Source organism: Methanolapillus millepedarum, assembly GCF_032594115.1.
GTDB lineage: Archaea > Halobacteriota > Methanosarcinia > Methanosarcinales > Methanosarcinaceae > Methanolapillus > Methanolapillus millepedarum.
In genome coordinates this window covers 1266530-1324200 of record NZ_CP131060.1, presented here as the reverse complement: position 1 = coordinate 1324200, position 57671 = coordinate 1266530, and the positions used below count along the sequence as shown (strand labels likewise).

At 41.9% G+C, this 57671-nt stretch carries 40 protein-coding genes, 1 tRNA gene, 3 rRNA genes and 1 pseudogene (1 of these 45 cut by a window edge); 20 read left to right on the top strand and 25 right to left on the bottom strand.

Features of this window, described 5'->3' with window-relative positions; all coding sequences use genetic code 11:
- The first annotated feature begins 384 nt into the window (after positions 1-384).
- The 3 genes from MsAc7_RS06155 to pylB all read left to right on the top strand — a co-directional run bounded on the left by MsAc7_RS06155 (position 385) and on the right by pylB (position 4167).
- On the top strand, positions 385-1329 hold the full coding sequence (locus MsAc7_RS06155) for a hypothetical protein (protein WP_338102046.1): 945 nt from the start codon (positions 385-387) through the stop codon (positions 1327-1329).
- A gap of 255 nt (positions 1330-1584) precedes the next feature.
- Positions 1585-2985: a pyrrolysine--tRNA(Pyl) ligase gene (gene pylS, locus MsAc7_RS06150; protein ID WP_338102045.1), complete on the top strand. Its 1401-nt coding sequence runs from the start codon at positions 1585-1587 to the stop codon at positions 2983-2985.
- A 69-nt stretch (positions 2986-3054) separates the two neighbouring features.
- The gene (gene pylB, locus MsAc7_RS06145; protein WP_338102044.1) at positions 3055-4167 is read left to right on the top strand and encodes a methylornithine synthase PylB; all 1113 of its coding nucleotides are present in this window, start codon (positions 3055-3057) and stop codon (positions 4165-4167) included.
- A gap of 258 nt (positions 4168-4425) precedes the next feature.
- Here pylB and mtaA (MsAc7_RS06140) read toward each other — a convergent pair whose 3' ends face one another.
- Complete coding sequence (mtaA, locus tag MsAc7_RS06140) at positions 4426-5445, bottom strand: methylcobamide:CoM methyltransferase MtaA (protein ID WP_338102043.1); 1020 nt, start codon at positions 5443-5445, stop codon at positions 4426-4428.
- A 267-nt stretch (positions 5446-5712) separates the two neighbouring features.
- On the opposite strand from mtaA (MsAc7_RS06140), the gene cas6 reads away from it, so the two are divergent.
- Together cas6 and MsAc7_RS06130 are read left to right on the top strand one after the other, a co-directional pair.
- A complete protein-coding gene (gene cas6 / locus MsAc7_RS06135; RefSeq protein WP_338102042.1) occupies positions 5713-6429 on the top strand; it encodes a CRISPR-associated endoribonuclease Cas6 in 717 nt (238 codons plus the stop codon).
- A 275-nt stretch (positions 6430-6704) separates the two neighbouring features.
- Positions 6705-7886, top strand: a complete 1182-nt coding sequence (locus tag MsAc7_RS06130; RefSeq protein ID WP_338102041.1) for a coenzyme F420-0:L-glutamate ligase — start codon at positions 6705-6707, stop codon at positions 7884-7886.
- Between the two features lie 127 nt (positions 7887-8013).
- Here MsAc7_RS06130 and MsAc7_RS06125 read toward each other — a convergent pair whose 3' ends face one another.
- From MsAc7_RS06125 to MsAc7_RS06100, 6 genes are all read right to left on the bottom strand, one after another.
- A complete protein-coding gene (locus MsAc7_RS06125) occupies positions 8014-9315 on the bottom strand; it encodes an ATP-binding protein (protein ID WP_338102040.1) in 1302 nt (433 codons plus the stop codon).
- A 395-nt stretch (positions 9316-9710) separates the two neighbouring features.
- Positions 9711-10637 carry a DUF1266 domain-containing protein gene (locus MsAc7_RS06120; protein WP_338102039.1) on the bottom strand — a complete coding sequence of 309 codons (927 nt, stop codon included), beginning with the start codon at positions 10635-10637 and terminating at the stop codon, positions 9711-9713.
- 266 nt (positions 10638-10903) lie between these two features.
- Positions 10904-12631 carry a leucine-rich repeat domain-containing protein gene (locus tag MsAc7_RS06115; protein WP_338102038.1) on the bottom strand — a complete coding sequence of 576 codons (1728 nt, stop codon included), beginning with the start codon at positions 12629-12631 and terminating at the stop codon, positions 10904-10906.
- 351 nt (positions 12632-12982) lie between these two features.
- Positions 12983-14440: a leucine-rich repeat domain-containing protein gene (locus tag MsAc7_RS06110; protein ID WP_338102037.1), complete on the bottom strand. Its 1458-nt coding sequence runs from the start codon at positions 14438-14440 to the stop codon at positions 12983-12985.
- A 117-nt stretch (positions 14441-14557) separates the two neighbouring features.
- On the bottom strand, positions 14558-15529 hold the full coding sequence (locus MsAc7_RS06105; RefSeq protein ID WP_338102036.1) for an ankyrin repeat domain-containing protein: 972 nt from the start codon (positions 15527-15529) through the stop codon (positions 14558-14560).
- A 139-nt stretch (positions 15530-15668) separates the two neighbouring features.
- Positions 15669-16217 carry a hypothetical protein gene (locus MsAc7_RS06100; RefSeq protein ID WP_338102035.1) on the bottom strand — a complete coding sequence of 183 codons (549 nt, stop codon included), beginning with the start codon at positions 16215-16217 and terminating at the stop codon, positions 15669-15671.
- A 266-nt stretch (positions 16218-16483) separates the two neighbouring features.
- On the opposite strand from MsAc7_RS06100, the gene glyS reads away from it, so the two are divergent.
- Positions 16484-18280: a glycine--tRNA ligase gene (glyS, locus tag MsAc7_RS06095; protein ID WP_338102034.1), complete on the top strand. Its 1797-nt coding sequence runs from the start codon at positions 16484-16486 to the stop codon at positions 18278-18280.
- Positions 18281-18998: 718 nt separating this feature from the next.
- On the opposite strand, the gene MsAc7_RS06090 is transcribed toward glyS, so the two are convergent.
- On the bottom strand, positions 18999-19874 hold the full coding sequence (locus MsAc7_RS06090) for an ABC transporter ATP-binding protein (RefSeq protein WP_338102033.1): 876 nt from the start codon (positions 19872-19874) through the stop codon (positions 18999-19001).
- Between the two features lie 205 nt (positions 19875-20079).
- Here MsAc7_RS06090 and MsAc7_RS06085 point away from each other — a divergent pair, with 205 nt between their 5' ends.
- The 5 genes from MsAc7_RS06085 (at position 20080) to MsAc7_RS06065 (ending at position 25924) form a co-directional block, all read left to right on the top strand.
- Positions 20080-21075 (top strand): arsenic resistance protein, encoded by a 996-nt coding sequence (locus MsAc7_RS06085; protein WP_338102032.1) that lies wholly within the window; start codon positions 20080-20082, stop codon positions 21073-21075.
- 600 nt (positions 21076-21675) lie between these two features.
- Positions 21676-22539 carry a hypothetical protein gene (locus MsAc7_RS06080; protein ID WP_338102031.1) on the top strand — a complete coding sequence of 288 codons (864 nt, stop codon included), beginning with the start codon at positions 21676-21678 and terminating at the stop codon, positions 22537-22539.
- 21 nt (positions 22540-22560) lie between these two features.
- Complete coding sequence (locus MsAc7_RS06075) at positions 22561-23865, top strand: GLUG motif-containing protein (protein WP_338102030.1); 1305 nt, start codon at positions 22561-22563, stop codon at positions 23863-23865.
- Positions 23866-23880: 15 nt separating this feature from the next.
- Positions 23881-25215: a GLUG motif-containing protein gene (locus tag MsAc7_RS06070; RefSeq protein ID WP_338102029.1), complete on the top strand. Its 1335-nt coding sequence runs from the start codon at positions 23881-23883 to the stop codon at positions 25213-25215.
- A gap of 58 nt (positions 25216-25273) precedes the next feature.
- Complete coding sequence (locus MsAc7_RS06065) at positions 25274-25924, top strand: hypothetical protein (RefSeq protein ID WP_338102028.1); 651 nt, start codon at positions 25274-25276, stop codon at positions 25922-25924.
- Between the two features lie 132 nt (positions 25925-26056).
- Here the strand turns inward: MsAc7_RS06065 and MsAc7_RS06060 are convergent, their stop codons facing one another.
- The 11 genes from MsAc7_RS06060 to MsAc7_RS06010 all read right to left on the bottom strand — a co-directional run bounded on the left by MsAc7_RS06060 (position 26057) and on the right by MsAc7_RS06010 (position 38591).
- Entirely contained in the window at positions 26057-28237 is a 2181-nt protein-coding gene (locus MsAc7_RS06060) for a hydantoinase/oxoprolinase N-terminal domain-containing protein (RefSeq protein WP_338102027.1), read from the bottom strand.
- A 214-nt stretch (positions 28238-28451) separates the two neighbouring features.
- Positions 28452-28679, bottom strand: coding sequence for a hypothetical protein (locus MsAc7_RS06055; protein WP_338102026.1), 228 nt, complete (start codon positions 28677-28679; stop codon positions 28452-28454).
- A 158-nt stretch (positions 28680-28837) separates the two neighbouring features.
- Positions 28838-29179: a hypothetical protein gene (locus tag MsAc7_RS06050; RefSeq protein WP_338102025.1), complete on the bottom strand. Its 342-nt coding sequence runs from the start codon at positions 29177-29179 to the stop codon at positions 28838-28840.
- A gap of 367 nt (positions 29180-29546) precedes the next feature.
- Entirely contained in the window at positions 29547-30107 is a 561-nt protein-coding gene (locus MsAc7_RS06045; RefSeq protein WP_338102024.1) for an acetate uptake transporter, read from the bottom strand.
- Positions 30108-30569: 462 nt separating this feature from the next.
- A complete protein-coding gene (locus MsAc7_RS06040) occupies positions 30570-30920 on the bottom strand; it encodes a hypothetical protein (RefSeq protein WP_338102023.1) in 351 nt (116 codons plus the stop codon).
- Between the two features lie 211 nt (positions 30921-31131).
- Positions 31132-31728 (bottom strand): acetate uptake transporter, encoded by a 597-nt coding sequence (locus MsAc7_RS06035; RefSeq protein ID WP_338102022.1) that lies wholly within the window; start codon positions 31726-31728, stop codon positions 31132-31134.
- A gap of 534 nt (positions 31729-32262) precedes the next feature.
- On the bottom strand, positions 32263-33651 hold the full coding sequence (mtaB, locus tag MsAc7_RS06030) for a methanol--corrinoid protein co-methyltransferase MtaB (RefSeq protein ID WP_338102021.1): 1389 nt from the start codon (positions 33649-33651) through the stop codon (positions 32263-32265).
- A gap of 12 nt (positions 33652-33663) precedes the next feature.
- Entirely contained in the window at positions 33664-34440 is a 777-nt protein-coding gene (mtaC, locus tag MsAc7_RS06025; RefSeq protein ID WP_338102020.1) for a methanol--corrinoid protein MtaC, read from the bottom strand.
- Between the two features lie 1100 nt (positions 34441-35540).
- The gene (locus MsAc7_RS06020; RefSeq protein ID WP_338102019.1) at positions 35541-36752 is read right to left on the bottom strand and encodes a bifunctional 5,6,7,8-tetrahydromethanopterin hydro-lyase/3-hexulose-6-phosphate synthase; all 1212 of its coding nucleotides are present in this window, start codon (positions 36750-36752) and stop codon (positions 35541-35543) included.
- A 234-nt stretch (positions 36753-36986) separates the two neighbouring features.
- Positions 36987-37775, bottom strand: coding sequence for a helix-turn-helix transcriptional regulator (locus tag MsAc7_RS06015; RefSeq protein ID WP_338102018.1), 789 nt, complete (start codon positions 37773-37775; stop codon positions 36987-36989).
- Between the two features lie 30 nt (positions 37776-37805).
- Positions 37806-38591 (bottom strand): helix-turn-helix transcriptional regulator, encoded by a 786-nt coding sequence (locus tag MsAc7_RS06010; RefSeq protein ID WP_338102017.1) that lies wholly within the window; start codon positions 38589-38591, stop codon positions 37806-37808.
- A gap of 493 nt (positions 38592-39084) precedes the next feature.
- Between MsAc7_RS06010 and MsAc7_RS06005 the strand changes: the two genes are divergently transcribed.
- The 3 genes from MsAc7_RS06005 (at position 39085) to MsAc7_RS05995 (ending at position 42181) form a co-directional block, all read left to right on the top strand.
- Entirely contained in the window at positions 39085-40734 is a 1650-nt protein-coding gene (locus MsAc7_RS06005) for a methylamine methyltransferase corrinoid protein reductive activase (protein WP_338102016.1), read from the top strand.
- Between the two features lie 30 nt (positions 40735-40764).
- Positions 40765-41046, top strand: a complete 282-nt coding sequence (locus MsAc7_RS06000; protein ID WP_338102015.1) for a hypothetical protein — start codon at positions 40765-40767, stop codon at positions 41044-41046.
- A gap of 73 nt (positions 41047-41119) precedes the next feature.
- Positions 41120-42181, top strand: a complete 1062-nt coding sequence (locus MsAc7_RS05995; protein ID WP_338102014.1) for a GTP-binding protein — start codon at positions 41120-41122, stop codon at positions 42179-42181.
- A 106-nt stretch (positions 42182-42287) separates the two neighbouring features.
- Here MsAc7_RS05995 and MsAc7_RS05990 read toward each other — a convergent pair.
- Positions 42288-43769, bottom strand: a pseudogene (locus MsAc7_RS05990) (2-isopropylmalate synthase); the annotation flags it as partial.
- Positions 43770-44011: 242 nt separating this feature from the next.
- On the opposite strand from MsAc7_RS05990, the gene MsAc7_RS05985 reads away from it, so the two are divergent.
- The 6 genes from MsAc7_RS05985 (at position 44012) to mtaA (MsAc7_RS05960) (ending at position 52373) form a co-directional block, all read left to right on the top strand.
- Positions 44012-44827, top strand: coding sequence for a hypothetical protein (locus MsAc7_RS05985; protein WP_338102013.1), 816 nt, complete (start codon positions 44012-44014; stop codon positions 44825-44827).
- Positions 44828-45671: 844 nt separating this feature from the next.
- Positions 45672-47146: ribosomal RNA gene (locus MsAc7_RS05980) — 16S ribosomal RNA — on the top strand.
- Between the two features lie 142 nt (positions 47147-47288).
- Positions 47289-47361 (top strand) — tRNA-Ala (locus tag MsAc7_RS05975).
- A gap of 280 nt (positions 47362-47641) precedes the next feature.
- Positions 47642-50569, top strand: a 23S ribosomal RNA gene (locus tag MsAc7_RS05970).
- Between the two features lie 155 nt (positions 50570-50724).
- A 5S ribosomal RNA gene (rrf, locus tag MsAc7_RS05965) occupies positions 50725-50846 on the top strand.
- Together the 16S, 23S and 5S rRNA genes with 1 tRNA gene alongside form the textbook arrangement of a ribosomal RNA operon.
- Before the next feature lie 495 nt (positions 50847-51341).
- The gene (gene mtaA, locus MsAc7_RS05960; RefSeq protein ID WP_338102012.1) at positions 51342-52373 is read left to right on the top strand and encodes a methylcobamide:CoM methyltransferase MtaA; all 1032 of its coding nucleotides are present in this window, start codon (positions 51342-51344) and stop codon (positions 52371-52373) included.
- On the opposite strand, the gene MsAc7_RS05955 is transcribed toward mtaA (MsAc7_RS05960), so the two are convergent.
- The 5 genes from MsAc7_RS05955 to MsAc7_RS05935 all read right to left on the bottom strand — a co-directional run.
- Positions 52370-53059, bottom strand: a complete 690-nt coding sequence (locus MsAc7_RS05955) for a hypothetical protein (protein WP_338102011.1) — start codon at positions 53057-53059, stop codon at positions 52370-52372. The genes mtaA (MsAc7_RS05960) and MsAc7_RS05955 overlap by 4 nt on opposite strands.
- A 243-nt stretch (positions 53060-53302) precedes the next feature.
- Entirely contained in the window at positions 53303-54055 is a 753-nt protein-coding gene (locus MsAc7_RS05950; RefSeq protein ID WP_338102010.1) for a matrixin family metalloprotease, read from the bottom strand.
- A 411-nt stretch (positions 54056-54466) separates the two neighbouring features.
- The gene (locus tag MsAc7_RS05945; RefSeq protein WP_338102009.1) at positions 54467-55585 is read right to left on the bottom strand and encodes a COG1361 S-layer family protein; all 1119 of its coding nucleotides are present in this window, start codon (positions 55583-55585) and stop codon (positions 54467-54469) included.
- 103 nt (positions 55586-55688) lie between these two features.
- Positions 55689-57017: a COG1361 S-layer family protein gene (locus MsAc7_RS05940; protein WP_338102008.1), complete on the bottom strand. Its 1329-nt coding sequence runs from the start codon at positions 57015-57017 to the stop codon at positions 55689-55691.
- A protein-coding gene (locus MsAc7_RS05935; RefSeq protein WP_338102007.1) for a hydrophobe/amphiphile efflux-3 (HAE3) family transporter crosses the window boundary here: on the bottom strand, positions 57014-57671 show its 3' portion. The gene runs 1793 nt beyond the window's last position; the window shows 658 of its 2451 coding nt (coding positions 1794-2451); its start codon lies off the right edge, out of view; the stop codon is at positions 57014-57016. Before MsAc7_RS05935 ends, MsAc7_RS05940 begins: the two co-directional genes overlap by 4 nt.

Sequence of the window (57671 nt, the reverse complement as noted above, 5' to 3'; positions counted from 1 at the left end):
ATATCTTTATAACATTATAACCAAAAATAAAAAATACAAAGTAATAGCGTTTACATATTACAACGTTAAAATTCAAAAAAGGGTCGTTTTTCTACACCGATTTTCACAATTTTATACATCGGTATCCTCAAAAATAACAATAGGTATTTATAGAGGAGTTTTCTTTCTAAAACTTGCTTTTGGATTATTTTGAAAGATGTTCAAGTTCAAAAAGTCTAAAACCACACATTCTATAAACCACAAACCATATAAACACACACACACGAGTTTCCACCTGTGGAAACTCGACTTTTTATCTATTTTATCTATTATTAACCTGCTTTTGCCGTTTGTTTTTCAACGAACTTTTTTATACTCCGTTTTCATTTGTCCATGTGAAAAATCATGACTCAAAAACCGGACATCGACTTTTTTGATTTTGAACAATTCAATTTCGCAGACAGTCCGGACCATGACGTTTCCGGGTATTTTGACGCGGAAGTCGTTGAAATTTCGGAACAGGCGTTTGTTTCCATTGGAAAAGGATTGTCGTGGATTTCCGCTCAAATCGATAACAAAAGAACAAAAAGGCCGGAAAATTTTGATTTTTCCGTCAAAGAACTGTCGAATTTGATTTTGGTTTATGTTTTTTGGAATCGGCCATCTGTTTTTTTTCCGGCGGCGGCGGCGCTTCTCAAGAAGCAACAGCCGGACGGGTCGTTTGGCGATATCAAAGATACGGCGCGTGCGGTTTCTTCAATGTCTGCCGTTTGGAAGCATTTGGACCGGATCATTTCTCATCCGAAATATCAAGAGCATTATGCAGATTTTGATGCAGTCGGTTTGATGGCAAGCCTTCAAAAAAGTCTGAAACCGGCAACGGATTTTCTTCTTTTGACAAAAAATGATTGGTCGTCTGACATTTATGATTGGGTTTACGCGCTTGCCGCGATCGCGGACGCCGGTATCTTTGAAAAAAGAATGTCGTTGGATTTGTGTAAAGATAATCCGGAGTGGAAATTTCCGGGAACGACAGCGCTTATTTTGACGGCGCTTCAAAAACAGCAGGATCTTCATTCTTTTTCCGAGGAAGAAGATTTGGAAATTTCGACGTTTATTGATCGGAAAGCCAATTGGCTGATTTTAGAGCGAAAGGATGGGCATTGGAACCACATCGCAACCAGTTGCTTGGTTTTGATGGCGTTGTCCCGAATCGACAATCCGGCCTGTGTTGCTTCCATCCCGTGGCTTTATTCGGCTCAGCAAAAAAACGGCTCTTTTGAAGACGATTTGAACAAAACGTGCTTGGCTGTCCTTGCGGAATCGTACATGTCTCGATTTTTATATTAACCGGCAATTGGATTATGATTGTTGCGGCTTTGCCGCGGTTTTTGGTGGGAAAGTATTAATTAAAAAAGTAACTTATACTACCAAACTTTCCATTGGAACAAGAAAAAATTGTAAAAATCGGCAGTGGAGATCTGGTCAGGTAGATCGAATGGACTCTAGATCCGTTTAGCCGGGTTAGATTCCCGGGGTCTCCGTTTTAATTTTATTTTTTTTACATCAAATTTTATCAAACAAAAACAATAACAGGATGATATTATGGACCGCCCGAATCTTGAAAGACTTGTCAAACTCAATGGCGTTTGGCTTTCCCGAAAAGATGTTTTGCATGGCGTGTCCAAATATGACGTCTCTCGAATGAATATTCGCATCACGACGGATTGCGGCGAAGTCATCACGGCCCGAAATTCCAGAAACAGCGCGTCGGCGCGTTCTCTTCGAAATTCCAAATACAAAAAAGTTTGTAAAAAATGCAGGCTGTCGGAAGAGCGAATCCAACGTTTCGTGTCCAAAAATTTCCATGAAAATATCACTTTTGTCGAACCGGCCGCGAAAACATCCGCGCCGAAAAAAGTCGGCAAAAAAGATACGGCAAGACCGGTTCCGGTTCCGCCGGCGTTCACTCAATCCGCAGCAGTACAGTCAGCAACAGTACCGTCAGCAGTACCGTCAGCAGTACCGTCAGCAACAGTACCGTCAACAGCAGCGCAATCAGTAACAGTCCCATCAGCAGTACAGCCGGCTGTTCAAATTTCAAATCAGACCGCAAAGTCCGCACTCAATCAAAATGCAGCGGTAAACGCATCAGGAAATCAAAATATGGAATCTAACTCCGAATCCAAACCGTCCAAAAAATCGTTTTCGCCGTCTCAGCTCAGCCGTCTCGAATCTTTGTTGGTTTCCGATGATGAATTTGATTTGGAAAAGACGGACATGGACTTTGCGAAACTCGAATCTGTTCTGGTGGCCCGCCGCAAGCAAGAGCTTTGCGACATGTATGAAAACAGCCGCGAACACATGCTGGCGAAGTTGGAGCGTGACATTTCCGCGTTTTTGATTTCCAAAGGTTTTACCGAAATCAAATCCTCCATTCTGATTCCGGAAGAATACATTATCCGGATGGGCATTGACAGAGATGAGGAATTATCTAAGCAAATTTTCCGGACGGATGACAACATGTGCCTGCGTCCGATGCTGGCGCCTGTTCTTTATAATTATTTGGCCCGGTTTGATAAGATTTTGCCGGATCCGGTCAAGATTTTTGAAATCGGTCCTTGCTACCGCAAAGAATCCGATGGCAGCAGTCATTTGGAAGAATTTACGATGGTTAATTTCTGTCAGATGGGAGAGGGTTCCACACGCGAAAATCTGGTCAAACTTTTGGATGAGTTTTTGACCTATCTCGGAATTGATTACCGAATCGAAGGCGACGAATGCATGGTTTACGGCGCGACGGTGGACGTGATGCACGGCGACATGGAATTGTCGTCAGCGGTTGTCGGTCCGGTTCCGATGGACATTGATTGGGGCGTCAGCAAACCCTGGATCGGTGCCGGCTTTGGACTCGAACGCCTTTTAAAAGCACGCCACAAATTTAAAAATATCAAGCGTGGAAGCCGTTCAGAATTTTATTACAACGGCATTTACACCAAATTATAAAATTGAAAAACCGGCAACAAACAGCTGTTTTCAATTTCAAATTTTCAAATCTTTCTTGGGGGGTCCGATTTGACAGATTTTTTCAAAAACATGAATGATGCGGACATTTCAAAGTTTGTGTCCGACATCATTTCCAAAAAACCAATTTCAGATGAAACGATTCGAAACATGCTTTCAACAACCGATGAGAAAAGCCTTCAAAAAATGTTTTCGGCCGCCAGAGCCGTTCGCAATCACTTTTTCTCAAGCAACGTTTATCTTTACAGTTTCGTCTATTTTTCCACTCATTGCAAAAACAAATGCGCTTTTTGTTATTACCGGGCCGCCAATAAAATCGACCGCTACCGTTTAACGCCGGACGAGCTTCGGGACATGTGCCGGCAGCTCAAAAACGAAGGTGTTCACATGATTGATTTGACGATGGGCGAAGATCCGCACTTTCACGACCACCCGGAAAATTTGATTGAATTCGTTAAAATCGCGAAAGAAACAGCCGGTCTTCCGGTTATGATTTCCCCGGGAGTCGTTGATGACGATTTTGTTCAAAAACTGGCCGCCGCCGGTGCCGATTTTTTTGCGCTTTATCAGGAAACTTATCAGCGGAATTTGTATGAAAAACTCCGCATCGGCCAATCTTTTGAAGGACGCATTCAAGCAAGAACCGCGGCGAAAGCCGCCGGCATGTGTGTTGAAGACGGCATTTTAACCGGGTTTTCAAAATCAGTTCTGAACACCCCAAATTTTGTCGTTGACGATGTTGAATCGGCGCTTTTGTCGCTTCGGGAAATGCAAAAGGTTGATGCCGACCAAGTCAGAGTCATGACCTTTGAGCCGCAGCCCGGAACGCCGCTTGAAAAAACAATCCAGGCACCGTATTTGATGGAAATTAAAATCATTTCCGTTCTCCGATTCTTGTTCCCGGACAAATTGATTCCGGCGTCCTTGGATGTGGCCGGCATTGACGGCATGGTAGACCGGCTTAACGCCGGCGCCAACGTGGTGACATCCATCATTTCCGCTGATTCCACACTGGAAGGCGTTGTCAATTTTGACCGCGACATTCCGCTGTCGGCCCGAAAGCGCGACGCGAAAAGTGTGATTGAGCGATTGAAAACAATGGGGATGCAGCCGGGAACGCAAGCGGATTTTGAAAAGTATTTGAAACGGAATCTGAAGAATTAATTTTTTACTTTCATTTTTAATTTTGTTTTTGATTTGAAGGAAAATCCATTCAAAATAAAGTGAAACTGAATCAGATGACCAAATCTGAAATCGTCGAATGAACTGGAAAACGGCGGAGATGAGCGGCGTTCGCGCGCGTTATTGCCGTCATTTTTAAAAAACAGTTCAAAGCAAGATGCGCTCTATTTTCATTTTTCGATAAAAAAAGCCGGCAACAAGATTTGCTGCCGGCTGTTTTCAAACGATTATTTTTTTTGCTTATTTTTGGAAATATTTGTCTCTGGCGGCCACCATTGTTTTGATGTTGGCGAGTGGCGTCATCGGCGCGATACCGCATCCCGGCGCGAGAACAGCGACGCCGGCGTCAAGCGCGTGGTTGACGGCTTCGGTCACTTTGGCTTCGTCGCCGCTTAAGAGAACGAACGGGCTGGAAACGTTTCCGACGATAACGGCGCGTCCTTTGGTGAGTTCAACAGCGCCTTTGACGTCTTCGACTTTTTCTTCAACGCTCAGTCCTTTGCAGTGGCAGTCGGCCATGTCGTTTAAGATGGCGGTCACATTGCCGCAAACGTGGAGAACCACCGGCGCTTTGACTTTGTCGGCAAATTCGGTGATGGCGCCCATGAGTTTGTCATGGAAGTCTTGCGGGCTCATTAAGTCGGGCGATGAAACCGGGTCGGCGATACAAATGATGTCGGCGCCGGCGTCCACCATTAAGTTGGCGTATTCGATCGCGGCAATGTTGGCGAAATCAATAATTTTTTTGAGATCGTCCGGTTTTTTAATGGACCATTTCATGAACGATTTCACGCTGCAGAGGTCAGATGCAAGCGTAATCGGTCCTTCCATGCCGCCGATGATCGGGACATCCGGTCCGACTTTTGCGCGGATGATCTTGATGGCTTCAATAACGGCCGGAATTCTTTTGACAGATTTTAAATCCGGTTTGGTCATGCTGTCCAACATTTCCGGCTTTTCATACGGGTGAGCGGTGACAGACGGCTGTCTGTTTTTGGTTCCCATGTTGATTTCGCAGCCCATCGCTTCCGCAAGAACGGTCAAACAATACGGCACTCTGACGGCTTCAAGTCCGCCAAGTTCGTGGGCGGCAATCGCCAAATCCGCCATTTTTTTGGCGTCAGATTGTGATTCCGGCCACGGTGCGTTCACAGCGTCCATTAATTCGACAATCCCGGTTTGGGTTACCGAGACAACCGGGGTTTTTGCGACAGCTTCGCCGTTTAATGCTTTTAATAAGTTTTCTTTAAGCGTTGTCATATTTTTTCCTTCCTGAAAATAGTCAAATACCCTATAACTTTATTCCTTTTAACGGTTACGGAATGAAGTTATAAATTAAACGTCAGGGAGTAAAATAACTCTACGGGATTAAAAAGATAACCCTAAAATAATATTGAATTACAATTCTAAATTATAATTCAAACAACAACATGAAAATATAATCACAACAATTTAAAAAAATACTTTTGAACCGAAATTAAATATAAAACTATTTATTTGTTTCATTCGTTTTCAGCAACGATAAACATGCGATCTATTTTAAAACTTGAAATTGACAAAAATATTCTCATTCCTTTTGATTACCAATACCATTTGGCATCCATGATTTACAACTCTTTAAGTGCCGGCGACCGGAAATACGCCGAGAAAATGCACGTTTACCAAAAATATAAATTTTTCACCTTTTCGTGGTTGGACGTTCCGAAAAGAACAACCGTTCCGGGTAAAGGTATTCAAAGTCAGGACGGAACCGTTTATTTGCAATTGTCATCTCCGAACACTGAATTTTTAACCGTTTTTTTAGAGGGGCTTTTTCAGGAACCGGTTTTAAAAATCGGGAATATGGACGCGTATCCGATGGAAATCAGAATTGAGGAAGAACCGTCGTCCTTTTCGGTTTTAAAGACAATTTCTCCGATCTGTCTTCGAACCAAGGAAGAAATCGGCGGCGAATTAAAAGAGCGTGATTTGTTGCCGAACCATTCTAAATTTTATGAAAATATGCGTCAGCAGCTCAAGAAAAAATATGAAATCTATTACAAAAAAGAATGTGATATGAATTTCGAGTTTGAGGTTTTGTCGGCTGAACCGAAAAGAATGAAAATTAAAGATACATTCGTCCGGTGTTCCAACTTGATTTTTTCCGTGAATGGTGATTATGATTTGATTCGATTCGGATATGAGTGCGGGTTTGGTGAGAAAAATTCCATGGGATTCGGCATGGTGACAGAAAAGAAGTTGTAAAATAAAAAAGCATAGAAGTGAAAAATTGAAAAAACGGAAAAATTGAAAAATAAAAAAGCATAAAAGTGAAAAATGAAAAATTGAAAAAAACGGAAAAATTGAAACGAAAAAATTGAAAAAAACAAAAAAATACGAACAAATTTAAAACAAAAAAATATTTTATAAAATCCGATTCCCAAAATCCTTTTATCCTATTATTTGATTGAATTTTCATCAAGGTTGAATACATTTTATTTTTCGCTTTTATTTTTCAATGAGTATCGGAGGCAAATATTTTGAAATTAATCGGAACGCAATCGAAAGGAATTAAGGCGCCCATCGTCAAACAGGGAGACGATTTGGTTCAGATTGTCGTTGATTCCGTTCTTGCGGCAGCAAATTCTGAAATTTTTTCTTTATCGGACGGCGACATTGTCGGCGTGACGGAAGCGGTCGTTGCGCGAACGCAAGGAAATTACGCGACGATTGACCAGTTGGCAAAAGATGTCGCCCAAAAGTTTCCCGACGGGGAAGTCGGCGTCATCTTTCCGATTCTCAGCCGCAATCGTTTTGCGATTATGCTCAAAGGAATCGCGCGCGGTGTCAAAAAATTATATTTGATGCTGAGTTATCCGAATGATGAAGTCGGCAACGAGCTCATCAGTTTGGACATGATTGAAAAAGCCGGCCTTGATCCGTACACGGATGTTTTGTCGGAAGCCGAATTCAGAAAACACTTCGGCGTCCTCAAACACCCGTACACGGGCGTTGATTATGTTGATTATTACAAAAGTCTGGCGCACAACAATAATATTGAGATTATTTTTGCCAACAACCCGCGGGCGATTTTAAAATATACGCCGCATGTTTTGACGGCGGATATTCACAATCGGGCGCGAACAAAAAGAGTTTTAAAAGCCGCCGGCGCCAAAACCGTTTACGGCATGGACGATTTGCTCAACAAATCGGTAGAAGGCAGCGGCTACAATCCGGAATTTGGTATTTTGGGTGCCAACAAAGCCACCGAAGAAACCATCAAATTATTCCCGCGCGATTGCGACACATTCGTGAATGCGGTGCAGCAAAAATTCAAAGACAAAACCGGAAAGCGGATTGAAGTTTTGGTTTACGGCGACGGCGCTTTTAAAGATCCGGTTTGCGGCATTTGGGAACTGGCCGACCCTGTCGTGTCGCCCGGTTATACAAAAGGACTTGTCGGAACGCCGAATGAATTGAAGTTGAAGTATTTGGCCGACAACGAATTCAAAAATTTAACGGGCGATGAATTAAAAGCGGCGATGTGCGACAGTATCCGCTGCAAAAAAGACCTGACCGGAAAAATGGAATCTCAAGGCACGACGCCCAGAAGATATGTGGATTTAATCGGCAGCTTGTGCGATTTGACCAGCGGTAGCGGCGACAAAGGAACGCCATTTATTTTAATTCAGAACTATTTTGACAACTACGCAACGGAATAAATTCCGTTGCACTATTCTTTTTTCTATTCTTCTTTTTCTTCTCTTTTTATTTTTTGCGACGCCACCCTGCGCACGTTATGGCAACCGGTTTTGTTACCATCTTTAAAAACGGGAAATCGTTTTTGAATTATTCTACGATTTTTCCCAAGCTCCCGATGGCGTAAAGCGGTACATTTGTCAGCCAATCTTCTTCCCGATAATCAGATAAAGATGTCCGAACCGCTTGTTTTTGATCATATTTTTGAACAAACGCCCGCAAACTTTTGGCTTGTAAATTTTCGGCCGCTTTCACTTCAATCGGAATAATTTTATTTTTGTATTGAACCAAAAAATCAATTTCGCCGTCTGACTTTTCAGCCGACCAGTAATAAATGTAAAAGTTTCCGGCAAAAACAAGTTGTTGCAAAACGAATTGTTCAGTCAGGGCGCCTTTAAATTCCGAAAAACCGGATTCGCTGTTTACAATGACTTTAATGTCTAAGCCGGCCATCGCCGACATCAGGCCGACGTCGTTTAAGAACAATTTAAAAGCGCTGAAATCTTCATAAGCTTTCAGCGGCATTCCTGGTTTTTCCACACGGTTAATTTTATGAATCAAACCGCAATCCAAAAGCCATTCGATCGCCATTTCAAAGTCTTTCGCCCGAGCGCCGGATTTTAAAGATCCATAAATGAATTTTTTATTTTCCCGGGCCAGTTGCGCCGGAATGGCATTCCAAACCATCCGAATGCGTGGGACAACTTCGGGGGGAGCATGTTTTGAAAAATCATTTTCATATGTTTCCAGGATGTGATTTTGAATTTTTCGAACCTCTTCAAAGTCTTGATTTTCAATGAATTTCGAAACGACTTCAGGCATTCCGCCGATGTAATAATAAAGTTTTAACCAGTCGATGTATTTTGATTTAAATGTTTTAACGAGATCCCACTCTTTTTCTTGCAAAAATTTCAAAAATTCGCTTTCTCCCAAAGCACTTAAAAATTCAAAAAATGAAAGAGGATACAAGTCCAAAAAATCAACTTTTCCGACCGGAAACGATGTTCCTTGGTGAAGTGCAATTCCGAGAAATGAACCGGCGGCGACAATGTGGTATTCGGGTGCATTTTCATAAAAATATTTCAGGGATGTCAATGCTTTCGGATCTTCTTGAATTTCATCCAAAATAATCAATGTTTTTCCGGGAATCGGCCGGATTCCGGTTTCGGCGTAAATCGCTGTTAAAATGCGTTCAATATTGAAATCTTGCAAAAACAATTGCAAATAAGGTTTATTTTCAAAATTAATGTACACATAATTTTCATATTCCGATTCCGCAAAAGATTTCATGAGCCAGGTTTTTCCGACTTGTCGGGCTCCCCGGACAATCAGCGGTTTTCGGTCTTTTTTATTTTTCCAGAACAAAAGTTCTGAAACGGCGGTTCTTTTCACGGCAATTCACTCCAATGCTTTATTTCTCATTTCTCACTTTTTCGGCCGAGTTTTTGTTAAATTTTACATTTTTTCGGCTGAGTTTTTGTTAAATTTTACATTTTTTCGGCCGAGTTTTTGTAATCGAATATATTTTGAAATCATTCTTATATTTATCGTTCGAAAAACAGAAAAAAATAAATAATTTTAAATTTTTTCCATTCGTTGAAATTTTAGTGACTTCGAAAACAGCGATCCCCAATTTTTAAAAACATCAACAAAAGCGATTGCCGTAACGCGCGCGCTGCCGCCCACTGAAGAAACGAAAAACAAAAAAAAGACAAGGAAAAACAGAAGAGCAGCAATCAAAAAATCAGATTGCTGCTCAAATGAATTTTGAATCAAAAATGAACGATTTACAATTTCGAAATCGGATATTTTTCAATCAAATCCCGGCTGTCCGTGAGCAAATCATAAACGATGGCAAACGGCTCTTCATCAACGCCCATCGCAAATCCGCGTCCGATTAAGAGGGAAATGAAATATTCTTCCCAGGTTTTGAATTGTTCTTTGGCAAGCTGCGCTCCTTTTTTGAGATAATTCCAAGCTTCGTCTTCATTGATAAAGCCGACGTGCGCAAAAATTCTGGCCAAATAACCGATCCGGTCGATGTCCCAAGCGCCGAGAGAATCACAAGCGTCCACGAGCTCTTTTGGAAGTTCAAGAATTTCAATCAAGCCTTCGACGGTCGCTTCATAATTTTCAATGTCAATGTCGTCCAGTCCGCATTCTTTTCCGATTTTGTAAGACAAAAAGTCTTCCTGGTAAACGGCGGCGTGGCCTTCTGCCATCAACCAATTCAACGTATCAATCGCATCGTCGGGGGTGTTGATATCCCAGGATTCGGACAGTTCAATTAAATAATCTTCCGGGTCGCCCGTGAGTGCCAATGTTTCATAAAGTTCGCCGTTTGTGCCGATTAAAACGGCGCCGATCATTAAATATTTGGCCAGTTCCGGCGAAACGGCATGTTCCGCCAAAAACTGTTCAACTTCTTCATCCGACATCGCGTCGCCGTAAAGCAAATCTTCATAAGCTTCTTCCAAAGCCTCCAAGTCAGCGAAGTTAAAGTTCTGGCCCATGGCTTTTTGCATTTGCTCTTGGATTTGATTTTGAATTTGCGCGACCATTCTTTGATATTCTTCGGAATTTTCGTCAAAATCGCCGTCTATTTCAATCATATTCATTTCAATGTCAATTTCTTCAATTTCGCTCAAATCGTCATCTGTCATTTCGTCTTCATTTGATTCGCAACCGCATGTTTTCTTTTGGTTTTCAGTCATTTTATCACTCCTGATATCAAAATATTTCAAGATTTTTATAATAATGTGATTTGTTTTATTAATATTTTCCGACAATAGTGTCTAAAATAATTAAATAAAACGTAAGAAAAGTGAATAAAATATGAAAGATAAAAAGTGAAAGATAAAAAATGAAAGATAAAAAATGAAAGATAAAAAGTGAAAATAAAGTCAAAAGCAGATGAAAACCGTTTCAAAATCCGAAACGGTTTCATTTTTATTATGTGTTCCCGCTTTTTTATTTTATTTTATTTTTTCCGGTACAAAGTAAAATAAACAGCGATGCCGGCCAAAATTAAAACGCCTGCAACAAAAATGACAACAGTTGACGTGTTCAGTCCACTTTTGTTGTTGTCAAATGCAGTGCTTTCGTTTGAGCTGTTGACAGCTGAATTGTTTTCGGTGTCGGTCACATTATTTGTCTGGTTCTGTGTGTTGTTTTCAACATTTGTCGGCGTTTCAGCGTCTTCATTTGTATCAATGACGACAGCATTCCCAATGCCGCCGCTTCCGTTGTTGTCGGTCGGGATTTTATCCAAAACAGTCACTTTGTAGGAAGCGATTTTATATTCCTGGTCGCTGATTGTGACTCTGCGCTCATAATTTCCGGCGTCTGTTTTTTGAATATTGGTTTTTGAATATGTATCTCCTGTTTCAGACAGCGGCGTTCCTTCAAACACCCAATCCAAAACGTCTTCCGTTTCAGGTGTAAACGAACTTCTCAATGTCAATGTTTCTTCAACGGTGACATTTATTTTTCCGAACAATAACAATCCTTTTCTTTGGAATGAATCAGTCGGAAATTCATTCAGGTCGGCATAAGTTGATTCGTTTGTTAAAACCAGCAACCTGTTGCTAATGTTTTTAAACGAGTCTGTGCCAAATGATGGTTTTACACTTCCAAGACCGATAGTATATAGGTTTGAACAGGAATCAAAAGCCCTTTCTCCGAATGTTGTTGCGTTTGGCAACGCTACTTCTGTCAGATTTGAACAGGAGGTAAAAGCATAGTCTCCGAATGTTGTTGCGTTTGGTAACGCTACTTCTGTCAGGTTTGAACAAAATCTGAAAGCATTGTATCCGAATGTTGTTGCGTTTGGCAGTTCAATTTCTGTCAAATTTGAACAGCTGTCGAAAGCATCGTCTCCGAATGTTGTTGCGTTTGACAATGCTACTTCTGTCAGATTTGAACAGCTGTCGAAAGCTCCGGTTCCAAATGTTGTTGCGTTTGGCAGTTCGATTTCTGTCAGGTTTGAACAGCTGCCGAAAGATTCGTTTCCGAATGTTGTTGCGTTTGGCAGTTCAATTTCTGTCAGGTTTGAACAGAAGGCAAAAGAATAGATTCCGAATGTTGTTGCGTTTGGCAATACTATTTTTGTCAAGTTTGGACAGCTATAAAAAGTATAGTTTCCGAATGTTATTGCGTTTGGCAACTCAATTTCTATCAGGTTTGAACATTCGTTGAAAACATAGTCTTCGAATGTTGTTGCGTTTGGTAACGCTACTTCTGTCAGGTTTGAACAAGAGGTAAAAGCATAATGTCCGAATGTTGTTGCGTTTGGCAACTCAATTTTTGTTAAATTTAAACAGAAGTAAAAAGCATTTTCTCCAACTGAATTTATTTCATTACCGGTGACGGAAATAATTTTTTCATTATTTTCAAAAGCTTGATCGGGTATCGTTGTCGTCGCGTCGTTCAGAACAAGATGATAAGTTTTTGTTAATCCATTCAAAGTTGTCCAACCTGTTGCATCCAAGGAAACACTTCCGGTTAACATTAAAGTGTCACCGGCACTGTAAGTTGGAGCCATTCCGGTATTTAAATCCGAAACCGATGCGGAAACATTATCTGCCAACGCAGGTGAAATGGTCAATAAAAAAAATAAAATGGCGGTCAGTAAAAATGAGGCGTTAAACCTTTTGCTGTTGTTTTGTGAAAATATTGACTTTTTTGTTTTTTGGTTTTGCATTGCCATCGTCCTCTCCCTCCGGACAAAGTGCGCATTCATTACGTTATTTATTAATAATTTATTTTAATATATTTCAATTTTAATTTAAATCAAAATATATTAAAACCAAATTTATTTTTTAGTATAATTACTTATGGGTCATGATAAGCATTGACCGTAATGCGTTTGACGCTAACGATTTGGGATATTTGTGCGGCATCAAAATCTAAAGCAAAAGGCTTGATAATTTGTCAAAATACTTCTTCAGAAAATTTAAAAAGAATCCCCTATTTATTTTTCATATCCGAAGGCGTCATTTGAACACAAAATCATATCTGTGTCCTTGTCGTGACTCGAAAAAAAGAAAAAGCAAAAAAATTATTCATTTTTATTTTTATTTTTTTGCTTCCAAACGTAAATGACAAGGCCGGTCAAAATTAAAATCAACAAAATCAAAATGATATATATTAGCATTCCGTTTTTGTTATCGCCCGGCTCAGGGGTATTATTTGAATTATTCGTGCTCGAGTTGTTGTTTGTACTTGTGTTCGTATTCGTGCTGCTGTTGTCCGTGTTTGTTTCGGTTTGATTTGTATCAACAACGGTGGCATTTCCGGTTCCGCCGGTTCCGTTGGTTTCGTTATCCGCGTTATCCAGAACAGTTACTTCGTAAAAAGCGATCATATAGTCTTGGTCATTGATGGTTGCAAATCTTTTGTATACGCCCGCATCTGTTTTTTGAACATCTTGTTTTGAATAAACATCCTCGGTTGCGGATTGTTGTGTTCCGTTGAAAGTCCAAGTTAAAACATCATCTGTTTCGGGTGTAAACGAACTGTTCAGGGTCAACGTATCTCCGACATTGATGCTTATTTTTCCGGACATGAACGATCCTTTTCTTTGAAATGAACCGTCGGGAAAATCGTCCAGGTCGTCGTATACCGATTCGTTGGTCAGAACACATAATCCGTGATTAATGTTATAAAAAATAAATCCATCGGTATTAATAAAAGTCGGTTTTTCATCTCCGAAATCAACAACAAAGAGATTTGAACAATAGGAAAAGGCCCCGTCCTCGAGTGTTGTTGCGCTTGGCAGGCTGATTGATGTCAGATTTGAGCAATTTTGAAAAGCTCTGTTTCCGAATGTCTCTGCTTTTGGCAGGCTGATTGATGTCAGATTTGAACAGTTTGCGAACGCATCGTCTTCGAATGTTGTTGCGTTTGGCAGGCTGATTGATGTCAGATTTGAACAGTTTACGAACGCATCTTTTTCGACAGTTATCGCGTTTGGAAAGTTAATTGAAATCAGATTGGGGCAAAAGGAAAAAGACCAGTTTCCGATTGTTGTTATGTTTGGAAAGTCGATTGATGTCAAATTTGAACATTTTGAGAAAGACCAGGTTCCGAGTGTTGTTGCATTTGGCAGGTTGATTGATGTTAGGTTTGAACAATTTGAAAAACAATTGTCATCTATGAAGTCCGTTTCATTACCGGTTATGGATAAAATATTTGAATTATTTCGAAAAGTTGATATTGTTACCGTCGCGTCGTTCAGAACCAGATGATACGGATTTGTCAATCCTTCTAAAGTTATCCAACCGGGGCCTTCTAAAGAATCAGCTCCGGTTAATATCAATGTATCTCCCGCATTGTAGGTTGGTACTGTTCCGGAATTTAAATCTGACGTATCGACCGAAACGTTTGCGCCCATGGCCGGAGAAACGGCTAACAAAAGAAGAAGCAAAACGCTCGCCAACAGAACAGAGACATGAATTTTTTTTCTGCCATTTTGTATGGATGTGGGGGATTTTATTTTATTATTTTGTCCTCTCATAACATTCCTCTTAGTAATGTATAAATCATCAATGGGATTTATTATATATATTTGTTATTATAAAACTAAAAACCCGAGCTTAACCTTCGACGATAAAAATTAAAAAAAATTTTTAATTTAGTTTTCGGCGCCCGCCAAAATCAATTGTTCCACAATTTCCGTGTAACCGGCTTCGGCGGCGTAGTACATCGCGCTGTGTTCGATGTTGTCAACAGCGTTCACATCGGCGTTGTTTTCAATCAACAAAGCTGTAAAATCGTTTTGTCCGCGCAAAGCAGCGACGATGAGCGGTGTTTCACCGGCCGTGTTTTTGGCGTTCACGTCCGCCTTTGCGTTGATAAGCGCTTTTCCGGTGAATTTGTTGCCGATGGACGCGGCGTAGTGAAGCGGCGCGTTTCCGTTGAGTATTTTCATATTCGCGTCGGCACCGGCAGAAAGAAGCATTTCCGTGATGTGAACGTTAGAATTCATGCAAGCCAACACCAAAGGTGATTCGCCGTTGTCGTTTAATGCGTTGATGTCGGACTTGCCGGATTTCAAAAGGACGGCGACGACTTCGCTTTGGCCGTTGTAACAAGCCTGATGAAGCGGCGTGTTGCCGTAATTGTCCTTTTGTTCAGTTTCTTCGGACAAAAGAATGATAATGTCCCGAAGACCTTTTGAGGTGGCATAATCCAATGCGGTGTGGCCGTCGTTGTCTTTTATGGATTTGTCGGCGCCAAGCGACAGCATCATTTTGGCAACTTCCGTTTTTCCTTCGGCAGTGGCGTAAATCAAAGGCGATTTTCCGGTTTTGTCAGTGGCGTTGATGTCGGCGCCGTTGTCGCACAACATTTTAATGATGTCTTTGTTGCCGCTTTTGGAAACAACGTGAATCGGCAACATGCTTTGGTTGTTCGCGATGGTGGCATCGGCGCCCGCGTCGATTAAAATTTTCGCGATATCTTTGGATCCTTTGAGGCAGGCGTAATAAAGCGGCGTTGAACCGGTTTCGTCGCGTTTGTTGATGTTCACGTTTCCTTTTTTGACAAAAGCTTCGACGACGCCCTTTTGACCGTTTTTACAAGCCGTTAAAAATACGTTATCCATTGTTGTTTCTCCTTGAATTGTCTGTGCTCAAATGAATGAATTGAATAAATGAATTGAATAAATGAATTGAATAAATGAATTGAATAAATGAATTGAATAAATGAATTGAATGAATTAAACCTGAAATCTTCCGGACGCGTTATTTTTTTTGTTTTGCCGTTTCAAGCGCCTTTTCCACATTAATATATCCTTTCCCTTGCAAAGATGCGCTCAAGATAATGATTTTATCCCAAAGTTCACATTTGAGACAGACGTCAATTAAGACGCGCGTGATTTTTTCTTTGGCGGATTTTGAAAACAGCCGCGGGTATTCTTGCGGCATCGGCGATAAATACGCTGCTGATTCTTTTTCTTTTTGAGAAAGCGCGGCGTAATTTTTGGACAAAACGGCAGAAGAAAACGCGGCGTCGATTTCAGGCGATTGGATTTTTTTGGCCAAATTGAGCGCTTTTTCAAGCGTCAGAATTGCTTTTTGATCGTCGCCGGCATTTTTTTCACAAAGCGCCAAATTAAACAAAGCGGCGACATCTTCCGTTTTTTCGGAAATGTTGGAGAAAATTAAAAAAGCGTCCGCAAATTCCGAATGAGAAAGCAATTGAAATCCGGTGTTGAACCGCCGTTTGTAATCAACGGAATCAGTGTCCGGTTTTGAAAAAGAATCAGTTGGTTGATTGGGGTTTCTGAACAAAATTATCACCGCTTTTAAAAAATTTAAAACGAATATGGAAAACCTGCAATATATAAATTGTGTAAATTAAGATTGTCTACATAATAATATATGTGAATCCATCTGAACCCGTGAATTTAGTAAATGGCGGCGGCATTGCGCGCGTTATGGCGGCACTTTTTCTTTCACGCGCAAGGAAAATCGGGGCGTTTGAACAATCAAACGCACGTCAAAATTTAAATTCTATCAATCCTTTTAGATACAAATTTGATTTTGAAGGAATTTTTATGGACAAATACGACAAAGTGATTGATCTCGCCAAACGGCGCGGTTTTTTATGGAATTCTTTTGAACTTTACGGCGGAGCTGCCGGTTTTTATGATTACGGTCCGCTCGGCTGCACCGTTAAGAGAAAAATCGAAAGCATTTGGCGCGAATATTATGTTTTGAACGAAGGTTACATGGAAATCGAAGTGCCGACCATCGGCGTTGAGGACATTTTCATCGCTTCCGGTCACGTCGGCGGTTTTTCCGATCCGCTTTGCGAATGCACCGGCTGCCAGCAACCGTTTAGAGCTGACCATCTGATTGAAGCGGTCGGCATTGAAGGTGCGGGCGCGCTGAACACGGATGAACTGGACGCGCTCATTGAAAAGCACAGCATCAAATGTCCGGAATGTGGCTGCGGTCTTGGAAAATCTTATGAATTCAATTTAATGTTCCAAACTAAAATCGGACCCGGTGTGGGACGTCCGGGGTATATGCGTCCGGAAACCGCGCAGGGCATGTTTGTTGATTTCCAACGCCTGTCCCGTTTTTATCGGGAAAAGTTGCCGTTTGGCGCCGTTCAAATCGGGAAATCTTACCGAAATGAAATTTCGCCGCGCCAAGGCGTTCTCCGGCTTCGTGAATTCACGCAAGCCGAGTGTGAAATTTTCGTCGATCCGAGCGAAAAAAGGCACGCCAATTTTCAAAAATACGCGAAAGACCAGCTTTTCTTATACCCGCAGTCTGAACAGGAATCCGGCGGAAAAATCATTCCGCTGACGGCTGAAGAAGCCGTGAAAAAAGGCGTCATCGCGCACGAATTTTTGGCGTATTGCGTGGCGCTCACCAGCGATTTCTTAATCCGCGTCGGTATTTCTCCCGATCGCTTGCGCTTCCGGCAGCATTTGAAAGATGAAATGGCTCACTACGCGATGGATTGTTGGGACGCTGAAGTGAAAACGGACCGCTTCGGCTGGGTAGAAGTTGTCGGTATTGCTGACCGGACCGATTACGATTTAAACGCCCATGCCCGGCAAAGTAAAATTGAGTTGTCGGTTTATGTGGAATATCCCGAACCTGTTTTTGAAACCCGGTTCGTGGTGAAACCCGACATGGGGAAAATGGGTCCGCTTTTTAAAGGAAAAGCAAAAGTGGTTGCTGACAAATTGAAGTCGATGACTGAGAAAGAGATCCAAACAGCAACAAAAGGAAATGAAATCGTTCTGTCAGTTGACGGTGAAACCGCCCAAATTCCGAAAGAAATCGTTGCGTTCGGCGAGGAAACCGTTAAAGTGAGCGGTAAAACAATTGTTCCGCACGTGATTGAACCATCTTACGGTATTGACCGGATTACTTACTGCGTGATGGAACACGCTTTTGACGAAGAAGAAGTCGCGGGAGCCGCCACCGGAAACAGCGATGATGGGGACGATGATGCCGACGCTTTGCGAACAGTCATGCGGTTTAAAAATGAAATCGCGCCGTATCAAGTTGCTGTCCATCCGCTGATGGGAAAACCGGCATTAACAGCACCGGCAAAGGATTTATTCGACCAAATCGTCAAAGCCGGCATCATGGCGGATTATGACGAGTCCGGAACCATCGGAAAACGTTACAGAAGAAACGATGAAATCGGTATTCCGTTTTCCGTCACCGTTGATTTTGAAATTTTGGAAAACAACACGGTGACGATTCGGGACCGAGATACCATGAAACAAATCCGAGTTCCGGCCAAAGAGTTGGTTCCGATTTTGAAAGATTTGATCCGGCAAAAGAAAACATTGGAAGAAAGCGGAAAAATTGTGGAATCAAAATAATTGATTCCGCTTCTTTTTTATTTTTTGAAATCTGTTTTTTATTTGTCGCTTATTTTGTTTGGATTATTTTCTGTTTTATCCGGCCTGTCTTCTGTTTTGTTTGCTCTGTTTCTTTTTTTAAATTTTTTGTTTTTCGCATTTAATTCCATTTTTCTGATTCAATCTTTCAGACCCGGTTTTTTCTTGAATGAAGGTTTTTGTTTTTTGAGACGTTCTCCCGGTCTCGTATTTTGAACGACTTATTTCGGACCAATCAACTATGTAATTCAAATTTTATTGTCTTAAAATAAAAAATCCATTTTATCGATTTTAAATATAGGCAAAAATAAGATGCAGATTACACTTCAATCAAAATAGTAATATTTATATACCATTGAATAGTATTAGGAATTAACTTAAATTTAGTTGCTTTAATTTAAGTGTCTTCTTGACTCAATTACCATACGTAAAACCTCTCTATCAAATAAATCAATTTCAAAAACAACCTCCGTAAAAACCTTTTTTAAAACCAAACCCCCCGCATGTTTAAACCCCGTTTCTGAAACGGGTTTTTCTTTTTTTTCTTTTTCAATTGTTTTCTTTTTTTGACGCTATATGCGATAAAACCGCCGGCGGTTTTTTCAAGACAAATAAAATGTGTTGCTATAACGCGCGCGCCGACGTTGCGGAAAAAAGAAAAGAAAACGAAGACGAAAAAAGAGAATGAAAAAAGTGTTTATTAACAGAACGCAGCGTAATAGTCGCCGTGTTTTTCAACGGTCACCGGCACTTCAAACAGTGCCGTCAAATTTTCATTGGTTAAAATATCTTCTTTTTTGCCGTCGGCAAATATTTTTCCATCTTTGATGAGAATCACACGGGATATTTCGGGAATAATATCCGCCAAATCATGTGTGACCAAGATGATGTTTTTCCCGGCTTTTGCAATCGTGCTGATGGTCTTTCGGAATTGGAAGATGGATTTCATGTCGAGGCTGTTTGTCGGCTCGTCCAAAATGAGCGCTTTGGGGTCATGCACCAAGGCTCTTGCGATTAATGTTTTTCGGGCTTCGCCGGTGGAAATTTTTGTCATTTTTTGTTCGGCCAAATGTCCGATTCCCAAAAACCTTAAAATTTCAAGAACAGTGACTTTCATTTCTAAAGTCACCTCAAAAATATCATAAATGCCGATGCTTGAAAAGTATCCGGACAAAACGGTATCGAAAACGGTTGTGTCTCGAAGGCATGTGTTTTGAAGGTCGGTCGTAATAATACCGAGCCGTTTTCGCAAATCAAACACGTTCCACACGTCGTCCCCCATGATTTTTGTCGAAAGGCCGGGCACGTCAATCGGATAGTATTCTCGCGTCATTACTTTAATGAGCGACGATTTTCCGGAACCGTTCGGGCCGATAATGGCAACGTGTTCATCGGCGCCGATTTGAACGAAAACGTGGTCCAAAATCAGACGTCCCTCTTTGATTACGGAAACATTCTGAAAATCAATGACCGGAACTTGATCAATTTCAACGCCATCCGCCCCGGTTTTAATATTTTTTTGGCGGCCGGAAATGTGGTTTTCGGCTTCGGGACACGTTTGATTCAATTTTGACATACAGCGTCTCATTAGATTGATTGTATAAAAAATAACCTCTGACAGACTCAAAGAAAAAAACAAAAAAGAAGAATTTATATGATTTGCCGGACATTTTAGAATATCTTATATTTGAATATCATTTCCTTATTCATATTGTTTCATTTTTTGATTTTTCAAACCGGGCAGTAATATTATAAATCAAAAATATTTTGGTTGAGATCTTATGAATTTTTTAAGCAAATTCCGAACTTTCATCATTTTAATTTCGATGTTCGTTGGTCTTGTTCTCGGTCAATCGGCTTTCATCGGCAGCCATTCCGCCGTTTTAATTGAGCCGTTTTTGATGATTATGCTTTTCGGCGTTTTTCTTCAAGTGGATCTGGGAAGTCTCACAAAAGCGTTTAAAAATGTCAAATTTGCGTCAACCGGTCTGATTTTTAATTTCATTTGGACGCCGCTTTTCGCTTGGTTTTTAGCGGATTTGTTTTTGACCGGAAGCCCGGACCTTCAAGTCGGATTCTTAATGTTGATGGTGACGCCGTGTACGGATTGGTACATTATTTTCACCGGCACTGCCAAAGGAAACGTGCCGCTTGGCGCCGCGCAGCTTCCGCTCAATTTGGTTCTTCAAATTGTCTTGTTGCCCGTCTATTTGTATATCTTTGCCGGCAGCGTTGTTGAAATCGATATGTTGCTTCTTCTGAAAAGCATTGTCGTGGTTTTGTTGGTTCCGTTTGTCGCTGCCGCTCTTTTCCGGTGGATTTATTTGGGGAAGCTCGGTCCCGAAAAATTTGAAAACCAAGTTCTTCGGCATAATGATAACATGCAATTTTTGTTTTTGAATTTGGCCGTCGTTGCGATGTTCGCGTCTCAAGGTGAAATTCTTTTGGAAAATCCTGAATTGCTTATTCAAATGTTGATTCCGGTTTTGGTTTTCTTTGCCGCCAATCTCATTTTGGGACAACTCGCCGGCCGCCTGCTCGGTTTTTCCTATGAAGACACTGCTGCGCTCAACATGACGACGCTTGCCCGGAATTCACCGCTGTCGCTTGCAATTGCCGTGTCGGCTTTCCCGGACAATCCGCTTATTGCGCTCGCGCTTGTCATCGGTCCTTTGATTGAGCTTCCGGTTTTGGTTGTGATTTCACAGATTTTGTTGGGGCTCCGGCCAAATTACAAAACTTTTTCTTTGAAGAAAAGAAAGCCGGAAGACACTTGATTCAGCGGGCGGCGCCGCGCGCGTTATGGCAGCAGTTTTTTTGAATAAAAATGAAAAGACCATGAGCTGTGCTTGTTTAATATGAAAAGATAAGTTTGTATATAGAAACAAAAATAAATCAATTAAATTTGTTTAAATATTAAATTTAAATGATTTTTTATTCTGAATTTTAATAAAATCGAAATCAATACAATTAAAAATATTAAAACAAAATCAGAAGTTATTTTGCGGGCGATTTTTGTTTTTACAGAGTCTACCCTATTTGAAAAACAATATAAAAAAAATCATAAATATTTGCAAAATAATATAATTATTAATTTTTTCAAAAGATAGGAAGGTTAATATATTATCATATTTAATTTATTTTTGAGTGAAAATCAGAATTATTTGATTGGAACTCACACAGATACCGACAAAATGCCGGTATCGTTTATGTGAGTGAATCTGTAACTTGCTCAGAGCACGGATTCATTCACATATTGTATTTCAGAGTATTTAAAATAAACTCAAAATAAGAATCGAATACGATAGGTGAATAAATAAATGTTAAAGAAAATTATGAACATTTTTGTTATTCTCATTATTGCATGTGCTTTAATTATGCCGGCAGTTGCAAATGAGGATAAAGATGCAAATGATACAACTACAACTTTTATCTTTAAAGAAAACGAGTCTATCGAATACGTTATTACATATAATGAATATGATACGGTTACTGCACTTGCAAAGGAAAGTAATTTATCTTTGATGAGAGCAGGTTACTCTCTCAATGAAATAAAAGAAATTAAGAACTATGAAGAGGCATTTCATAATCATATTGATTATTTGAACTCAACTTATTCTGATGAAGAACTTCTAAAATTGGGATATACATCAGAAGAAGTCAAGTTGCTCAGATCAGATAATGTGTTGAAATATTCAAGTGCGCTGGCTGCGAATTTATCAATGTATTTCTCTACAGTGCCTGGACAAGGATTAAAATATCAAAATGGGGTAAATACTATTGCAGTTAGGTATGGTTTTGATTGGACTCGAGTTCCTTCAATGAAATACACAGACGCTTTCTCTATTGGTTGGGACAATAGATTTGGGGTTAATAACTCTAATTCAAATCACCCGAATGGGCGAGTAACTATTCCAATTGTTTATGTTCCTATCAATTCTTTTTATAATAATGTTATTGATGTTAAAACAATGGATATGTTATCTGGCGGCAGTACTTTCAAAATTAATTTTGATATGAAAAAAGGTGACATATATAATGCAGATCGAGCTGAAAGTATTGTGTATTTAAAATATCCAAGTAATATCGAAAGCGTCTCACAAATACGTTTTTCTGTAAGTTATGCACATGCTAAGGCACCAACAACCTTTTCATATACTATTCCAAATACTGGGGTTGGTATTGACTTCAACGAATCAATTTTGGTCGATTCAATATATTCTTCAGGATATTTGTATTAAATTAAATAAGGGGATAAAATAGTGATAAAAGCAGTAATTATTATTTTAGTCACCCTTTTTTTAATTATTTTATTTCCGAATGCAACTTTCGCCTTTTCAGGATCCGGCACTGGAACGCCAAACGACCCTTTTCAAATTACAACAATCAATCAACTTGACGAAATCCGAAACAACCTTTCCGCTTCTTATATTTTAATGAATGATTTGGATTTTGCCGGCTCGGATTTGGTTTGGGAGCCGATCGGTTCAGAAGAAAACCCATTTTTCGGTCAGTTTAACGGCAACAATCAAACGATTCAAAATCTTCAAATAACGCCCCAAATAAACAGTTTTTCCGGTTTATTCGGTTATGTAAACCGCAGCGGCGAAATCTCCAATTTAAATTTGGCTCATGCAACGGCTTCCGGTTATGGCGGAATCGGAGTTTTGGCCGGCCTCAACGAAGGGCTGATTCAAAATTGTTCGGCGACGGACATCAATATTGGAGGACATTCAGATGAAATCGGTGGTCTTGTCGGCATCAACAATGGTACAATTCTTGACAGTTTTGCTACCGGGACAATTCTATCCGGTCGGGAAAAAGTCGGCGGTCTTGCCGGCCGCAATGGTGGTTTTATTGATCGCAGTTACGCTTCCGTAACCATTGAACATTCAAAATATTATGCGGGCGGTCTTGTCGGTTTGAATTATCAAGGAAAAATTCAAAACTGTTATGCACTTGGATCTGTGTCGGCAGAGTCCGGCGTTGGCGGTCTTGTCGGTTACAATTATGAAGGATTGATTGACGCTTGTTACGCAACGGGAAACGTTTTTACGGAAACGGATTGCGCCGGTGGTTTGATTGGCCAAAATCATGGATTTGTCAAGTACAGTTACGCTTTAAATGAACGTGTCGATGTCGGAAGCCAATATTTTTCAGACAAAAATGTTGACAAAAAAACGATCGGACGAATTATCGGATGGAATGAAGATTATTTTAACGCAGGTTCCGTTTATGAATGTTCTTATTGGGACAAAATAGCGACAAACGCCAAATTTAGAAAAAATCTTGATAGCGAGCTTGTCAGAACCGTTACAAGCGAGGATATTTGGGGAACGTTTGGAAAATCTAATTGGAACGGATTTAATAATGGCTGGATACTGAAAAACTTTTCCGACAACATGTTGCCGATTTTTGATTGGCAGAGCGAATCTCCGGGAGATGTTTCTTATTTAGACCCTGAAAATTCAAATTCCGGGTCATCTCAATCCATTCCCGGGTTTGAGTTCATTTCAAGCGTTTTGATGTTTGCCGGCGTTGTTTTATTGTTTGGCAAAGGAAAATAAAAACAGGGTCAAAATATGATAAAAAGATTAGAAATAACCCTTTTGGTTGTAGTATTGTTTTTCTTCTTATCCCTAAACACAGTTTCCGCTTTTTCAGGTACCGGTACCGGAACGCCAAACGACCCTTTTCAAATTACAACAATCAATCAACTTGACGAAATCCGAAACAACCTTTCCGCTTCTTATATTTTAATGAATGATTTGAGTTTTGACGGTTCGGATTTAATTTGGGAACCGATTGGAAACTTTTCAGAATCCACAGGATTTCAATATTTTACCGGCAATTTTGATGGAAACAATCAAACCATCTATCATTTGATTATTGACAAACCGGATCAAGACAATATCGGAATTTTTGGCTGCTTCGCCGGGTCTGTTTCAAACTTAAACATTGAAAACGCAACGGTAAAAGGAAACAACTCTGTCGGAATTGTTGCAGCGAACGGTACCAATATACAAATATCGAATTGCCATGTTGCCAATTCGAGCGTTTGCTCAAATATGGACGCAGGGGGTATTGCGGGAACATTCGCAATTGGTCAAATTCAAAATTGTTCGGTTTTGAATTCGACAATTTCATCGACGGAAGGATGTGGCGGGGGAATTGTTGCGACAAATAATAAAGGGGAAATCATCAATTCTTACGTCGTGAACATTTCTGTTACGGCCGGTTCAAGCGCCGGTGGGATTTCAGGCTTAAATAATTTCGGAAGCAAAATTGAAACATGTTCGGCCATTGATTCGACGGTTGAATCAAACAGTTACGGCGCCGGCGGTATTTCAGGGTGGTCTATTGATACGGTCATTGAAAATTGTTACGCCACCGGGAATATTACATCGGACGGTTTTGCCGCAAACGCGGGCGGTATTTCCGGCAGCAATTACAATGTGAGTCTTCAAAATTGTTATTCAACGGCTTTTGTGACTTCAAAAGGCGGTCTTGGGAATGCCGGTGGGATTATCGGTGTCGGAAGCGGGTGCCACGTTGCAGATTGTGTTTCTTTGAATCATGCCGTTAACCAACGAACGCCTCTTGTTCCGATTCCCCCCAAATTTTCATTAACCACTTACATTCTTTTAAAAATAGAAATGGGCGCCGGTTATATTGCCGGAAACAACAGCGGTGTTCAAGTGAACGATTGTTATTATTGGAACGGCATTGAATCGAATAAAATTTTTCCATCACACAACGGTCAAAAAATAAATTCAAAAATGATGTGGAATACCTTTCCAAGCGGTATTTGGAAAAATTGGAATCCGGAAATCTGGGAACTGAGTTCTTCAGAATATTATAAACTTCCCGTTTTAAAAGGTCAACCGAATCCGGAAAAATTCTATCCTGTCAACTAAATTTTTAATTCGTTCAAAATGAATTATATTTCAACATGACAACGGTTTGGGATTGTAAATGAAAAAAGAAAGGGGAAAATATTTAGAAGCCATGAGTTTAACAAACGACAAGAACGTCGCAACGTATTTGTTGGCTGAAATTAAAACAGATATTCTTAAAAGTTTTATTTTTTATTTTATGGCTTTATTGTTCATTTTTTTCCCCGGCGGCTACTCTACATTAGAATCGGTTCATGAACTTTTATCATCAGGTTTTAAGGATTCATTGTTTATTTCTCTCATTAATTTTTTGATGATTATTTTGGTCATAATTGTTTTTATTTTCGTTATCGTAAAGCTTTATGACACTTATTTGTTGTCTCTCGAAAGACAGAAAATGTTAAAGATATTTGATGAAAAAAAGGACGCTTATTCAAATCAGGAAAACGCAAACATGAGGGCCGGTTCAAATCCTTATTATAAAGATTTGTATGATTCGGCAAGCAGAGAAGAAGCCCTTGAAATTTTAAAAAAGACGGAAAAATGGGAAAATAAGTCGCTTCTCTCAAGTATTATTATTTTGGCGGCAGCGTTAGTCTGCACGACGTTGTTTAATTATTTTGTTGCAGCTCTGCTGTTGATTGCTGCCGTTTGGGAAATACTGACTTATTTGATCCGGTCCAAAGAGTACAAAATTTCTCAGGAATTTTTTAAAAACCGGTGGGAATAATTGAAGTGTTTTATGAATCGGTGGGGCTTGAAATAAAACAAATTGAAAAATCCAAAGCCGGATTCCGGTTTTTGATTTATTTTTCCAAAAAATGGTCGCCATAACGCGCGCCGGCACCGTCCGCCAATCCAATCATTTCTCTTCCCGATACTTTTTTTCCGGATTGATAAACTTGACAAAATCCGGGATGTTGCATTTTCCGTCTTCAAATTGCGCCGTCGCAACGCCTACAAATGTCAATTTCGTTTCAATCGGATTGTCTGTTCCGATACGAATTTCTTTTTGAGTGAAATTAACGCTGATTTGTTCGTCTTTTAATCCGGTTTTTTTCATGTATTCCGTCACTGATTTTTTGCCGGCGTCGCACGCAAAGCCATAGGCTTCAGTATAATTTTCAAAGGTTTGACGCTTTCCGTCATGGAAAACAATGTATTCGACCCGGTCTTTTCCGGCGGTGCCTTTTGTTTTTGCGACAGCTTTGCAGTTGGCTCTGCATTTTTTATGACATCTCCCATCGCATCTGCCTTCGTATTCGTTGCTTTCACTTTCGCTGCCTTCGCTTTCCTTTCCTTCTTCAATTTCGTTTTCATCTTCAAATTCGTCCTCGCCGGCGGCGATTTTTTCGGCTTTCACTTTATTTTCCTTAATGATAATCTCAAGCCGGCGGACGCCTTTTCCGACCAAAGCGCCGACAGCGTTTCCGACGTCCGAATATTTCGGCGCGAAAATATTGCCGTCAATGATTTTCTGAATTTCCGACACATATGCTTTTGACGGACCGCCGATTAAAATGATGGGAACCGAAATTGAAAATTTCGTATGATAGTTGCCGGAGAGAATTTTTTCGACGTCCTTTTCCTCAATTCCCGGAACCAAATATTCAATCAAACTTTTCACCATGTTCTTTGCCACACGATTTTTCGTGTATTCGGAAAGTTCGACCGGATTTTTCTTGGTCAACCGCTCAATTTTTTCGGCGCCGACGACAGCCGCTTCCCGGCTCCATTCCGTATAATCTCCCAAAACGTGGAGCGCGTCGGTCGGTGTAAAACCGATCGGTTGAATGAGTCTTTTTTTGACGAGCGATTCAAGCGCAAACGAAAGCGGCATTTTTTTTCCGAGACGGTCAAACATGTCGTTCCATGACGCTGGGAACGCGTCAATGATTTCATAATGCGTTTTTTCAAGCGACGTCATTTCGATTGGTTCAAATCCGGTTCTAACGTAAAAGACGGACGGCAGAATGAATTCGGAAATATATTTCCGGGGCGGGAGTTTAACATCATTGAGTTTTTCCAAAAAACCGGGATAAAGAACGGCGGCCCGAGAAAGGGGCATCACACGAATCGGTCCCAAATGAATTTTTTGATTCGGATCGTCGGTTGCAAAAACATGGCTGTCGCCGCCGGTCGCCATGGTTTCCATCCGGATGGCTTTCACGCGCGTCGACCATCCGCCGACGACAGCGCCTGAATCATCCATTTCCGGAAGTCCGTTTTGAATCAACGCGACATCCGTGCTGGTGCCGCCGATGTCAATCACAGCGCAAGTGTTCAGTCCCGACAAATGAGCCGCACCCATAAGACTTGCGGCCGGCCCTGAAAAAATAGTTTCAATTGGTTTTTCGAGCGCTTCGTCAATGCCGACGACCGATCCGTCGCATTTGAGCATTAAAAGTGTTGCGTTCATGCCGATTTCATTCATTTCTTCGACGATGGATTGCGTAAATTTGTACGTGATCGGAATCAGTTGAGCATTTAAAAAAGCGGTAACAGCGCGTTCATAGGCGCCTAAATCTTGGGAAAGTTCATGTCCGCAAACCACCGGAAGCCCGGTGAGCTTGAAAATTTCTTTTTTAACGGTCAATTCATGGTCAGCATTTCGGGTACTGAAAAGAGATGAAACCGCAAAGGCCGCCACTTTGTTTTTGACGGACAATGCGAATTCGCGTACCGGCTCAATATTGAGTGGACAAATTTCTTCGCCGTTGCTGTCATGTCCGCCGGCAACGGTACAATACATTGTTGCCGGAATCGTATCCGGGATGTGAAATTCACCGACCATGATAAGGCCGACCGGAAACCCTTTGTTTTCCAAAATCGTGTTGGTGGAAAGTGTTGTTGAGAGCGATACAATGGAGACATTTTTGAGCTTTTCGGCATCCAAAAGCTCAATCGCTTTTTTAATACCGCCGATCGGGTCCGGATATGTCGTGAGTGCTTTTCCGGATTCCACCACACAGCCGTCAACGTCTTGGATTAAAACGGCGTCCGTATACGTTCCGCCGGCATCAATTCCCAAACTGAAAGTCATTTCACACACCACTTGTTATTTTATGATTGGAAAGTAAAAAGTAAAAGATCAAACAAAATAAACACTTAATGATAATGAGTTGCAATAATATAATAGCATATCGAATCAAATAAAAAATCGTCTCTCATTTTGAATTATCAAAAAAATATGTTGCTGTAACACATGTATCGGAACTACCCGGGAAATAAAGAAAAATAAATGAAACAAAGTGGAGTTAATTTAATTTAGAAAAAATTTCATGTGCTAACCGAATGGCTTCATCTGTTTTTTCTGCCATAGAAGCATCAATTTCGGAAGGAATATCATAATCGCTCGTATTTCGCCACATTCTGAGTTTGAATAAATAATACCCGATTTCTTTGTGGGTTGAATCATTTGACAACAAAAATAAATCGGCAACCCGGCGGTGATCTGACTTTTTTTTGAGATGTGTAAAATTCATTTTTTGAATCGCAAAGTTTTTTGCTTACAAATAGGCGCTGTAATAGGCGCGACTGATTGCTGACCGGCGGGCAGAATTCGCTTTCGGGCATTCGGAACGTGCCAAATCATTGAGCTACTCAGAAATTTCTAAAAAATGCTTCGGACAAAAATTGGTCATTACCACGCCTCATATTGAGTGATTAAGAGAATGTATTCGTCGTTCAGTCCGTATTTTTCCCGGGCTTGTTCACTGATTTCAAAAAATTCTTTATTAATTGAATATTCGTAGTGATGCATTGGAACTTGAATTTCCAAATGGTCAAATTCTTCATTGATTGAAATTTTTATTTTATCATCAATAAAGGATCCGTAACTGTCTTTGACCGTTGAAGTCATGAATAAAAGAGCGTCAAACATTTTCGGTTTTTCACAAAACCGACTTTTGATTCCATCCGCATCTTTTAAAAAGCAGTTTTCCGCCTCCAGTTTTTTTAAAATAAAGTCAACATCTGAAGTCATTTTAATTTTTCCTTTTGTTTTCAGTTTCAATATTTTAAATTTAAAACTAAAAAAGATGTGGCTGTATATATTCCTATTGATTTTGTTAAAATCGAAACATTTTTAAAGCAAATGAAAAGGATGAACCATGAAACTGTTCACAGCTGGCTTATTTGAATCGAAATAGAATTGAAGAATGTTTTATTTCTTATTTTTTTAAATTCAAAAAATATCCCTTCACATTTCTTAGATTTAAAAAAATGTGTTGCTGTAACGCGCGCGCCAAAATTGCTTGAATAAAAAACAGAAAAATAAAAAAGCAGAAGAATGAAAAAAGCAAAAAAATAAAAAATAGAATCGATTGATTTTTATCAATCGAATTTTTAATTTAAGTCGGCAGATTGTATCCGTTTTCGTTCAAAACATCGGCCATGGCTTTGTAAAAGGCAGCAAGCCCGAGAAGAAGCGCGCAGATACCCGGGAAAATGCCGAGAGACACACCCAAATGGTCAATGGCTGTCACGAAAAATGTCAAAACCAAAAGAACAAAGATGACAATCATCGATTTGGATTTCATTTTAAGTGTCGCCAGCAACAATGCGAGACCGAAAAGTCCCCACAGTAACAAGTAGAGTCCGACCGATTCCGTACTGGCCATCATGGCGCCAAACGGATGTATTTGGATGTAGGCAAAGCTGAGCCAAAACACACCAAAACCGGTGAAAGCCACCATTCCGAATGTGTTTCCTTTTTTCCATTCCATCATTCCGGCCAGCAACTGAGCCAGCCCGCCAACGAAAATTGCCATTGCGATAACGGGTAAAATGTTGGCAAAAAGACCGGAATTGTGAAGTCCGAGCATTAAAGTGGCCAGCGCAAAACCTGTCAGTCCGAGAGGACCGGGATTTGCAGTTGTGTCTTGTGTTTTTACGATTTGAATTTCACTCATAGATTTTCTCCTGTTTGGTTTTTTGGATTATTTCCAAGAACCAGGGGAAGAATCAATATTTTACACTCAAAAACCTGTTTTTGTTTGTTGTGTTTGTTTTGTGTTGTTGTCGTTGATTTACTTTGTTTTTGATTGCCGTAGAACGAATCGTTTTTAAAACAGCTTTAAGCTGCTTTATTCGTTTCACTGTTTTTTCGTTTTAATCTTTCGACAAATATTTAGACCCTGTTTTTCTTTAGACTCGTTTTTAATTTGTTTTTAAAGATTCATCAGAATAATTCGTGACAAATCAGACGATAATATTTCGGTTCGCTTAAAAAGCTTTTCAGTCAAATTGATTTCATTTTTAAGTTTCCCATCGTTGAATTTTTAAAAAACACAATTTGAAGGACAAAAAACACAACTCGACTATTCACGAAAAAAATAAAACCTGAAAACTCGATTTTTCGACAATCAACAAAGTTATTCCGTCAAATTATTCCACCAATTTTGCCAAAAAATCAAAATTTTTTGCCAAAAAGAATTCGTTTGCGTTGCCTGTTGGTTGGATTCATTTTCCGGTGTCGTCTCATGTTTTGTATTGTTGAGCAACAAATTGGTTTCCGTCACCTGACATTGAATAATCAAGGGCACATTTTCAATTCCCTGAGCGGCACCGTATTGATTGACAGTTTGCCGGATGCTTTCAAAATCTTGTTCCGTCATGTCGGCACATTTGCTTTTGTTGATGTAAACGGTCATACATCCGTAAACGGATCCGACCAGAATCAAAACCATTAAAGCAAACAGACATAAAACGCATTTCAAGTTCATTGAAATTTCTCCGTATTGCAGATGAGCAATAATAAAAAAGAGGTTTTATTAGTTTTAACGCGCCGCCACTGCCGTCAAAATAAAACGGAAAAAAAGAAAAACAAAAAAACAAAAAAAGAAAAGAACCGAAATCGGTCAAAGGATGTGAACTTTTTGTTGACGGCCGAAAAATCGCTCCTTCCCTTTTTTTTATTCTTTTAGTTTCTTTTGTTTAAACCGGCAATTTATATCCGCATTCGTTCAAAATGATGGCCAAGGACGTGTACAGTGCCGCCAGTCCCAGCAGCAGCGTGATAATTCCCGGAAGAATGCTTAAGTTGATGCCGAAGAACGCAATCGTTGTCGAGAAAAACGTCAGATCCAAAAGAACCAAGACGACGATCAATGATTTAGATCCCAATTTTAAGGATCCGACTGTGAGGCCGGTTGCGAAAATGCCCCAAAACAGCAGGAACCATGCCAGAGAAGTTGCGCCGGCAATCAAAGCGCCGAACGGCGCGATTAAAATATATGCGAACGAGAACCAAAAGAGACCGAACGCCGTAAATGCCGTTCCGGCAAAGTTGTTTCCTTTCCACCAAAGCTGAATGCCGGCAAACACTTGGGCAAAGCCGCCGATGAAAATCGACATGGAAATCACAATCAACGCATCGCCGAAAATGCCCATGCCTTGAAGTCCCAACATAACTGCCGCCAAGGCAAGACCTGCAAATCCTAAGACAGCGGAATTGGCGGTCGTGTCAAACAGGCGGACGCCTTTTTCTTTAATTTCTAAAATATCAATGTTTATTGTATTTTCATCACTCATAATATCTAAACTCCACAACATTTTATTAAACCAATAAACTCGTTTTGACACATTTAATTATTTTAAAATCGTTTTTTGAATTTGGGTCATTTTGCACCCATAAAACCATAAATACACACATGAGGTACACACAATATTTCTGTTTTTTACATTTTTCACTTTTGTTTGTTTTATTATTTTTCATCGGCCGGTTTGTTTTTAATACTTTTTCAAATAAAATGATCAAAAATAAAAAACAAAAGCAAATGTTTAGAAACGGGCGTGAAAACGGTTTTTTAAGAGTCGTTTGCCGATTCTTTGAAAACCGTTTTCAAAATCCCAATATGGTCGGTTGATGTTTAATTTGTGAGGTTTTCATCAATGGCTGAAAACATTTCTGAATGGGTCAGCAGTTTCAGTCAATGAGAAAATGAATAGGATTTATCCGAGAGGTTTTAAACACAGAGTTAAAAAGGTGAGGGAGGGGGAATTCCCCCACAAATTTAGCCCCGCTTTCACGATTGAATCGTGTCCTGTTTACAGGAAGTTGCTCATTTACAAAACATAGTTTTCAGTCTTAAAGACCGGAACTTCTGCTTTGTATTTGGTCATGCATTGGTCAACGAACTTGCTCTTCTCGGTCGGGAGTGTAGCAAGGTCTTTCTTGATGTCGTTGAGGGCATTGGTTTCGAACTTGGTCAGTTTCAACTTGCCGCCCTTGATACCTTCATCCAAAATCTTGCAGCATTCTTCAGCGGCTGCCTTCGATCTGAGGTAGGTGTCTTTTCCGTTCTTGGCAATGGCTTCTCCGACGCGGTAAGCGTTGTCGTAAGCGAGGACATAGCCTTGCGGGTCTCTGTATTTGTCGGAAAGGGTCAAAAGGTCACGGAGGATCTTTTGGTTTCCGGTCTTGATGGCGGTGTTCATGAGTGAACAGTCGTACGCAAGGGTTTCGACCCAAACTTGAACGGTTGTACCACCGAATTCGCCGTGGTATTCGACGGATTCGTTTGACCACATGTCACAGCACTGCATGGTTAAGTTACCCATGACGTCGGAGTGAGCACAAGTGGAGGATTTTCCTTCCTGGGTGATCGGGACACCGGCAATTGATTTAACAATTGTGTTTTCGTAACCGCAGTCTTTTCCGGGGCCGGTTGCGCCTGCTTCGTAGGCGGCAAGGGTTCTGGCAGCGGAAATACACCGGGCAACGATTGCGGTGGTGTGGGCCAGGTTTTTGTCAAGCAATCCGCCGGCAATGAACATGGCGGTGTTGGCTTCGGCACAGTCTGTGTCACCGGCTGCGACGACTTTTCTCTTTTTGGCGATATCGACAATGTTTTGCCAAACAAAGTCCATGTCGCTGGTTCCGAGGACGCCGATACCGAAGAGAACTCCGGCGATGTCGTCGCGGATGATCGCGTAGTCGAAGACTTCTTTTCCGCCCATGGATTCGACGGACAGAAGGTCGGCGCCTTGTGCGGCGCATTGGTCGAAGGCTTCAAGCATCACGTCATTCTTCTTTCCACGAAGTGCGAGGTAGTCGCGGTCTTCACGAATGTCACCGATGGTGTGTCTGAGTGCGCATTTCACACCGTATTCATCGTGGTATTCTTCCATGATGGTTTTTTGGGCGTGAGCAACAGCCGCTCCCCAGGACGGGTTGTTGGACATCTGTTGAACGTGCTCGGTTTCTAAACAGACGGCCGGCGCGCCGATTTGGACAATTCTGCCCATGGCGTCTTTGGTAATTCTTTCGTATTCTTTCACAAGTGCTTCTTTGGAAACACCGGCTTGGGGTCTTGGTGCATAGTTTAATTCAGGAATTGCGTATCCTGCACCGATTTCAAGTCCTAATCCCGCTTTGACCGGGAATTTGGCATGTCCGAAAACCATTTCGTCTGCATTGGTGTATGCCATTTTTGTGTATCTGTTGATTGCCATATTTTTGCCTCCTTAGTGGTAGTGGAACTCATCTCTCATTTTTTGGATGTTTGCACCGTTCTTCAAAATGTAGTTTGCAAATTTGGCTGCTTCCGATGCTTCTTCACCATACACACCGAGGCTGTAGCTTTCGACAAATTCCTGATTCACAGCGCCGCCACCGCAGGCGAACGGGATTTTTAATCCTTTTTCCACCATTTTGTCGTTCACTTCTTTGAACGCGTACATCGTGGTGGTCATGAGTGCGGTTCCGGTAACCATGACCGGTTTTGCTTTGGCGACCGCGGCAACGACTTCATCAACCGGCACATCACGGCCTAAGTCGACGACTTCAAATCCGTCGGCACGAAGGAGTGCAGCGACGATGTTTTTACCAATGTCATGAACATCGCCTTCAGCGACGTGGCAAACGACAGTTCCTTTGGATTTCGGAATTTCTTTGGTTTTGGATTTACAGTAGTCTATTCCTTCAAGCATGGCGTCAGCAGACATCATGACGTTTGGAAGGAAGATAATTCCCTGATCATAAAGCGCAGAGACAACGGCCATTCCCGGAAGAAGAGCTTCGTCGATGAGTTTGATCGGGCTCTTTCCGGCTTTTAAGCAAGCGTCGAGTGCGGCGATCACATCGTCTTCTTCGCCCTCGTAAATTGCTTTTGCGACGGCCTTGAAGAGCGCGTCTTTCGGATAAAGCTGTTCTGCCGCTTCGTCAGGTGTCATGGTTTTTTCCATGGCAACATTGTATCTGACAAGAATCGTTGCGATATCTTCTTTTTTAAAGTCTAACATTTTATTCCTCCGTTTCAGTACATATTTACAGAGAAAAGAAGCATCATAAAATAACCAAATATGTTAGATTCGTCGGTTTTTGTGATCCACAAACCGCATACACACACACAAAAACTGCTTATTGTTGAGGAAGCAGCTTTGATTGAAAGTTTGCATCTTTTTGAATCATTTAAAACCATTTTTCAACGTTTTTATTGGTATTCATTCTGCTGAAACTTCTAAATCTCTGCAACTCTAAAACCACAGATTGAAGAAAAAACCAAAAACATAATTGAATTCCCCCGATGGTTGTTTTCATTTTTCCGGGATGAAATTCGATTTGTTCATTGAGTAGTTTTTTCTACAATTCAATCATTCGGATTTAGGTATATACATTAACCGCATCTTTTTTTTTTGAAGCAAATCTTCTTTTTTTTTCGGTTTTGAAAAAAACTAAAACAATTAATCTTTATTATTGACCGCCAATATACGTTTTTGAAAAAAATATTTAAGAAATTATTTTTGGTATACCTTTTTTTAAACCCTGCAATAATGAAAATATCATCAAAAATTTTGATATTTTGGGCATATATTTCATCTTGATTCAACTATCAAATTTCAAAAAATTAAATATAAAATTTTAATTATATAAACATTAATTTAATTATGAATGAATATTAATTTAAATATTTATTTTCGATAAGACAAGTTTATATATTAATTTCTTTCTGCTTTTGATTTTAAATACGACTTTAACATTTTAAAAATACATATTAATATGATGTAAATACTAAAAAATGATAAAGCCATTATTTTATTATAGGCACAAAGTAACAAAAAATTAGTTTTCATGTTTTTTTTATTCAAATATTCAAAATATTAACAAAACAAAAAGCAAATAGAAAACAAAAAGCAAATAAAAAACAAAGAGGAAAATAAAAAACAAAGAGGAAAATAAAAGACAAAAAAACAGAAAACAAAAGAAAAACAAAAAATAAAGAAACAAAACGAAAACCCAAACAAAAAAGCCGTAAAATAAGACACAATTAATGAGAAAACAAAATAAAAGAAAAATTAAAAATGGGAAGCGGTTCCCATTTTTAGATATTTATTTGTTCAAATCAGAAGTCGGTCATGACTCTGAATTGGTCAATTTCCGGGTTTCCGATTTTGGCAATGAATTGTTCAGCCATTCCGCGAATATCTTTTGATCCCGTAATGGCGCGTCCGACCACTAAAATGTCGGCGCCGTCACTGAGAGCTTTTGGAATGTTTTCAAGTTTCACGCCGCCGGCGACTGCAATGAATGTTTTGGGCGAAATCTTTTTGATGGCGCTGATTTTTTCCCAATCCGGTTTGGTGTTTTCAATATCGATGCCGCGGTGAAGTTCCACAACGTCCGGGATAGCCTTTAAGGCAATTAATTTTTCAACGACGGAAACCGGGTCGGCGCAGTTCAATGTGTCGACAATTGCGTAAATTCCGGTCTTGTGCGCTTCTTCGATGACTTTTCGGATGGTTTCAATTGGGGCCAAAGCGGAAACGACGATGGCGTCTCCGGCAGCGTCGGCCACCATGCGCGCCTCCAAATTGCCGGTGTCAAGCGTTTTTAAATCGGCGACAATAAAGGCGTCCGGTCTTGCTTCTCGGATCTTTGAAATCACATCGGTTCCGAAACGCTTAATGAGCGGCGTTCCGGCTTCAATCAGCAGGTGGTCGTTTTGCGGCAATTGTTTGACAGCGGATAACACAAAGTCAAGGCTGGTCGTGTCAAACGCCACTTGTAAATAAGGCGGATTCCAAAGGCGGGAGACTTTGAATCCCATGATGGCGTGCGTGGATTTGTTGTTTTCCTCAAGCATTTTTTCCACGCTCGGGAAGCCTTCCAAAGCTCTTTTAAGCGCCAATTTGGTGGCACCGTAGTTGAAACGGTAAATTTTGTTATAATCTTCGGCGTCAGGCGCAATGAAAACACTGGCAATGACAACGACGTCGTTTGCGATTTCTTTCGGAACGATTCCTTCCTCAACGGCGTCCGCGATGGCTTTAGCAACGGCGGATTGTGCCGGGCCAAAGATTTTGGCGGTGTCGGTGCCTTTTTTCAGCGTTACTTTCGGAACAATCAAAGTGGACGGTTTTGTCGGCAGATTCGGACGAATGACTGACAGAAGCGGCGTGTGACCGGCAGACAGCTGGGTAAGGCCGGCAGCAAACGCTTGACCAACCGGTCCGTCTTTAGCGCCAATCATTAAGTCGACGTGGGCAACTTCCGGTCCGGTTCCGATTAAAGCTTCTCCGATTTCAAAGTAGGGTAATTTTGTGTCTTTTGGCATTTTTAAGATCTCCAAGTGACGCCGGCAGCATATTGTTTTTGATCATGCGCGCGTCTTTCGCAATAGGTGATGAATAGAGATGAATTTATAAATGATAAATAGGCGGTTTTTATACATTATATGTAGTATTTGTAGAATGTGGTTCTATGAACAATGTTCGGTGTAAATAATTTTTATAAATTGCAGCTCTTTAATGCCTTCTTTCTTCTGATTGTTTTTTTGATTATTTCTGCCTTATTCTTGTAACTGATGAATGGTTGAAAGTCCCCGGTAGTGATAAAACAAATCAACTCCCCAATTGATGGCGCTTTTGCTCCGGCTGACCAGGTCATGATTATAAAACAATCCGTCTTTCGTGAATAGGGACAGTGAAACAAATTTGTCGGTAATCAGGCAGGACGCCAAATTCATATCGGGCGCGATAAAAAAGCGGACATTGTCCAAGCGCATATACCGGTAATAGACTTCCGGATATTCGTTTTCGATCCGGTCCAACACTTCTTTGGATAAAATAAAAGAAACATTTGACCCTTTTTCGGCGATTGTTAAATAGTCTTTGATGTATGTTTTTCGAAAAACAGATGAAATCTCAATGATCGATTCGGCATCTTTTAAATCTTCGGAAACTTGCCGCGAACAATCGAAAATGTGAGCGCGGTCCGGGACATAGAGATGCACCTGCCCAAGCTCCCCGATTCTGTTCAACAAATGAGTGGGAAAGGCTTCCAAATCCACGTCGGTCCAATAATCCGAACAGCTGTCAAAAACCAAAAACATATCCAGGATGGAGATCATTTCCGGAACGATACTTTTTCCGAGTTCAGTTAACATGAAAACGTCGCTTTTTTCCGTAATCAAGTGATTTCGAGCCAAAATACGCATTTGAACCATAATCGGGCTTGATTTTGCATCCAAATGTTTTTTAATTTCTTCGATGGTTTTTGGACCCTGAAGTAAAAACAGTAAGATTTGGCGCCTTTTTTCCGATAAAAAAAGAGCGTCTGTGAGTGATTCTTCTTTCATCCAAAACCTCCTTGGTTCAATCTCATTTCGTCAAATCTCTTTTTTTCGGCCGGACCGGCTTTTTAAATATTCGAAAAATTCTTCTCCCCAAGCCACCGCACCGGGTTCACAACTGATTAAATAAGAATAATCCAAATTTCCGGATGTTGAATAAAAGAATAAAAGAAGAATTTTATCGGTGACCGTTACTTCCGCGATTTTGGTGTCGGCCGAACAAATGTAAAGCTCCGTGTTATCCCGCCGGAGCAAGTCGTTGATTTCGTTTCTGTATTTAGCAGCCATATCCACAATATAATTCGTCGTAATGACCGAAATCGGAGCGCCGGCCACCAGCCGTTCGTAATAGGCCGGCGCGTATTCCGGCGCGTAGTAGGTGATGAATGTTTTAATCGATTCAGCATTTTTGATGTGGTTGTTGATGATGGGATTGGGTTCGTAATATACAGAGCGGAGGTCGACGTTGATGATTTCAAAGTTGCCGATATCGCCGATTCTTTTCAAAAGTTTGTCGGGAATCGGACTCAGCTCATGCTCGCTCCAAAAACAAGAATCTTTGACGAGAACGGATAAATTTTTCACAAAAGGCGACACGTTTTCCGTAATAATTTTTCCAAGCATGGACAGCTTGTATTTTCCGTCTTCTTGGGTGACGAGTTTTCGGTCAATTAAAATTTTAATTTGAGGGAGAATGGAGACGGATGTTTCGTTGAGTTCCGATTTAATGTCGTCAAGGGTCATTATTTCATTTTTCAAAAGCAAAAGAAGAACCGCTTTTCTTTTTTCCGAAAAAAAGACTGTGTCAATTAACGAATTCATCTTTTCCCTTCCGTTGATAGAACTTGATTTTAAAATTTTAAAAAAATTTAAAATGGAACTAAACCGGTCTTCTGCAAATGATTTTTTTGTACATCATTTATATTTCAATAAAAATGTATCGAATTTTATTCATTGGAGCTTATACGGAATAGGTTTAAACGATTATTAAATTAACCTTTTTGTATTATTGATCAGAAGTTTGTCTTTTTTTATTTATTCATTTGTCATCTTTGTCATCTTTTTCATTATTTTTCATTATTTTTTATTTATTTTTATTTGTTTATTTGTTTACGTCATTGTTTTAATATGAGGCAGGTTTTAATAGGAATTGTTTCTAATAAAGATATTGCTTCGTCATCAAATTCTGACCGAATTGATGAAATCATGTCCTCTTGATTTTTGAACAGGCATTTATATAATTCATGGGGACGTAAATAATTTTAATTCCTTTGTAATTTAATCATGTGATGGACGTTAAAAGGAGTATCAAATTATGAGAACAGGAGTTGCCATAGATCTCGGGACAAGCGGTTTTCGTGCGCAGAAAGTGAATTTGGAAACCGGCGAAATTCGAAAAACCGTTGTCACCATGAGAAATCCCCTTCCGGGTGCAAATGTGATGGACCATATGGATTTTGCGATCAATTACGGGCTTGACAAAGCGCACCGACTGGTGATCAATGCGATTTTAGTGATTATTGATCATCTGGGTGTGGTCCCGAATGATTTAGAACGTTTGTCTGTTTGCGGAAACCCGATTCAATTGTCTCTTTTTCAGGGAATCCCCATCGACGATTTGGCTTATGCCGGCGAACGAAAGCGTGAGAAGCTTAATATTCAAGAGCAAAAACGTGAGTCTGTTATTTTGAAAAGCAGCCAGGTGGCAGGACTTGAAATTTTTCCGAATTGTTCCGTTATCATCCCGCCGGCCATAAAGCATGAAATCGGTGCCGACGCGCTTGCATTGATCGTCCATTCCGGTATGCTTAACAGCGACGAACTGGCGATCGCGACGGATTTTGGAACGAATGCGGAAATGGCGCTAAAGGCTAACAATGTGATCTATACAGGGTCGGCTGCCGCCGGTCCAGCGCTTGAAGGTCAGGAAATCAGTTGCGGTGCCCTGGCGTCTCCTTATGTCATTTGCGACGTCGGTTTTGAAGGGAACAATGTCCGTTGTTTTGTTTTGGACAAAGAAATGAAAACCATTAAGGGCGATTTGGTCAACCCGCAAGACGGCTCCGTCGTGGAGGAAGGACCGATTCGCGCCAAAGCCATTACAGGAACGGGTGTCATTTCTCTCTTGGAAGAAGGAATGAAAAACGGTATCATTAAGCTTCCAAAAATTCAGACGCCGGACGGCCTGATTCATTTGCAGGACGGCATTACATTTTCGGAACACGATGTCAAAGAAGCCGGAAACGCAATCGGCGCGCTTCGTGCCGGTCACATCACGCTCTGTAAAGCGGCCGGCGTCGAGATGGCGGATTTGAAAGTATCTCACATGTCGGGGGCGGCCGGTACGTATATGGATGCGAAAAAAGCGCAAAAAATCGGTATGAATCCCTACAACGCGGAGCGGATTACACAAATCGGTAACACGTCGCTTAAAATGGCGCGCGAAATTTTGCTGTCGGATGAGCGTCTCAAAGAACTTCAGCAAATTGCGACCAAAATTGTCGGGACGCACGTCATGTTTGCGACCGATCCGGCTTTTAAGGAAGCTTATATTTTGGAGTTGGCGTATTGGGGCGAAGGCATGGACTTTAAGATGCTAAAAAAGTTCCTCAAAAAGAAAGATTTGCCGCAAATTGATGAGCCGACAGGGGATCCGGTCGTTGATAAAATGGTGGAGCGCGACATTCCGGTATTCGGCGACGAAGGTTATGAGCTGATTAAGCAGACCGGAACGTACCTGTCCATGAAAATTGACAACTGTTCCGATTGCAAGGAAAGGATTCGGGAATGTCCGACGCACGCGATGAGTTTTAAGGACAATGTCGTCAGAATCCGCTCTGATTTGTGCGACGGTTCCAACTGTAAGAAATGCACGCGGTTTATGCCGAAGGAAGTTTTCAGCTGGAATCTGCTGACGGTGGAAGACGTGGTGCCGGGTGCGGAACCGGTTGAAGCTGAGGATTGAACAGACCAAAATTAAATATGGAAACCAAGCGTGGAGGCTGAACAGCTGGAAACAGCAGCTGGAAACAGCAGCTGGAAACAGCAGCTGGAAACAGCAGCTGGAAACAGCAGCTGGAAACAGCAGCTGGAAACAGCAGCTGGAAACAGCAGCTGGAAACAGCAGCTGGAAACAGCAGCTGGAAACAGCAGCTGGAAACAGCAGCTGGAAACAGCAGCTGGAAACAGCAGCTGGAAACAGCAGCTGGAAACAGCAGCTGGAAACAGCAGCTGGAAACAGCAACCGGAACCGCTTTGCGGTTCCGTTTTTCTTTAATGATTTCATCGTGTTACAATTTCATTAATCTCATCAGTTTCATCATCATTTCATCATAAAACGAGGCGGTATTTTGAAAATTATTGTTATCGGCGGATTTTTGGGAAGCGGGAAAACGACGACGGTTATTCAGCTTGGCACTTATTATTCATCCCTCGGTAAATCGGTGGGCATTATTGTCAACGAGGTCGGTGAGGTTGGAATTGATGGCGATGTCATTTCCCAATTTGGTCTTGAAACCAAAGAAATCACATCCGGCTGCATTTGTTGCAGTTTGAAAACGACGCTTCGGGCAACGCTTTTGTTGATGATTGAAAATTTCAATCCGGACATTGTGATTATTGAATCGACCGGTGTTGCTTATCCGGGTTTGATTCGGGATGAAATTGATTTGATGAATTTGCAGTCGGCTTATGAAATTGCGCCGCTTCTCACTCTTTTTGACGGCAGCCGGTTTAAACAAATTATGAAAGAAATCAAAAATTTCGCGTCCGGACAGCTTAAAGACGCCGAGGTGATCGCCGTCAGCAAATGCGATTTGGTGGATCCAACGATGCTTCCGGTGATTGAATCCGGTATTCAGCAAATGAATCCGAAAGCACAAATCATCCGGATTTCTTCCAAAGATGAAAAAAGTATGGAAAATTTGATTAGCCTCTTGGGAAGCAGCAAACCAAAAACAAATGATAAAAAGGAAATACCGTTGATCAGCGCAACCGGCGCTCTTTCTATGGCCGGCGGCACTCCGTCAGCCGGATCCATTGCAGATTCCGGTGTCGGGTCGTTTGCGACGGAATATATTTTCAAAAATCAAAAAACGGTTCAAAAATTAAGTGATTCTGATTGTGAAAATATTGTCAAAATAATTATGTCGGATATTCAAAAACAGGTTTTGGCGAAAAGCCCGAATTTTTTGGGACATATCAAGTTGTTTTTGGAAAACAACGGCAAAACGTTTAAAATCAATTTAACAACATCGGAAGAGGATCCACAGTTTGAAATCATTGAAGCGGAAGTGCCGGTTTCCAAATTGAAAATATTGTCGGCGGTGACGGGAATTGAATCTGCTGATTTGAAACAAATCGTTATTGGTTCAATTGATTTGGTTTTGGAGAAGTATGGAATTGAATACTGATTCGGTACCGGACGGCGTACGCGCGCATTACAGCAATGACTTTTGGCGAAGTTGCAAAAAACAGACGGCAATCATAAAAGTAAAAAATATGAATTGAAGCGAGGCTTCAATCCATCGTAAAAAGAGCGTTCATCGCGTTCACCAGCGCTTCCACCGACGCCATCACAATGTCGGCGTTGGCAGATTTTGCGGTGACGGTTCTTCCTTTTTCATTTTCAAGTGTAATCGTCACTTTGGCCAAGGAGTCTGAACCGCCGGAAATGGCTTCGATGTTGAAATCCTGAACTTTGAATTTGGTATCGCCGACGATTTTTTCAACGGCGCCAAGCGCGGCGTCCACCGGACCCACGCCGGTTCCGGCGGCAATCATTTCTTTTCCATTGATGTCCGCACGAATAACAGCCGTTGGCGTCACACGGTTTCCGGTCATCACCGACACCTCATTCAACTTAATGGATTCTTCAATACCGCGTTTTCCAAGAACAATGGACGCAACCACATAAAGATCAGCATCTGTCACTGTTTTTCCGCGGTCTCCGATTTCTTTGATTTTGGTCAATATCTCTTGAAGTTGTTCCTCAGTCGGAACGATGCCTGCGTTTTCCAAGTTTTTCAAAACGGCATGTTTTCCGGCGTGTTTTCCAAGAACGATTCTTCTCTTTTGCCCGACCATTTCAGGTGTCATGATGCCGGGTTCGAATGTCGCTGATTTTTCAAGAACGCCTTGCGTGTGAATACCGGATTCATGTGAGAAAGCGTTGTCGCCCACGATCGGGATGGTCGGCGGCATTTTAACGCCGGTGATTCTTTCAACCATTCGGGATGTTTCCGTCAGGTATTCGGTTTTGATGTTGGTTTTATAACCATAAATCGATGTGAGCGCCATCACGACTTCCGCCAAGGAAGCGTTTCCGGCCCGTTCTCCGATTCCGTTCACGGTGACTTGAACTTGGGAGGCGCCGGCTTCAACAGCGGTGATGCTGTTGGCGTTTGCAAGCCCGAAATCGTTGTGGCAGTGCATATCAAACCGCATGTCAACGCGTTCGCACAGGTCGCGGACCAGACGGTAGGTAGCGGTCGGAACCATCACGCCGACAGTATCCGGAATGTTGACAATATCGCATCCGGCATTTTTGACAGCTTTGGAAATTTGAACCAAGTAGTCAAAATCCGTACGGGTCGCGTCCATCGGCGAAAACATACATTTAAAACCATGGCTTTTGATGTATTCAACGACGTCAACAGCAGAATTCAGTGTTTCTTCACGCGTTTTTCGGATCGTGTGCTCTCTTTGGATATCAGATGTCGGGATAAATGCGTGAATCAAATCCACGTCACAATCAATGCATGCGTCAATATCTTTTTTGACGGAACGTGCGAGACCGCAAATATCAGAAGAGAGACCAAGACCGGCAATTTTTTTCACGGCTTCCTTATCTCCCGGAGAAGATATCGGAAAACCCGCTTCAATCGCGTCGACGCCCAGTTTATCCAGTTGACGGGCGATTTCTATTTTTTTTTCAACCGGAATCGTGACCCCGGGGGTTTGTTCTCCGTCCCGAAGTGTTGTATCAAAAATCGTTACTGTTTTGTTTTTCCGTTCAGGTGTGTAAAAAACAACACCCCATGTTTTCTTGGTTGATCATAATAATCAAAATCTAAAATTAAGTTTTGGTATTTATAATTAGGGGTGAAGTTTTTTATTATTAAGGTATATTATTTTTAATATTTTGAACACCAAGTTATATCTGTGTTCTTATCGTGATCTTATACGAATTATGTTTTTTTGTTGTTTTAGTTTTGTCAATATTGATTTTGGGGGGCTTTATAATGGCGGGTGACGACCCATACAGTAGTAAATACGGGTATAAAAAACAACTAGAAGAAGAAGCAAAGAAAAATAAAGCAGACGAAATAAAACGAGAGGAACTGGGATTTCAAGAATGGAAAATTAAAAATCCAAATGGTATAATTGAAGATTTTAGAAGATGGAGTGCAGAAGAAAATAAAAAACGTAACGATGAAAATAAAAAACGTAACGAAGAAAATAGAAAAAAACGTAACGAAGAAAATAGAAAAAAACGTGCAGAAGAAAATAAAAAGTGCAAAGAAGAAAACAAAAAACGTGCAGAAGAAAATAAAAAGTGCAAAGAAGAAAACAAAAAACATGCAGAAGAAAATAAAAAACGTAACGATGAAAATAAAAAACGATGCGAGGAGTTGGAATTTCAAGAATGGAAAATTAAAAATCCAAATGGTATAATTGAAGATTTTAGAAGATGGAGTGCAGAAGAAAATAAAAAACGTAACGAAGAAAATAAAAAACGTAACGAAGAAAATAGAAAAAAGCGTGCAGAAAATAGAAAAAAGCGTGCAGAAGAAAATAAAAAACGTAACGAAAAAAATAAAAAACGTAACGAAAAAAATAGAAAAAAACGTTCAGAAGATAGAAAGTTTCAAGAATGGGAAATTAAAAATCCAAATGGCACAATTGAAGATTTTAGAAGATGGAGTGCAGAAAAAGATAAAAAACGTGATGAAAATAGCCTAAAACGTTCAGAAGATAGAAAAAAACGTGCAGAAGATGAAAGAAAACGAAAGGAGATAGGCTTTAACAGGGCAGAATCTCAAAATGAAATGTCATGAACTCGGGGTACAATATCGGTTTCTTTGGAAAATCCGGGTGGTATATATAATTCAAATATTAAATAAACAAAACATCATCTCTTTGATAGAATGTTGTATTTTATCATTTCCGTAGATGCTGCTTTCATTTGTATTTTATGCCGGAGTTAGTAAGATTATTAGAGGGGGGAGCCATTTCTTGGCGAACGCTAATGATAGACGAAGTGTCAATATCGCTCGCCATGAGTATTATTTTTGTTTTTATTTTTAATTATATTTTTTCATTGTTATCGGGTTTATGTCCATTTATCGAAATCAGGACATGGCTGAGTTTTTGGAATTAATTAATTAATTTCATGCACGACGAATCATTCTTTTTTTTTAAAAATGGAAATAATTGAATTCAGCAAAATCCTTATATATTCCCAGTGATGTAGTAGGATTCCTTCTCATCATGCGATGAAAAGTGCTTGTTACAATGTCTTATGGTATTGTTTCAAGTTAAAAAATTACGATTATTCAATTATTAATGAGGTCCGGAGTTTTTTCCTGACTGATATGTGACCTGATGTTTCGGTAAACTCTGACGGTGTTTTTTACAATCTTAACCAAGTTTAAGGTAAACCAAAAAACACTTTTAAAAGAGTGTATTGAAACATTAAAACCAAATGTGATGCAAGCGAATGCAATATTAGAGATTGGTAGTTTTTCCAAGTTTTTGAATTTTAGAACTAAGATTTAGAGATTTGTGTAAGCGCTTTATTCTTTGATTGTAATTCCTTGGCCATATAGATTTGAGTTTTAACTTTCCAAAATTAAAAAAAGATAAAAGTTGTGCAGGCAACAGTAAAATGTTGCGCATGTAATTCCGGTTGATTCTGCCGGAGGTTACTGCTATCGGTGTTTGCCTAAGCCATGCGAGTCAAATGTTCTTCGTGAACATGGCGTAATGCTCAGTAACACGTGGATAACCTGCCCTCAGATCCGGCATAACCTCGGGAAACTGAGGATAATTCCGGATAATTCTCTTCTGCTGGAATTGCTTAGAGAGTGAAAGAATTTCGTCTGAGGATGGGTCTGCGGCCTATCAGGTTGTAGCGGGTGTAAGGTACCCGCTAGCCGACAACGGGTACGGGTTGTGAGAGCAAGAGCCCGGAGATGGATTCTGAGACATGAATCCAGGCCCTACGGGGCGCAGCAGGCGCGAAAACTTTACAATGCAGGAAACTGTGATAAGGAGACACCGAGTGCTCGCATCAAATGCGGGCTGTCCGCTTACTTAAGTCGTAAGCGTTAGCAAGGGCCGGGCAAGACCGGTGCCAGCCGCCGCGGTAATACCGGTGGCCCGAGTGGTAGCCGCTTTTATTGGGTCTAAAGGGTCCGTAGCCGGACCGGGAAGTCCGTTGGGAAATCCGGATGCTCAACATCCGGGCTGTCAGCGGATACTTCCGGTCTTGGGATCGGGGGAGGTAAGGGGTACTACAGGGGTAGGAGTGAAATCTTGTAATCCTTGTGGGACCACCTGTGGCGAAGGCGCCTTACCAAAACGAGTCCGACGGTGAGGGACGAAAGCTGGGGGCACGAACCGGATTAGATACCCGGGTAGTCCCAGCCGTAAACGATGCTCGCTAGGTGTCAGGCATGGCGTGACTATGTCTGGTGCCGAAGGGAAGCCGTGAAGCGAGCCACCTGGGAAGTACGGCCGCAAGGCTGAAACTTAAAGAAATTGGCGGGGGAGCACAACAACGGGTGGAGCCTGCGGTTTAATTGGACTCAACGCCGGAAAACTCACCAGGGGAGACAGCAATATGTAGGTCAAGCTGAAGACTTTACCTGAATCGCTGAGAGGAGGTGCATGGTCGTCGCCAGTTCGTACTGTGAAGCATCCTGTTAAGTCAGGCAACGAGCGAGACCCGTGCCCACAGTTACCAGCAATATCTTCGGATAGTTGGGGACTCTGTGGGGACCGCCGGTGCTAAACCGGAGGAAGGTGCGGGCTACGGTAGATCAGTATGCCCCGAATCCCTTGGGCTACACGCGGGCTACAATGGACGGGACAATGGGTCACTACCCCGAAAGGGGATGTTAATCTCATAAACCCGTTCTAAGTTCGGATCGAGGGTTGAAACCCACCCTCGTGAAGCTGGAATCCGTAGTAATCGCGTTTCAACATAGCGCGGTGAATACGTCCCTGCTCCTTGCACACACCGCCCGTCAAACCACCCGAGTGAGGTATGGGTGAGGGTATGGACAAAGTGCCGTATTCGAACCTGAATTTTGCAAGGGGGGTTAAGTCGTAACAAGGTAGCCGTAGGGGAATCTGCGGCTGGATCACCTCCTAAGAAAAAATCACCGTCAGATGCCGAAAAAACATCAGGTCACAAATAAAATATAAAAACAAAAACAGCAGATAACAAAAAAGTCTGCCAAAAGCAGCGGGCGCAAACCCCCAAAACGGGAATAAACCCGTTTTCAACAACAGGGGCTTGTAGATCAGCTGGAAGATCGCTCCCTTTGCAAGGGAGAGGCCTGGGGTTCAAATCCCCACAAGTCCATCGGAAAACTGTTCTTAAAAACAGTTTGAGGTTCGATTCCTCAAAGGATATTTCAATGCACTCCGTGAATTTTCGCGGGGGAAGGACGGATTAAACCTGAACAGCCATTCGGGTTTGCGTGAAGTCATGTAGAGGATTGAGACAAAAAAACAAATTCGACGACAGTGCGGAAATTTGGATATGCTGCCAAAACCGCATGAATTTGTTTAAACGTTTTCATAACCAACCAGAGAATATGAAAACAACTTTTGGTTATATCAGACGCTAACTGAAGAAACGGTTTGTGCTGGTATAACGCCAACAGGTGGATGGCTCGGCTCAAGGGCTGATGAAGGACGTGCCAAGCTGCGAAAAGCTCAGGGTAGGCGCAAGGAGCCGATGAACCTGAGATCTCCGAATGGGAATCTTGACGCGAAAGCGTCGATCAGTCATGATCAGGAACGCCCCGAATTGAAACATCTTAGTAGGGGCAGGAAGAGAAATCAAATGAGATGCCGTTAGTAAAGGCGATTGAACACGGCAGAGTTCAAACTGAATCCGCTTTAGGAATAAGGCGGAGATGTGGTTTATGGACGGCTATATTTTTCCGGCATTATCAAACCAAACTTGCCTGAAACGGCAGACCATAGAGTGTGATAGTCACGTCGGTGAACATAAAAGGAAAAAGGCCTGATCCGGAGTAGCGTGGGTCGGAAATCTCGCGCGAATAAGGGGAACACCAATCTCCAAAACTAAATACCTCTTGAGTCCGATAGCGAATTAGTAGGGTGACCGAACGCTGAAAAGTACCCCGAGAAGGGAGGTAAAAAGTGCCTGAAACCTGTTGGTTATGGAACGATACGGCGCGAAAGGATCTTTTTCGCGAAGGAAAAAGCCGCGAGGCTTGTGTACGAGCGAAACTGCCGGCGTCGTATCCTACGTTTTGAAGAACGGGCCAGGGAGTTTATCTTGGTGGCGAAGGCTAATTAATCGTTTAAGAAGCCAAAGCGAAAGCAACAAGTGCGCAACCGCAAGGTGAGGCACGGCGTATACAAGTGCGCGGAGTCACCGGGATAAGACCCGAAGCCGGGCGATCTAGGCGTGGACAGGTTGAAGCGTAGCGAAAGCCGCGTGGAGGACCGCAAGTGGTATTGATCTGCAAATCATTCACGTGATCCACGTCTCGGAGTGAAATGCTAATCTAGCCCGGCATCCGCTGGTTCCCTCCGAAACATGTCGCAGCATGACCTGGCTTGAGGTCGTTGGTGGAGTAGAGCACTGATTGGGGAATCCGGGGAAGAAATTCTTCGCTCCCCTGTCAAACTCCAAACCCACCCACACCAAAGACGGCCGGAGTCCGCACTGCTGGGGTAAGCTTGTAGTGCGTAAGGGAGACAACCCTGCCCATGGTTAAGGTCCCCAAGTGTCGGCTCAGTGTAAACACTAAAGGGCGTCCCAAGCCCAAAACAGCTGGAAGGTTAGCTTAGAAGCAGCTACCCTTTAAAGAGTTCGTAACAGATCACCAGTCGAGGTTTGGGGCCCCGAAAATTGACGGGGCTTAAGCCGACCACCGATACCATGGAGTACCGTATAAGGTAATCTTGTAGGAGGGCGTTGCGTTCGGGCAGAAGCAGGGCCGTGAGGTCCTGTGGACCGTGCGCAAACGAAAATCCTGGTAATAGTAGCAGCATAGTCAAGTGAAAATCTTGACCGCCGAAGGGGCCAGGTTTCCTCGGCAATGATCATCAGCCGAGGGTTAGTCGGTCCTAAGGTGCACCGTAACACGAGTGCATCGAATTGGGAAACAGGTTAATATTCCTGTACCGTTGACAAAAAATCCTGACGCTTAAGGGAAGACCGGGCGGCGCTGTCGCGCCGTTTAAGCATTGAAACGAATGGAGAGCCGTCATGGCGAGAAGTTCGAGAATGTGTGATGACGAAAGCCGGTTGCACCCATGAGCCCGTGAAAAGGGTGTCAAACGTCCGTACCAAGATCCGACACAGGTGCCCCTAGCTGAAAAGGCTAAGGCGTGACGGAGTAATTCAGTTTAGGGAATTCGGCAAATTAGCTCCGTAACTTCGGGAGAAGGAGTGCCTGCTGTGAAGACAGCAGGTCGCAGTGACCAGGGAGCTCCAACTGTCTAATATCAACATAGGAGATCGCAAATCCGTAAGGATGAGTACGATCTCTGAATCCTGCTCAGTGCAGGTACCTCAACCTCCGGTTCAACGGAACGAAGGGCCTGTAAACAGCGGGGGTAACTATGACCCTCTTAAGGTAGCGTAGTACCTTGTCGCTTAATTGGCGACTTGCATGAATGGATCAATGAGAGCTCTACTGTCCCAAACTGGAATCCGGTGAAGCTTACTTTCATGTGCACAGTCATGAGACTTCCGGGGGGAAGTGAAGACCCCATGGAGCTTTACTGCAGCCTGTCGCTGAATTGTGATTTCGAATGTACAGTGTAGGTAGGAGGCGTCGAAGCGGGTGCGCCAGCATCCGTGGAGCCGAAAGTGGGACACTACCCTTTTGGAATTACGATTCTAACTCTCAACCGAGAGGACCCCGATAGGTGGGCAGTTTGCCTGGGGCGGGACGCCCTTGAAAAGATATCAAGGGTGCGCAATGGTTGACTCAAGTGGGTCGGAAACTCACTGAAGAGTGCAAGAGCATAAGTCAGCCTGACGTTATTCCGCACAACAAGGGATGACGAGACGAAAGTCGGTTCTAGCGAACTTTTGAGCCCGCTTGGTGCGGGCCAAAAACTACAGAAAAGTTACCCTGGGGATAATTGTGTCGTTGCCGGCAAGAGTACATATCGACCCGGCAGCTTGCTACTTCGATGTCGGTTCTTTCCATCCTGGCCGTGCAGCAGCGGCCAAGGGTGAGGTTGTTCGCCTATTAAAGGAGATCGTGAGCTGGGTTTAGACCGTCGTGAGACAGGTTGGTTACTATCTACCGGAAGTGCCCGATGTCTGAGGGTAAGTTGCTTTTAGTACGAGAGGAACAGAGCAACGGCGCCTCTGGTCTACCTGTTGTCTGACAAGGCAACGCAGGGCAGCTACGCGCAAATGAATAAGAGCTGAACGCATCTAAGCTCGAAATCAAACTCAAAAAGAGACATCAATAAGGACACTCATAAAAGATGAGGTCAATAGAAACGGGATGTAAGCATCAAGGCAACGAGGTGTTAAGTCCGCGTTCACTAATTGTCCGTTCCATCACAAACACGTTTCTTCGGGCGATATCTGAATATAACCAAAAGAAAAAAAATCTAAGCGAAATATAAAATATTTCTCTTAAAAAAAATCTCAATCCACCCTACATGCCAAAACAAATTTAAACAAAAAATCCGTTCCTACATCCAACTTAAAGCAAAGGTCTTTGGCGGCCATAGCGGCGGGGAAACTCCTGTACCCATACCGAACACAGAAGATAAGCCAGCCGGCGTTCTTTACGGTACTGAAGTGTGCGAGCCTTCGGGAAATACTGATCGCTGCCAAAGGCCTTTCTTTATATATTCACAAACATCCAACATTTTTTATGAATTATATATCTGCTATTACTTTTTTCAGTAATACTATTCTTTTTGAATCTAAAAGTTCATTTTCTGTTTTGACCGTGTTTCGTCTGAACCCGCGGTTTCATTTTTCTGTCCGGCTGCAACATATGAGAACTGCACAGCTTCTATTTTTTAGAGCGGGCAGGCGTATGAATGAAGGTCAGGGGCGTTTCTATCTGATGGGTACATGCAAGGTGGCGGGGCGGTTTCTATCTGGCAGTTTCATGCAAGAGTGTGGGGCGGTTTCTGTTTTTTCGAGTGAGGCGGGCGTATGCGGACAATAGAACGGGTTGGATTTTAACAACGTATTTTTGAAAAAACCCGGGGTATTTTATTTCAAACAGATAATTTATATTTTTCAAAATGAATTGTCTGTCATTTTACACTTTCACTTCTGTTTATCAATGAGGTATTCATATTCTGAATGGTTGTGGCATTATGGATTTGACAATGAAAGAACGTTTTATTCGCTCCGTAAAAATGGAACCGGTGGATAAGGTTCCGGTTTTGAGCATCACCCAAACGGGAACTGTGGACCTGATGAATTTGTCCAAAGCATTTTGGCCAAAGGCCCACTACAATCCGGAAGAAATGGCGGCATTGGCTGTTGCCGGCCATACGTTTGTCGGCTTTGAAGCAGTCCGCTATCCGTTCAGTTTACTCGAACTTCCGGAAGCTTTCGGATGCACAATGTCTGAAGGAACTTTTGATTCGCAGCCGCATCAGCTTGATTTTCCGGTCAAGAAGAAGGAAGATGTTTCCAAGTTGAATCTCCCTGATCTTTCCAAATGCAGAGGCGTCTCCGTTGTTTTGGAAGCCACTCGTTTAATCCAAAAAAGACTTGATGGCGGAAATGATGATATTCCGCTCATTGCCGGCGCTCTTGGTCCGGCGGCGTTGGCGTCTTGTGTTTGCGGCGTTCATAACTATTTGCGCTGGTGCATTCAAGAACCGGATCTTCTTTCCGAACTGATGGTTTTGTGCGCCGGTGTTTGTGCCGAATATACGAATATGCTTTACGATGCCGATGTTGACGGCGTTTTATTGGTTGATTCGGAAGCGGGCCCGGATCTTTTTCCGCCGCCACTGTTTGAATCGATGGTTCTTCCGGTTTATAAAAATTTGACTCAAAAAATTCGGGGGCTTTCGCTTCTTCACATGTGTGGAGACGCGACCGCCATTCTTGAGCCGATGGCAAAATCGGGATTTCAGGGCATCAGCATTGAAGAAAAAACGAATATGGCTGACGCGTCAAAATTGATTGGAAACCAAGTATGTCTCATCGGCAACGTTTCGCCGGCGCGCACACTTCTTTTGGGAACGCCGGACACTGTCAAAAAAGAAGCAAAGCAATGTCTTGCGGACGGGACAAGGATGTTGTCGCCAGGGTGCGGTATTGCGCCGAGAACGCCGCTTGAAAATTTAAAAGCGTTCGTGGCAGCCAGAGATGAGTATTATTTAGAACATTAATTACTTCTTAAAACCATATCCGTAATCCGGCTCCACACGTTTCCCGTTCCGGTTTCCAATTCTTTCATGAACAAACCGAGATTTTCGGTTGAATCATAAGGTGGTCCGCGGATGAGTTCCCCGCCAACGATCCGGTAGGTTAGAGATGGCCCGAACGGTTCAAAATGAGGGGCTTCATCAACGGATGTCATCTTTTCCGTCTCATTGAGTTGCAAAAACAGAAGAACTTGTTCTCCCGGAACAAAATTGTAGCAACTGTCGCCGGTCATGCACCAATCGTCCACTTCTCCGCCATAGGTGGCAATCAAAATTTCCTGGTGGCTCATGTTGTATTTTTCAAACAAATCGGGATTGTCTTTCAAATAATAATCCACGGAAATGAGGGTTTCCGTCACGATATATCCGTTTACGATTGATACGGTATTCGGCTCGTTGCCGTCAGCTGTATTCCAACGGCTCGGGTAAACTTCTTCGACCGTTCCGACGATGACGATATCAGATAAACTTTTACATTCAGCAATCGATAAATTAGAATCCAACCCGTCAAAATCCGGTTCGTTTTCTGTTAAAAAAGAAGTGTTGTGAGAACGCCACATTTCTTTGTAATAGGCTTGTTCAGCTTCCGTTAAAGCGCGGCGTTCGGTTGGATTTGACGGATTATTTGACGCGTTTGTTTCATGGGTCATAACAGCAACTGCTATACAAGCCGCCAATATTATTGCGGTAAAGGCAATCAAAATACTGAACTGAAAGACAGTAATTCTTTTCATAAATGAAGCCATTTTACTATTTTGAATACAATATAAATCATATATATTTAATTCTATTTATTATTATAAAATGAACAGAGTTAAAATATTATAATTATATTGTATTATCTGATGAACATATTTTTAAATCGGCAAAATATGCCGTTTGTCCATTTATTTTCATTTAAATGAAGCCCATATATCTTTTATATTCAGGATAATCCAATCGAAAATCGGTTGTTTTTTGGCGCCTTCATTTTGGTCGGCGGTATTGCCGGAGCCCGGGTTGTTGCCGGAATTGGCTGTTGTGTTGGTGCTTTCATTGTGATTATTTTCCGAGGTTTCCATTGACGCGCCTGCATTTGTTTTTGGATAAAGTGCCCGGACACCGGCAATGTCATCCGACTTAAGTTTTCTGAGAGCGATTGTATCCGAGCCGCTCGGAACCATAATTGTTTCAGAGGTGGAAATTTTTGTGTTGTGGTCAAGGCCGAGAACATGTCCGAATTCATGCGTTGCGACGCCTTGAACATCCGGGCCGGTTCGGCTTCCGTTGGTTGTCCATTCGGTGGTGTTGATGTTAAAAATAATTTCCACGTATTTGTAACGAAGAGGCACGTCGGAAGAATTGTAAGCCGGCGGAGTGACATTTGCGTTAGACGGGTTTGGCGGCATTGAAATCCAGACCAAACCGATTTTATTGGCGTAACCGGCCGGCATTTGAGTCAAATAAACATTGTTCCCATTTTCACCGTTTGAAAAATGAACGGCGGACCCGGCTTCATTCCATGTTTCTTGAGCGGCGTTCAGCGGTTCGACCCATTCCGGCGGAATGGCTCCTTCTCCTTCCAGCGTATAAGTCAGCGTAATATTAGAGTCTTCCCATTTCCAATCCATTGCTTGATAAGCATTTACAGGCGAAGCTGTTGCCATCAAAAACATAAAGCAAAAGAGAAATATTTTTTTGAATCTCATTTTAAGTCTCATTTTTTGTGTTGGTTTGGTAATGAGAATGTTGATAGGGGAATGTTGGTAATGAGAATGTTGATAGGGAAATGTTGATAGGGAAATGTTGATAGGGAAATGTTGATAGTGGAAATGTTGATAGTGGGAATGTTGATAGGGAATGTTAGTAGTGGGAATGTTCTATATTTATTTATATATATTTAAATCTATTTATAATTAGTTCTAATTTAAATAATTTATTTAATGTTAAAATATTGTAAAAATAGAAATAGACCATTATAAAAAAGCCAAAGGAAGAACAAAATGAGATATTTTTAATTTATGTTTAGGGAATGTTAGTAGTTTCAGATGTAAAAAAGAAAAAAAGGAAAAGCGACTTTAATTCGCTTTTTCTTTCTTCAAACTGAGTTTCTTTCCCTTTTTGTAGTAGTTGAAGTAATAAAACACACCGCCGGCAATGATAATGACAATGACCGCAAGGACAATGCCGATGACAAGCGGAGAGATTCCCTCTTCCTCTGCGATTTGAACTTCAATCATGAGCGAATCCGTAATTTGCTGGTGACCGTAATTGTCGTTGTACAAAATTTCGCTGTTAATGGCATACAATTTGTTGTAAATAACCGAATCTTTGTCAACACTCATTTTGAATGACGCTACGGCCGTCTCTCCCGGATTCACGGTTCCGAGGTAAGATTGGTCGTCGGTCGTACTGAACGGCGTTGCGGTGTTGAGGCGGACAAAGGCGTCTTTGGCGGGGATTTCGCCGACGTTTTTGTACGTCACCTTCAAAGCGCCGCCGCTTCCGGCTCTCATATTGTTTTCAACGCTGACGATTTCAAATTTTGTGTCTTCTTTGACATTAATCTTAATTGGAATGGACTGGGTTACATTTTCATCATACCAGTAAGATGCGTTTAAGTTGCGGACACGGCTCAAGTTTCCGGTTCCATCGTCAACCGCATCGGCGCTGTAAATGACATTTCTGAGATGTTTGTACGTCACATTCAACGTCAGGTTGTATTCTCCGGCCGGAACATCTTTTCCGATTTCAACAGTGTAACGCATCGGCTGCATGGTGGTCTGTCCGGTCGGTAAACTTCCGGCTTCCTGCGGTCCGGTTTTAATCAGAATATCCGGATTTGAGGATTCAAGTGTCGCGACCATGCCGACAGCGGTCAGAACGCCGGCGACGTTTTCGACTTCCATTTGTTGAAGGGTCGCATTGAGTTGTTGGTCAATCGTGTTTCCGGAACTTTTGACCTCCACTTCGGTTTTAAATCCCTGAAGAACACCCTGGTTTGAAAGAACCAAAGAAAGGGTAGATGTTTGTCCGCGGTTGAGCTGCCCGTTTCCCTGAACACTTGCGTGAATGTCAGGCGCTCCATAGAATGAATAATAGTTTTTATCCAAATCTCCGTAATACGATTGGTTGGCAGGCGCGCAAATCGCGACGGAAAGCGTTGCCGATAGAAGCAGAACCAATAACAACGCCATATTTAAGCATTTAGAAGATGTTTTAAACATTTTGTTTGACATAAGATCACATTTCGAATTGTTTTTTGTTTATTTTTATTGTTAATTTTATTTTATTGAATTTTTATTGAATTTTATTGTTTTCTTTTCCTTTTGGGCCCTTTTTCTTGTAAAAATCATAAGCCATGGCGCCGACAAACAAAATGACAACGCCGATGATGATATTTTTAAGTGTCAGGAATGTCACCCGTTCCGCCATTTCAATGTTCATTTTGATGCTTGGAGAAATTTGTAAGTCGCCATTTTCATCATAATAACGAATATCGGAGTTGATGCCGTACACTTTTGGGACGGCTTTCGCATCAGCTTTAATCGGATAATTGATGGTCACGGATTCTCCGGGCGCCACGTCTCCCAAAAGTCCCTTGTTGCGGGTGGAACTGAGCGGATACATCATATCGATTTTACATTCGGCGTCGTAAGCGGTTTTGTCGCCGACATTTGTGTAGGTGACGGCAATTGTATTCGTTGTTCCGTTTTGAAGCGTCCCGTTAATTTCCGTGATTTCAAAGACCGGGCTTGATTTGACGACAAACGGGATTTGAAGGTTCACCGTTTCCGTTTTGTATTCCTGAATGTATTTGTCGGAATAAATAAAAGATGTGGACAGCGTGGACGAGTTGAATTTAAACATCCTGGCGTTATCCGGATACTGATAATTGATGGTCATGTTGATGTAATATGTTCCGGCCGGCGTATTCGGACTGATTCGGATCGGTGCGGAAACCATATCGTAAGCGCCGCTTTGCAAAGAGGCGAGATATACATAATCCGATCCGGTCAGCACTTCAATATACGGACTGTCGCAACTCATGTTGATGTTAATAGCCTGTGCGTTCACACGGCCCGCTTCAATTTGCCTTTCGGCGGAAGCCACTTGGTTGAGGGCATCAAAGTACATGCTGCTTTTTGTAAAAGTCAACAGGTCGGATTGGAGAATGACGGCTGTACTTCCGTTGGTGCCTGATATCGGATAAGCCGACGTATATGTTGCTCCCGCATCAGTCGGTATGATGGTGATGTCATAGAGTTCATCAATCGTATGTGTCGATACGCTACCGGCGCTGCCGACATATTCAATACTTTTAACTTGCCGAAGCGTTCCTTTGTTCGCAATCGCGAATTGCAGTGTCGCCGATTTGCCCTTGCCGATTTCCTGGTTGCCGACCAGCGATGCGGAAAGTGCCGGCTCGCCGTATCCTTGATAATAGTCCACAGTATCCGATTCCATCACCGGCAAAAAACTGTATGCGGATGATGCGGCGGATGCCATCGGGCTCAATAAAATTAAAACGAAAACCGCAACCGCAAACCAACGCATTCCTTTTGGAAGTTTGTTTTTGGCCGGCTTTTTCACGGTTTTGTTTGAGCTGTTCTCATCATTTTCGATCATTGGGTTGCCCCCGATTGTTTTTTATTTCGATAAATCATCTTTTCGATATGTTCTTTAAATTCTGATAAGGTTCCTTTCAATCCCTTTTCTTTCATATTATCAAACGTCAGCATGAGCGGCGGGAAAATCACGAATGACGCCAAAAGCGTCATGAGCATGTTAATCACGGTCACCAATCCGAAACTGGAAATAATTCCAAATGCGGACGCTGTCAGCGCCAGGAATCCGAAAGTTGTTGTAATTCCGGAAACCACCAGCGCAATTCCCGTGTTTTTCACCGTCTTTCGCATCGCTTCAATCGGTATCAATCCCTTTCCTTTTTCTTCGTAGAAACGCTCCATCAATAAAATGGAATATTCCGACCCGGCGCCGAGAATCATACATCCCATCACCGCCGTCATCGGTGTGTAAACGATATTAAATGCATACATAATAAGTCCGGACCAACCGATCACAAGCGCGATTGTAATCAGGGGCGCAAAGGCTTTTACAAAATCACGGTAAATGATCAGGAGCGCGAAAAACACAAGCAAAAGACCGAGAACGGTCTGTTCGACACGTCCCGACAAAAGGGATGTCAGCAATTCCGTGTATGGAACACTTTGTCCGGTAATGGTTGCGGTTGTTCCGGGCGGCAGTCCGTGCCAGGAAATG

Excerpts from the sequence above, each read along its gene's own strand:
- MsAc7_RS06040 (WP_338102023.1), bottom strand. The coding sequence starts at position 30,920 with ATGAACTTGAAATGCGTTTTATGTCTGTTTGCTTTAATGGTTTTGATT.
- MsAc7_RS05945 (WP_338102009.1), bottom strand. The coding sequence starts at position 55,585 with ATGGCGTTGTTATTGGTTCTGCTTCTATCGGCAACGCTTTCCGTCGCG.
- mtaA (WP_338102043.1), bottom strand. The coding sequence starts at position 5,445 with ATGACAACGCTTAAAGAAAACTTATTAAAAGCATTAAACGGCGAAGCT.
- MsAc7_RS06065 (WP_338102028.1), top strand. The coding sequence starts at position 25,274 with ATGAAAAAAGAAAGGGGAAAATATTTAGAAGCCATGAGTTTAACAAAC.
- MsAc7_RS06085 (WP_338102032.1), top strand. The coding sequence starts at position 20,080 with ATGAATTTTTTAAGCAAATTCCGAACTTTCATCATTTTAATTTCGATG.
- glyS (WP_338102034.1), top strand. The coding sequence starts at position 16,484 with ATGGACAAATACGACAAAGTGATTGATCTCGCCAAACGGCGCGGTTTT.
- MsAc7_RS06045 (WP_338102024.1), bottom strand. The coding sequence starts at position 30,107 with ATGAGTGAAATTCAAATCGTAAAAACACAAGACACAACTGCAAATCCC.
- mtaB (WP_338102021.1), bottom strand. The coding sequence starts at position 33,651 with ATGGCAATCAACAGATACACAAAAATGGCATACACCAATGCAGACGAA.
- MsAc7_RS06020 (WP_338102019.1), bottom strand. The coding sequence starts at position 36,752 with ATGCCAAAAGACACAAAATTACCCTACTTTGAAATCGGAGAAGCTTTA.
- MsAc7_RS06050 (WP_338102025.1), bottom strand. The coding sequence starts at position 29,179 with ATGACTTCAGATGTTGACTTTATTTTAAAAAAACTGGAGGCGGAAAAC.
- MsAc7_RS06080 (WP_338102031.1), top strand. The coding sequence starts at position 21,676 with ATGCCGGCAGTTGCAAATGAGGATAAAGATGCAAATGATACAACTACA.
- MsAc7_RS06120 (WP_338102039.1), bottom strand. The coding sequence starts at position 10,637 with ATGACTGAAAACCAAAAGAAAACATGCGGTTGCGAATCAAATGAAGAC.
- MsAc7_RS06055 (WP_338102026.1), bottom strand. The coding sequence starts at position 28,679 with ATGAATTTTACACATCTCAAAAAAAAGTCAGATCACCGCCGGGTTGCC.
- MsAc7_RS05940 (WP_338102008.1), bottom strand. The coding sequence starts at position 57,017 with ATGATCGAAAATGATGAGAACAGCTCAAACAAAACCGTGAAAAAGCCG.
- mtaC (WP_338102020.1), bottom strand. The coding sequence starts at position 34,440 with ATGTTAGACTTTAAAAAAGAAGATATCGCAACGATTCTTGTCAGATAC.
- MsAc7_RS06005 (WP_338102016.1), top strand. The coding sequence starts at position 39,085 with ATGAGAACAGGAGTTGCCATAGATCTCGGGACAAGCGGTTTTCGTGCG.
- MsAc7_RS06110 (WP_338102037.1), bottom strand. The coding sequence starts at position 14,440 with ATGAGAGGACAAAATAATAAAATAAAATCCCCCACATCCATACAAAAT.
- MsAc7_RS05985 (WP_338102013.1), top strand. The coding sequence starts at position 44,012 with ATGGCGGGTGACGACCCATACAGTAGTAAATACGGGTATAAAAAACAA.
- MsAc7_RS06155 (WP_338102046.1), top strand. The coding sequence starts at position 385 with ATGACTCAAAAACCGGACATCGACTTTTTTGATTTTGAACAATTCAAT.
- MsAc7_RS06115 (WP_338102038.1), bottom strand. The coding sequence starts at position 12,631 with ATGGCAATGCAAAACCAAAAAACAAAAAAGTCAATATTTTCACAAAAC.
- MsAc7_RS06090 (WP_338102033.1), bottom strand. The coding sequence starts at position 19,874 with ATGTCAAAATTGAATCAAACGTGTCCCGAAGCCGAAAACCACATTTCC.
- MsAc7_RS06035 (WP_338102022.1), bottom strand. The coding sequence starts at position 31,728 with ATGAGTGATGAAAATACAATAAACATTGATATTTTAGAAATTAAAGAA.
- MsAc7_RS06015 (WP_338102018.1), bottom strand. The coding sequence starts at position 37,775 with ATGAAAGAAGAATCACTCACAGACGCTCTTTTTTTATCGGAAAAAAGG.
- pylS (WP_338102045.1), top strand. The coding sequence starts at position 1,585 with ATGGACCGCCCGAATCTTGAAAGACTTGTCAAACTCAATGGCGTTTGG.
- MsAc7_RS06060 (WP_338102027.1), bottom strand. The coding sequence starts at position 28,237 with ATGACTTTCAGTTTGGGAATTGATGCCGGCGGAACGTATACGGACGCC.
- MsAc7_RS06070 (WP_338102029.1), top strand. The coding sequence starts at position 23,881 with ATGATAAAAAGATTAGAAATAACCCTTTTGGTTGTAGTATTGTTTTTC.
- mtaA (WP_338102012.1), top strand. The coding sequence starts at position 51,342 with ATGGATTTGACAATGAAAGAACGTTTTATTCGCTCCGTAAAAATGGAA.
- MsAc7_RS06105 (WP_338102036.1), bottom strand. The coding sequence starts at position 15,529 with ATGGATAACGTATTTTTAACGGCTTGTAAAAACGGTCAAAAGGGCGTC.
- MsAc7_RS06010 (WP_338102017.1), bottom strand. The coding sequence starts at position 38,591 with ATGAATTCGTTAATTGACACAGTCTTTTTTTCGGAAAAAAGAAAAGCG.
- cas6 (WP_338102042.1), top strand. The coding sequence starts at position 5,713 with ATGCGATCTATTTTAAAACTTGAAATTGACAAAAATATTCTCATTCCT.
- MsAc7_RS05950 (WP_338102010.1), bottom strand. The coding sequence starts at position 54,055 with ATGGCAACAGCTTCGCCTGTAAATGCTTATCAAGCAATGGATTGGAAA.
- MsAc7_RS05955 (WP_338102011.1), bottom strand. The coding sequence starts at position 53,059 with ATGACCCATGAAACAAACGCGTCAAATAATCCGTCAAATCCAACCGAA.